The sequence below is a fragment of the Synechococcus sp. H55.10 genome, from assembly GCF_047502715.1.
Taxonomy (GTDB): domain Bacteria; phylum Cyanobacteriota; class Cyanobacteriia; order Thermostichales; family Thermostichaceae; genus Thermostichus.
Genome location: NZ_JANSJJ010000037.1, coordinates 1 through 52,054 on the forward strand (window position 1 = coordinate 1; position 52,054 = coordinate 52,054).

46 protein-coding genes are annotated in these 52,054 nt (G+C 60.8%); 25 read left to right on the top strand and 21 right to left on the bottom strand.

All coding sequences use genetic code 11. The features are described from left to right. Nucleotides 1–246: 246 nt before the first annotated feature. Nucleotides 247–504, bottom strand: coding sequence for a phosphoribosylformylglycinamidine synthase subunit PurS (gene purS, locus NW858_RS02870; protein ID WP_414335961.1), 258 nt, complete (start codon nucleotides 502–504; stop codon nucleotides 247–249). Nucleotides 505–566: 62 nt separating this feature from the next. On the opposite strand from purS, the gene NW858_RS02875 reads away from it, so the two are divergent. Further along, nucleotides 567–1,340, top strand: coding sequence for an ABC transporter permease (locus NW858_RS02875; RefSeq protein ID WP_414335959.1), 774 nt, complete (start codon nucleotides 567–569; stop codon nucleotides 1,338–1,340). Between the two features lie 25 nt (nucleotides 1,341–1,365). Further along, nucleotides 1,366–2,094, top strand: a complete 729-nt coding sequence (locus tag NW858_RS02880; RefSeq protein WP_414337205.1) for a 2-phosphosulfolactate phosphatase family protein — start codon at nucleotides 1,366–1,368, stop codon at nucleotides 2,092–2,094. A 53-nt stretch (nucleotides 2,095–2,147) separates the two neighbouring features. Here the strand turns inward: NW858_RS02880 and NW858_RS02885 are convergent, their stop codons facing one another. Further along, nucleotides 2,148–2,432 carry a hypothetical protein gene (locus NW858_RS02885; protein ID WP_414335958.1) on the bottom strand — a complete coding sequence of 95 codons (285 nt, stop codon included), beginning with the start codon at nucleotides 2,430–2,432 and terminating at the stop codon, nucleotides 2,148–2,150. 221 nt (nucleotides 2,433–2,653) lie between these two features. Between NW858_RS02885 and argC the strand changes: the two genes are divergently transcribed. Continuing rightward, nucleotides 2,654–3,760 (top strand): N-acetyl-gamma-glutamyl-phosphate reductase, encoded by a 1,107-nt coding sequence (argC, locus tag NW858_RS02890; protein WP_414335956.1) that lies wholly within the window; start codon nucleotides 2,654–2,656, stop codon nucleotides 3,758–3,760. A gap of 38 nt (nucleotides 3,761–3,798) precedes the next feature. Next, complete coding sequence (locus NW858_RS02895) at nucleotides 3,799–5,208, top strand: hypothetical protein (protein ID WP_414335954.1); 1,410 nt, start codon at nucleotides 3,799–3,801, stop codon at nucleotides 5,206–5,208. A gap of 30 nt (nucleotides 5,209–5,238) precedes the next feature. On the opposite strand, the gene NW858_RS02900 is transcribed toward NW858_RS02895, so the two are convergent. Together NW858_RS02900 and NW858_RS02905 are read right to left on the bottom strand one after the other, a co-directional pair. Continuing rightward, nucleotides 5,239–5,901, bottom strand: coding sequence for a Uma2 family endonuclease (locus NW858_RS02900; protein ID WP_414519711.1), 663 nt, complete (start codon nucleotides 5,899–5,901; stop codon nucleotides 5,239–5,241). A gap of 134 nt (nucleotides 5,902–6,035) precedes the next feature. After that, the gene (locus NW858_RS02905; RefSeq protein ID WP_414519747.1) at nucleotides 6,036–6,860 is read right to left on the bottom strand and encodes a creatininase family protein; all 825 of its coding nucleotides are present in this window, start codon (nucleotides 6,858–6,860) and stop codon (nucleotides 6,036–6,038) included. 170 nt (nucleotides 6,861–7,030) lie between these two features. On the opposite strand from NW858_RS02905, the gene NW858_RS02910 reads away from it, so the two are divergent. Beyond that, entirely contained in the window at nucleotides 7,031–7,444 is a 414-nt protein-coding gene (locus NW858_RS02910; RefSeq protein WP_414519713.1) for a hypothetical protein, read from the top strand. Here NW858_RS02910 and NW858_RS02915 read toward each other — a convergent pair. Next, nucleotides 7,441–8,703, bottom strand: a complete 1,263-nt coding sequence (locus NW858_RS02915; RefSeq protein WP_414519715.1) for an aspartate aminotransferase family protein — start codon at nucleotides 8,701–8,703, stop codon at nucleotides 7,441–7,443. The genes NW858_RS02910 and NW858_RS02915 overlap by 4 nt on opposite strands. Before the next feature lie 103 nt (nucleotides 8,704–8,806). On the opposite strand from NW858_RS02915, the gene cysC reads away from it, so the two are divergent. From cysC to lspA, 3 genes are all read left to right on the top strand, one after another. Continuing rightward, complete coding sequence (gene cysC, locus NW858_RS02920) at nucleotides 8,807–9,346, top strand: adenylyl-sulfate kinase (protein ID WP_414333538.1); 540 nt, start codon at nucleotides 8,807–8,809, stop codon at nucleotides 9,344–9,346. Between the two features lie 86 nt (nucleotides 9,347–9,432). Then, nucleotides 9,433–9,657: a hypothetical protein gene (locus NW858_RS02925; protein WP_414333537.1), complete on the top strand. Its 225-nt coding sequence runs from the start codon at nucleotides 9,433–9,435 to the stop codon at nucleotides 9,655–9,657. A 209-nt stretch (nucleotides 9,658–9,866) separates the two neighbouring features. Beyond that, complete coding sequence (gene lspA, locus NW858_RS02930) at nucleotides 9,867–10,382, top strand: signal peptidase II (protein WP_414333548.1); 516 nt, start codon at nucleotides 9,867–9,869, stop codon at nucleotides 10,380–10,382. 156 nt (nucleotides 10,383–10,538) lie between these two features. Here lspA and NW858_RS02935 read toward each other — a convergent pair whose 3' ends face one another. Continuing rightward, complete coding sequence (locus NW858_RS02935; protein WP_414519717.1) at nucleotides 10,539–11,534, bottom strand: carotenoid biosynthesis protein; 996 nt, start codon at nucleotides 11,532–11,534, stop codon at nucleotides 10,539–10,541. A gap of 205 nt (nucleotides 11,535–11,739) precedes the next feature. On the opposite strand from NW858_RS02935, the gene NW858_RS02940 reads away from it, so the two are divergent. Beyond that, entirely contained in the window at nucleotides 11,740–12,630 is an 891-nt protein-coding gene (locus tag NW858_RS02940; RefSeq protein ID WP_414349055.1) for a M23 family metallopeptidase, read from the top strand. Between the two features lie 164 nt (nucleotides 12,631–12,794). Here NW858_RS02940 and NW858_RS02945 read toward each other — a convergent pair whose 3' ends face one another. Further along, nucleotides 12,795–13,460: a hypothetical protein gene (locus tag NW858_RS02945; protein ID WP_414333531.1), complete on the bottom strand. Its 666-nt coding sequence runs from the start codon at nucleotides 13,458–13,460 to the stop codon at nucleotides 12,795–12,797. A 310-nt stretch (nucleotides 13,461–13,770) separates the two neighbouring features. Further along, nucleotides 13,771–14,346, bottom strand: coding sequence for an NUDIX hydrolase (locus NW858_RS02950; RefSeq protein ID WP_414519719.1), 576 nt, complete (start codon nucleotides 14,344–14,346; stop codon nucleotides 13,771–13,773). 91 nt (nucleotides 14,347–14,437) lie between these two features. Here NW858_RS02950 and trpE point away from each other — a divergent pair, with 91 nt between their 5' ends. The 4 genes from trpE (at nucleotide 14,438) to NW858_RS02970 (ending at nucleotide 18,498) form a co-directional block, all read left to right on the top strand. Continuing rightward, nucleotides 14,438–15,934, top strand: a complete 1,497-nt coding sequence (gene trpE / locus NW858_RS02955; RefSeq protein WP_414519721.1) for an anthranilate synthase component I — start codon at nucleotides 14,438–14,440, stop codon at nucleotides 15,932–15,934. 6 nt (nucleotides 15,935–15,940) lie between these two features. Further along, a complete protein-coding gene (locus tag NW858_RS02960) occupies nucleotides 15,941–16,738 on the top strand; it encodes a phytanoyl-CoA dioxygenase family protein (protein WP_414347291.1) in 798 nt (265 codons plus the stop codon). Nucleotides 16,739–16,872: 134 nt separating this feature from the next. After that, nucleotides 16,873–17,886, top strand: a complete 1,014-nt coding sequence (gene chlG / locus NW858_RS02965; RefSeq protein WP_414519723.1) for a chlorophyll synthase ChlG — start codon at nucleotides 16,873–16,875, stop codon at nucleotides 17,884–17,886. Nucleotides 17,887–18,042: 156 nt separating this feature from the next. Further along, nucleotides 18,043–18,498, top strand: a complete 456-nt coding sequence (locus tag NW858_RS02970; protein ID WP_414519725.1) for a hypothetical protein — start codon at nucleotides 18,043–18,045, stop codon at nucleotides 18,496–18,498. A 20-nt stretch (nucleotides 18,499–18,518) separates the two neighbouring features. Here the strand turns inward: NW858_RS02970 and NW858_RS02975 are convergent, their stop codons facing one another. Next, entirely contained in the window at nucleotides 18,519–19,889 is a 1,371-nt protein-coding gene (locus NW858_RS02975; RefSeq protein ID WP_414519727.1) for an MFS transporter, read from the bottom strand. Nucleotides 19,890–20,181: 292 nt separating this feature from the next. Between NW858_RS02975 and NW858_RS02980 the strand changes: the two genes are divergently transcribed. After that, nucleotides 20,182–21,009: a hypothetical protein gene (locus tag NW858_RS02980; RefSeq protein ID WP_414333520.1), complete on the top strand. Its 828-nt coding sequence runs from the start codon at nucleotides 20,182–20,184 to the stop codon at nucleotides 21,007–21,009. A 6-nt stretch (nucleotides 21,010–21,015) separates the two neighbouring features. On the opposite strand, the gene chlP is transcribed toward NW858_RS02980, so the two are convergent. The 5 genes from chlP to NW858_RS03005 form a co-directional block, all read right to left on the bottom strand. Continuing rightward, complete coding sequence (gene chlP / locus NW858_RS02985) at nucleotides 21,016–22,236, bottom strand: geranylgeranyl reductase (RefSeq protein ID WP_414333518.1); 1,221 nt, start codon at nucleotides 22,234–22,236, stop codon at nucleotides 21,016–21,018. A gap of 160 nt (nucleotides 22,237–22,396) precedes the next feature. Continuing rightward, nucleotides 22,397–23,494: an extracellular solute-binding protein gene (locus NW858_RS02990; protein ID WP_414333517.1), complete on the bottom strand. Its 1,098-nt coding sequence runs from the start codon at nucleotides 23,492–23,494 to the stop codon at nucleotides 22,397–22,399. Beyond that, a complete protein-coding gene (locus NW858_RS02995; protein ID WP_414337212.1) occupies nucleotides 23,475–23,924 on the bottom strand; it encodes a resolvase in 450 nt (149 codons plus the stop codon). Before NW858_RS02995 ends, NW858_RS02990 begins: the two co-directional genes overlap by 20 nt. After that, entirely contained in the window at nucleotides 23,921–25,291 is a 1,371-nt protein-coding gene (locus NW858_RS03000) for a DUF3084 domain-containing protein (RefSeq protein ID WP_414333513.1), read from the bottom strand. Before NW858_RS03000 ends, NW858_RS02995 begins: the two co-directional genes overlap by 4 nt. Nucleotides 25,292–25,394: 103 nt before the next feature. Continuing rightward, entirely contained in the window at nucleotides 25,395–26,375 is a 981-nt protein-coding gene (locus NW858_RS03005; RefSeq protein WP_414333511.1) for an alpha-ketoacid dehydrogenase subunit beta, read from the bottom strand. A gap of 221 nt (nucleotides 26,376–26,596) precedes the next feature. On the opposite strand from NW858_RS03005, the gene NW858_RS03010 reads away from it, so the two are divergent. From NW858_RS03010 to NW858_RS03040, 7 genes are all read left to right on the top strand, one after another. Beyond that, nucleotides 26,597–26,971, top strand: a complete 375-nt coding sequence (locus NW858_RS03010; RefSeq protein ID WP_414333509.1) for a DUF1257 domain-containing protein — start codon at nucleotides 26,597–26,599, stop codon at nucleotides 26,969–26,971. 8 nt (nucleotides 26,972–26,979) lie between these two features. Beyond that, nucleotides 26,980–28,077, top strand: coding sequence for a pentapeptide repeat-containing protein (locus NW858_RS03015; protein ID WP_414519730.1), 1,098 nt, complete (start codon nucleotides 26,980–26,982; stop codon nucleotides 28,075–28,077). Between the two features lie 362 nt (nucleotides 28,078–28,439). Further along, nucleotides 28,440–30,815, top strand: coding sequence for a phosphoketolase (locus tag NW858_RS03020; protein ID WP_414519732.1), 2,376 nt, complete (start codon nucleotides 28,440–28,442; stop codon nucleotides 30,813–30,815). 170 nt (nucleotides 30,816–30,985) lie between these two features. Further along, on the top strand, nucleotides 30,986–31,999 hold the full coding sequence (mraY, locus tag NW858_RS03025) for a phospho-N-acetylmuramoyl-pentapeptide-transferase (RefSeq protein ID WP_414333544.1): 1,014 nt from the start codon (nucleotides 30,986–30,988) through the stop codon (nucleotides 31,997–31,999). Nucleotides 32,000–32,227: 228 nt separating this feature from the next. After that, entirely contained in the window at nucleotides 32,228–34,834 is a 2,607-nt protein-coding gene (locus NW858_RS03030; RefSeq protein WP_414333503.1) for a DUF3536 domain-containing protein, read from the top strand. A gap of 139 nt (nucleotides 34,835–34,973) precedes the next feature. Next, nucleotides 34,974–38,198: a carbamoyl-phosphate synthase large subunit gene (carB, locus tag NW858_RS03035; RefSeq protein WP_414519735.1), complete on the top strand. Its 3,225-nt coding sequence runs from the start codon at nucleotides 34,974–34,976 to the stop codon at nucleotides 38,196–38,198. 335 nt (nucleotides 38,199–38,533) lie between these two features. Beyond that, on the top strand, nucleotides 38,534–39,592 hold the full coding sequence (locus tag NW858_RS03040) for a Photosystem Q(B) protein 1 (protein WP_414519737.1): 1,059 nt from the start codon (nucleotides 38,534–38,536) through the stop codon (nucleotides 39,590–39,592). On the opposite strand, the gene NW858_RS03045 is transcribed toward NW858_RS03040, so the two are convergent. From NW858_RS03045 to NW858_RS03060, 4 genes are all read right to left on the bottom strand, one after another. Continuing rightward, nucleotides 39,589–41,412 (bottom strand): aspartate kinase, encoded by a 1,824-nt coding sequence (locus NW858_RS03045; RefSeq protein WP_414519739.1) that lies wholly within the window; start codon nucleotides 41,410–41,412, stop codon nucleotides 39,589–39,591. The two genes, NW858_RS03040 and NW858_RS03045, sit on opposite strands and share 4 nt — an antisense overlap. A 42-nt stretch (nucleotides 41,413–41,454) precedes the next feature. Further along, entirely contained in the window at nucleotides 41,455–42,972 is a 1,518-nt protein-coding gene (locus tag NW858_RS03050) for a site-2 protease family protein (RefSeq protein WP_414347309.1), read from the bottom strand. 83 nt (nucleotides 42,973–43,055) lie between these two features. Further along, nucleotides 43,056–43,226: a PCP reductase family protein gene (locus NW858_RS03055; protein WP_414335643.1), complete on the bottom strand. Its 171-nt coding sequence runs from the start codon at nucleotides 43,224–43,226 to the stop codon at nucleotides 43,056–43,058. An 11-nt stretch (nucleotides 43,227–43,237) separates the two neighbouring features. After that, complete coding sequence (locus tag NW858_RS03060; RefSeq protein ID WP_414337221.1) at nucleotides 43,238–43,510, bottom strand: DUF751 family protein; 273 nt, start codon at nucleotides 43,508–43,510, stop codon at nucleotides 43,238–43,240. Nucleotides 43,511–43,753: 243 nt separating this feature from the next. Here NW858_RS03060 and NW858_RS03065 point away from each other — a divergent pair, with 243 nt between their 5' ends. Both NW858_RS03065 and NW858_RS03070 read left to right on the top strand, forming a co-directional pair. Continuing rightward, complete coding sequence (locus NW858_RS03065) at nucleotides 43,754–44,356, top strand: hypothetical protein (RefSeq protein WP_414335640.1); 603 nt, start codon at nucleotides 43,754–43,756, stop codon at nucleotides 44,354–44,356. Nucleotides 44,357–44,720: 364 nt separating this feature from the next. Beyond that, nucleotides 44,721–45,104, top strand: coding sequence for a hypothetical protein (locus NW858_RS03070; protein WP_414335638.1), 384 nt, complete (start codon nucleotides 44,721–44,723; stop codon nucleotides 45,102–45,104). Nucleotides 45,105–45,115: 11 nt separating this feature from the next. Here NW858_RS03070 and NW858_RS03075 read toward each other — a convergent pair whose 3' ends face one another. Continuing rightward, nucleotides 45,116–47,026 (bottom strand): ABC1 kinase family protein, encoded by a 1,911-nt coding sequence (locus NW858_RS03075; protein ID WP_414335636.1) that lies wholly within the window; start codon nucleotides 47,024–47,026, stop codon nucleotides 45,116–45,118. A gap of 243 nt (nucleotides 47,027–47,269) precedes the next feature. Between NW858_RS03075 and NW858_RS03080 the strand changes: the two genes are divergently transcribed. Continuing rightward, nucleotides 47,270–48,148, top strand: a complete 879-nt coding sequence (locus tag NW858_RS03080; protein ID WP_414335634.1) for a lysostaphin resistance A-like protein — start codon at nucleotides 47,270–47,272, stop codon at nucleotides 48,146–48,148. Between the two features lie 262 nt (nucleotides 48,149–48,410). Then, on the top strand, nucleotides 48,411–50,507 hold the full coding sequence (locus NW858_RS03085; RefSeq protein ID WP_414519742.1) for a caspase family protein: 2,097 nt from the start codon (nucleotides 48,411–48,413) through the stop codon (nucleotides 50,505–50,507). Here the strand turns inward: NW858_RS03085 and NW858_RS03090 are convergent. Together NW858_RS03090 and NW858_RS03095 are read right to left on the bottom strand one after the other, a co-directional pair. Beyond that, nucleotides 50,504–51,175 carry a DUF1614 domain-containing protein gene (locus NW858_RS03090; RefSeq protein WP_414347316.1) on the bottom strand — a complete coding sequence of 224 codons (672 nt, stop codon included), beginning with the start codon at nucleotides 51,173–51,175 and terminating at the stop codon, nucleotides 50,504–50,506. The two genes, NW858_RS03085 and NW858_RS03090, sit on opposite strands and share 4 nt — an antisense overlap. Before the next feature lie 124 nt (nucleotides 51,176–51,299). Then, the coding region (locus NW858_RS03095; RefSeq protein ID WP_414519745.1) for a hypothetical protein at nucleotides 51,300–52,054 on the bottom strand (755 nt) is incomplete at its 5' end.

Consider the following 52,054-nt stretch of genomic DNA (forward strand, 5'->3'; position numbering starts at 1 on the left):
CTGATCAATCCATCCTGCTTCCGAAGTTGGTTTGCTAAGTGTTGCTACTGTACCCCTTGATTACTTAACAGGCTGTAACTGAATTGCGGTTTTGTAGTGAAAAGCTTGCCTTCGCCCAGCCCTTAAACCTAGGCTTCCCCAATCGCCTTGCCAAACTGTCTTTGTCGATACACCCTGCTGGCTCTACAGTGGGGGTCTTCCCACCGCGAAAGCTCGATCAACCCCCAATCATGCGAACCCCGCAAATTAACCCTCGATGGGATCCACTTGGATTTGATAGGTCTCGATCACCGGGTTGGCCAGCAGTTGGTCGCACAGCTCGCCCACCTGGCGTCGGGCAGTTTCGGCGTCGGGAGCCTCTAGCTGCAGTTGGATGTGCTTGCCGATACGCACCTGCCGCACCTGGGTGTGCCCCAACTGATGTAGGCTGGACTGGACGGCGGCCCCGGCAGGATCGAGCACAGAGGGGCGCAGGTGAATCTGGATCTGGGCCTGGAACTGCATAAAATGGGAGCTGGATCTGTTACCAGTGTATCAGTCGGATCGTCACGGCTTTGGGTGCAGACATGGATGCGACGCGCGTGGTGGCCATTGCCCACAACGTTTTCCGAGAAACGATTCGGGATCGGATTCTCTACCTGGTGATGGTATTTGCGGTGGCCATGCTGGGAGCCATTGTTTTGATCCCGCAGGTGGCTAACCAAGCCCACAACAAGATTATTGCCGACTTGGGGTTGGCGGCCATTCACTTCTTTGGGCTGATCGTGGCCATTTTCGTTGGCACAGGGCTGGTGAATAAAGAGATCGAAAAGCGCACTGTCTATGTGCTGATTGCCAAACCCATGAGCCGGGCAGAGTTCATTGTCGGCAAGCATCTGGGCCTGTCGGCTCTGCTGTCGGTGCTGGTGCTGCTGATGACGGCCGTTTTTCTGCTGAGTTTGCTGGTGGTGCAGGCTCCGATTCCCCTTTTGGCCGTTTCCTGGGCGGCGGCCTTTACTTTCTTGGAGCTGGCGCTGATTGTCGCCGCCGCCCTGCTATTCGGGGTTTTTACCTCTTCAATTTTGGCTACGCTCTACACCATTGCCCTGTTCCTGATGGGCCATGCCAGCCGTGCTCTGTTGCAATTGAGCAAGTTGGTGGAAGATGGCGGGTTGGGCAAAGTGTTCGAGATGATCTACTGGGTGTTGCCGGATCTGGAGCGCCTCAACCTGAGAGACGCTGCCGTTTACGGCCAAGTTCCCCCTCCGGCAGAACTTCTCGTAGATGCACTTTACGGCTTGGTTTACACCCTTTTGCTGCTCATTCTGGCGGTGTTGGTGTTTGCCCGGCGTGAGTTTTAACGTTTTCGCTCCTCACCCTTTTCCCATGCGCTTTTCCCACTTCTACACGCCCGAACAGGTGCCTCTATCCGGGATCCCAGAGTGCGCGGTGGCCATCGATGTGCTGCGGGCCACCACCACCATTGCCACAGCGCTGGCAGCAGGGGCAGAGGCGGTACAGGTGTTTGCTCACTTGCAACAGCTCCAGGAGGCAAGCCAAAACTGGCCGGCTTGCAAGCGGCTTTTGGCGGGGGAACGGGGGGGCAAAGCAGTGGCAGGGTTCGATCTGGGCAATTCCCCCCTCGACTACACCCCCGACCGCGTGCAAGACAAGCGCATCTTCCTGAGCACCACCAACGGCACGCGCAGCCTGCAGCGCCTAGAAGGGATCCCGGTGGTGATCACGGCGGCCCTGGTGAACTTGGGAGCGGTGGTGGAATTTCTCAGACAAGGAGCTTTTGCCGAAGTGTGGCTGGTGGGATCCGGCTGGGAAGGGGCCTTTTCGTTGGAAGACACCGCCTGTGCCGGGGCGATTTTGCATCGCTTGGGCTGCTCGTTGGAGCAGTTGGGCAACGACGAAGCGGTGGCCGCCCTAGCTCTCTACCAAACTTGGCAGGAGGATCTCCTGGGTCTGTTGCGGCGCTCTAGCCACGGGCAGCGGCTGTTGGGGCTTGGGCCGGAAAACGACAGGGATCTGGCCTATTGTGCTGAGCTGGATCGGCTCTCGGTGGTGCCCCGACAGGTTCAACCAGGGGTTTTGGCCAACAACAGGTAGTCCCTACAGCTCTTGGCCGGATCTCGACAGGCTGGATGTGGGCTCGTCTCCGACTAGCCCGCTTTTGCTGTATCGGGAGCAATGCTCAACGCTTTCTGGTGTAGCCACGCCTGCCATTCCCCCGGGATCAGCTTGTTGTGAAATGCATCGCCGGAAACAAACATATCCCGCTGATTCTGGGCCAAGACAAAAATGGAGCGGCGGTCGAAATGGGAGGTGAGCTTGTAGAGGGTGTAGGGGCCTTCGGAGTAGAGGGTCAGGGTTTCTTGATCCAGACCATGGCGGCTGCTTTGGCCGTAGGCTCGCAGAACAATGTTGATCAATCGCTCATAGTGCATAGACCGAAGATGATGAAGCTACCCAGACAGACACAAAGAAAGAAAGATAGAAGCCGCTGCCAAGGCCGAAGCAGCTCCGGTGAGCCCAGCATAACAAATCCCACTGGGTTGCTGGGCAATACCCGTGCGGATGAACAAGATGCAGGGGCAAATGCGGCGGAAAAATGCGATAGAACTTAAGGCAAGCCATCATGTAACTTCTCCTGCACAGGCAGCTCCCCATGGCCAATATGGCGCCCCGCTCCTTCCCACCCGTCGATCCCGTCCGCGTCGCCATTGTCGGGGCTTCCGGGTATGGAGGAGTGCAATTGGTGCGGCTGCTGAGCGAGCATCCCGGCGTGCAGCTTACCTACTTGGCCGGCCAGGACAGTGCCGGCAAGCGCTATGGGGATCTCTATCCCCAGTTGGCCCAGGTGGTGGATCTGACCGTGCAGCCGGTAGAGGTGGATCGCATTGCCGCCAGCAGCCAGGTGGTGTTTTTGTCTTTGCCCAATGGGCTGGCGGCGGACCTGGCCCCGCCTTTGCTGGCCAAAGGCTGCAAAGTTCTAGATCTCTCGGCAGACTACCGCTTCCGCAACCTGGCCACCTACCAATCGTGGTACCGCCTGGGGCAGACGGATCCCAACTGGCCCAGCCCTGCCTATCGCCAAGCCAATGAGCAGGCGGTCTATGGGCTGCCAGAGCTGTATCGCGAGGCGATTGCCCAAGCCCAACTGGTGGGCTGTCCCGGCTGCTATCCCACCGCCTCGTTGCTGGCAGTGGCCCCGCTGCTGCGGCAGGGGTTGGTGGAGCTGGACAGCCTCATTTTCGACGCCAAGTCCGGCGTTTCGGGGGCAGGTCGCACCCCCAAGGTGGGATCCCTGTTTGCCGAGGTGGACGGCTCGCTGGCGGCCTATGGCGTGGCCCAACACCGGCATACGCCCGAGATCGAGCAGGGCTGTGCCGACCTGACCCACACGCCCATCACTGTGCAATTTACGCCCCACCTGGTGCCCATGGTGCGGGGCATCCACGTTACGTTGTACGCCAACCTGCGGGATCCCGGCTTTGTGGGGGAAGACTTGCTCACTATCTACAATGCTTTTTATCGCCAATCCCCCTGGGTGAGGGTGCTGCCGCGGGGGGTTTACCCGCAAACCAAATGGGTCTCCGGCACCAACACCTGCCTGATTGGGCTGGAGGTGGACACCCGCACCAACCGGGTTATCGTCCTGTCGGTCATCGACAACCTGATGAAGGGGCAAGCCGGGCAGGCAGTGCAGTGTCTCAACTTGATGATGGGATGGCCGGAAACGTTGGGTTTACCGCGGCTGGCCTTCTACCCCTAGCTATAATGCCGGTAATCCCCTTGAGGCCACCTCTGTCCATGTCTGAGCCCCTGGATCCTTCTTCCGCTTCCGAGCCCCACAATGCCTCGCCCAGCACTGCCGCGGATCCCGTCAATGGCGCTGCTGAGGGCCTGAACTGGGAGGAGCTGTGGCGGCAACTGGAGGCGGGCTGGCAGGATCTGCCCCGGCGCTCCGAAGAAACGGTGCAACAAACCCTGGCCCGCCTGCAACTGGAGTGGGGCGGGCTGTGCCGAGAGGCGCGGGATCGGCTGCAGGCAGCTCTGGACAGGGCAAGAAGTGCAACTTCTCCAGAGCCCATCCGGCAAGAGCTGCAAGCCCTCCTGCCCTTGCTTAACCCCTGCCAATGGGAGGTGGTCATTGGCTCTTTGGGGCGGGCTGCCGATCGAGCCTGGGTGGCCAGCCTGTTGTATCACGGCCTGCAGGAGCCGGCGGAAACCGATTCCTGGGTGCTGAGCTCTGAGCAACGCTCTGCTCTGGAGGCGATGAGTGCCCGTGCCTATGGCAACAGCCGCCTGCCTCTTGTGATGGACAAAACTGGCCAGATCCAGGTGACAGCCTCAGCCGCCTTGTTAGTCACCTTGATTGCCATCGAGATTGGCAGTGTGGGTTCGGCAGGTGCTTTGTCCTTGTTGGGCACACCGGAGCTGCGCAGGCTCTTGAATGCCGAGGGCAAGCTGCGGCGAACCGGTTTGAAACAGGGACGCACTGCTCTCACGCAAGAAGAATGGCAAACCCTGCGCCGTTGGCTGGATCCCAAGGGATCCCCCCCCGACTGGTACCTCAATCTCACCCAAGTGGGGATCCAGACCACCCAGGTGGGGGACTATGCGGCCCGGCGGCTGCGGGAGTTTTTCCAGAGCGAGTGGATTAAGCTCGTGATCCCCCCCCTGTATCACCTGGTCATCGATGCAGTGCGGCTGCTGACGGGAGAAGTGTTTCTCAGTGTGGGCACCACCCTGGAATCGGCCTTGGAATCAGCAGAGGCAGGGCGGCGGCTGGAGTTGGTGCTGCAAGCCTTGCCCCAGGCGCGGAATATTCCCGACCCCGACCGGATCCAGGCCGCCATCCCTGCCGTGGTGGAGGCTGCCGAGAAAGCCCTTCGACCCCTGCTGGCACGACAGTTGATGACGGTGGCCAACATCTTCGATCCGCCCATCCGCAACGAGAGCTTAAATGAGTTGGGGCGGCAGCTCAACCTCTGGAACCCCTTCCAGTTTTTGCTCACCTGGGGCACAGCCGGCTGGCTGGCGGCCCTTTTGGATCGGATTGAGGAACTGCAGCAGACCTACCCGGAAATGCCTCTGTGGGAGAGCTATCGCCAGGGCGTTGAGACGGCAGCACAAGCTCCACGAGTGATGGATCAGGCAGAGGCCCTGCGCCTTACCGCCAAGAGCTTGGATCCCAAGATAGAAGAATCAGAAGACTGACCTCTCCTAAAATCTTTATCAGCGGTGGCCTCAAGCCTGGCGTTGGAGCTGTTGCAGGAGCCAGTTGGCCGCAGCAGTGTTGGTCTCGCTGGCCAGGCGTTCCAGAGCCTGCTCAAGCAGGGCTATCGGCAGGCCCGCCAGCACCTGCGACTGGGCAGTGGCCCGATAGCGCCTGTCCTCGGCCAGGGCAAAGGCAAAGACGCGCCGCCCTTTGACATCGATGACCCAGTACTCAGGAATGCCCAGGCTGGCATAAAGCTGCTTCTGCTCGTCCAGGTCAAGGCTGAGGGTAGTGTCGGCAATTTCGCCCACCAGGTCAGGGGGTCTTTGGAAACGCAAATCAATCCGCCGCGGCTCGCCAGCTTGGTACCTGGGGATGTTCTCCCCTTTGTAGAGCACCAGGTCGGGGGCACAGGCGTGGGTTTCTGGGTACTCAATCAGACAGCGACCGTAGGACTGCAGGGGCACATCCGGGTGTAGAAAGGCCCAAAACCCAAAAATGATGGTGATGAAATCGCTGACGGAGGCGTGCTCTGGCCCTTCTTTGCCCATGTTGACCCACAACCAGCCCTGGTAAAAAGAAATCTTCTGCCAGTCCAGGGTGGGATGGTTGCCAATGGTCAGGTAGTCCTGCCAAGTGGCGTCGTGCCGCTCGAGGATGGGAGGGGTGGCTGGCTTTGAGGCAAGAACCATCGCTCTCCCCTCACAGGGTAGGGGAACTTTCCCTCAAGCCTATCACCCGTCCTGGCGAAGTCGCTGCTTCCGCTCCTGAGAAGCAGGCTGGGCTGGCCAGAAGCCTCACAAGGTAAAGACATCTGCCGGGATCCCTACCTTGGCAGCGGGTCTTTGCGCCAAGCCTGGGGCTGCTGGAACTTGTACAGATCCCGGATCAGCCGCACCCAGCCATCGGCCATGGACTCCACCAAAAGTTTGCCTTTTTCCGGCGTGGCGGCGGTGGCATCCCCCAGGACGCCGCTCTGGCTGAGGTCGCGAGTTGTCCAGGCAAAAGAGATCCGCCCTTCCAGGCTAATCAGGCTGTCTTCCGGCAGATCCTGAGGGTACTCGCAGACCAAGCGGTCAGTTCGTACTGTCTCGGGCAACAGGTACATCAGCATGCTGGTCTCGCCGTCGCCGGCATGGATGCCCAGTTCCCGTTCTTTCGGGGTCATCAGCTCCTGGCCTTGGTGGGGAACGCGCCAGACGGAGATGGGGAAAAGGAGGAAGTCTTCGTGCTTCTGGTGCAGGTCGCGGGCCACAATCTGCAGCACTTCGGGCTGGCCGCCGTGGGAGTTGAGGAACACCAGCTTGCGAAACCCGGCCCAGTAAATGCTTTCGGCCACTTCGGTCAGCACCGCCATCAGGGTTTGCGCCGAGAGGGTGATGGTGCCCGGAAAATGCCAGTGCTCGTTGGCTTTGCCGTAGCACTGGGTGGGCAGGACATAGGCCGGGATCCCCGGCTCTAGTTTTTCCATGGCCCGCCCGATGATTGCGGTGCCGATGCAGGCATCCACCACCAGGGGCAGGTGGGGCCCGTGTTGCTCGATCGAGGCTACGGGCTGGATGATCACCACATTCTCTTTGTCGGGCATGGCCTGGATCTCCGTCCAGGTCAGGTAGGGGAAAAAGCGGTGGGGTGGGATAAAGGTGTGCATCATGGCGGGATCCGGTTGCAAGGAATTTCGAGGAGCCTTGCCTGCAAGACTAGCACCTTGGGCAATCTCTGCTTCCGACGGGATCCCCTCGCAGAACCTGAGAAGGCGTCTCTTAAGATCAGGTGTAGTTTGTCTCGATCGTTCGTTCCTAAGCGGAAGCCAGCCGTTCCATGACCCTGTGGCCCTGTCTGCCTGCTCAATGTGGCTCTGGTGGGGATCTCCCCATCAGGGGACATCCTCTGCCTGCTGGGAGGACGGAAGTAGGGAGTGTCCTCACCTCACCCCGCCCCATCCTAGCCCTGCCGGGGTCGCAGGCCACCCTCTACGTGGAGCTGATTCAGGTTTCTCTCCACAATCTTGAGGCGGGATCCCCAGCCCTGCTCTGGGTGCGACCCCTGCTGCTGAGGGAGGGATCCCAAGTTTGGAACCTGCGATCCACCTCGGATTTGCTCTGGCCGGCTGCCGGCTTTGTCCCGGCCTACGCCGAGGAGGTACTGCCCCTGCTAGAGCAGGCCAGGGATCCCTTGCCCCATGAGGCCCGCCAGCGGCTGCAAGCCTTTTTGCAGCAGGTCTGCCAGGGCTAGGACTCCGTCCCGCTATCGCCAACGGCTAAGCTCTGCAGAGCCGATTCCAGCCGCGCCAGCGCCTCGTCAATCTCCTTTGGCGTGACGATCAAGGGGGGCACAAAGCGCACCACCTGGGATCCCGCCGGCACCAGCAGTAGCCCCTGCTCCAGGGCCGCCCTGACCACCTCAGCCGCCGGGATGCGCACCACCAAACCCTGGATCAGGCCCCAGCCGCGCACCTCTTGAACAAGCTGCGGAAACTGCCTTGCCAGGCGAGACAGCCCCTGGCGCAGATAGGCTCCTGCCTGCTGGGCATTCCAAACCAGGCTTTCGGCCATCAGGGTGTGGCAAACCGCCAGGCCCACTGCACAGGCCAAGGGATTGCCGCCAAAGGTGCTGGCGTGATCCCCCGGCTGAAACACGGCGCAAAACTCTTTGGCCAAGAGGGCGCCAATCGGGATCCCACCGGCGAGACCCTTGGCCAAGGTGAACACATCCGGCTCCACTCCCAAGTTGCAGTAGCCCCAGAGCCTGCCGCTGCGCCCCATGCCCACCTGCACCTCATCCAACATCAGCAGGATGCCCCGCTCGCTGCAGACCCGGCGCAGCCACTGAAAGTAGGCAGGATCCCCGGGCACAACCCCTCCCTCCCCCTGCAGCGGCTCCAGCAGCACGGCACACACCCGCTCGCCCCAGCGCTCCAACACCACCGCCGTACCCTCGAGATCGTTGTAGGGAACGTAATCGAAGCCGGGCACCAGAGGGGCAAAGTCTTTTTGGTATTTCGGCTGGCCGGTGGCGGTAATGGTGGCCAGGGTGCGTCCATGAAAGCTGGCCTGGGCGGTGAGGATCACCGGATCCTGGATCCCGCGCACCGTATGGGCGTACTTGCGGGCCAGCTTGATGGCGCCTTCATTGGCCTCTGCCCCCGAGTTGCAAAAAAACACCTTATCGGCACAGGAGTGCTGGGTCAGCCATTGGGCCAGTTGCGCCTGCGGCTGGTTGTAGTAGAGGTTGGAAACATGGTGCAACTGTTGCGCCTGCTGCGTCAGCGCCTGGATCCAAGCGGGGTGGGCATGGCCCAACGTGCAGGTGGCAATGCCGGCCACAAAATCCAGGTACTCCCGCCCCTCTTCATCCCAAACCCGGCAGCCTTCCCCCCGCACCAAGGTCAGAGGATAGCGAGCGTAGGTGGACATCACATGCTGCTCGAACAGCTCGGCAGTGGTCGCGGATTGCGAGGGGGTATCGACGAGAGAAGAGCTCAGCGGTGACATGGCCGGCGGCAAGACAGAGAGAGAATGGACAGTGATTCGAGTGTATCACTCTGCTCTGAGGATGCTATTCTGACGAAGCTCTAAGGAGACGGGATCCACACCCATGGGGCGGCGGGGGGTAACAGTCTGGTTTACGGGGCTCAGCGGCGCGGGCAAAACCACCCTGAGCTGCGGTGTGGCCCAGCAGTTGCAGGCTCTGGGGCTGGCGGTGGAAGTGCTCGATGCAGACCTGGTGCGGCAACACCTGACCAAAGGGCTCGGCTTCAGCAAAGAAGATCGGGATGAGAACGTTCGCCGCATCGGCTTTGTGGCAGAGATGCTGACCCGCCACGGGGTGATCGTGCTGGTGTCGGCCATTTCCCCTTATCGGGCCACCCGGCAGGAGGTGCGGCGGCAGATCGGCAACTTCATCGAAGTCTTTGTGGATGCCCCGCTAGAGGTATGCGAACGTCGGGATGTCAAGGGCCTCTATCGCAAAGCGCGGGCAGGTCTCATCCAGCATTTTACCGGCATCGACGATCCCTACGAGCCGCCGGAATGTCCAGAGGTGGTGTGCAAAACCGCCGAGCAAAGCATCTCTGAATGTATCGAATTGGTGATGCAAAGCCTGAGAATTCACGGCTATCTCCAACAATTCTCCTAGCTTAATAGAGCGCTGGGCCTGGCGGGTTTGGGATCCCTTGTGGGAAGATATGAACAAGCATTTCGTTTCTGAGAATCAAGGTAGCTATGGCAGTGACTCGTGCCGGACGAACCTCTGTGATGCGGGGCAGCAGCGAAGGAAACCCTGCCAAGTTCATGGAAATGGCCAGCTCTTTGCTCAACACCCGCACCCGCCAAGGCAGTGGCAAAAAGGTTGAAGATCGCTCCTCCTACGGCAAGGCGGGCAATCCGCAAGAGTTTCTGCAGATGGCCAGTGAGTTGCGCCGATCCCTGGAGCAACAGGGTCGGTAGCCGCTCTGGCTCTCTTTATCTGGACTGTGGGATCCCCGTCCGGCTCAGCCAGCCGGGCGTTTTTCTTGATTAAGCTCTCCAGCCAGATGAACCCCCAAGCCTTGCCCCTGCGGTTTGTCACCCACACCACAGGCGGGAGAGAGAATGTCAGGATGGGAAAAGTGCTCCTCTGAGCGCTATTGCCAGTGGACGTGGTGAAGCAAAAGGGCATGAAAAACACGGGCTTTTGGCTGGCCGGGATCCTGGGCGTGATCCTGGATCAGGCGACCAAGCGCTGGGCGGTGGAGCGGCTGCTGCCGGGGCCGGAAATCGAGCTGTGGCCGGGGGTGTTTCACCTTACCTATGTGGAGAATACCGGCGCCGCCTGGAGCTTGTTTGCCGATTCGGCAGAGTTCCTCAAGTGGGTCTCGTTGGGGGTAGCGGTGGCGCTGGCGCTGCTGGCGATTCGCGGCGGCAGCCTGGGCCGTTGGGAACAGGCGGGCTACGGTCTGGTCTGGGCAGGAGCGGTAGGGAACGGCATCGACCGCTTTCTCAACGGCTACGTGGTGGATTTTTTTAATCTGGTTTGGATCCGCTTTCCGGTGTTTAACGTGGCGGATGTGGCCATCAACCTTGGGGTGGCCTGCTTGCTGATCGGCTTGCTACAGGACAAATCAAAGGAAACGGAACCGGCTTCCACTTCGCCTCATCCAGAAAAAAAGTCTGGCCACGGCGGCAGCAGTTAAGTTAACAAACTACCCCACCGCTGCCGCGACTTGGGCTCCATTTTGGGTGGCCCCGAAGGATCCCCCCATTCGTCCAGGCAGATATGGGCCAGCAAGAGGGGTGAGCACCGAAAGGGCTACAGGGCACTGTTGCTCCCTCATAACTACGCCAGGCAGCTATTTCACCCCCGCCCAGCCAGGATCCTCCAGCGCCTGCCAGGTTCGAGCTGCCTCTCCTTCAACCGCTTCGGGATGGGAGGGTGCAGGCGGAGCGCTCCACCACAACCCCAAAGCCGGCCCCAACCCCAACAACAGGCCCAGCCCCGCCGGCGCGAAGATGCCGGATCCCAGGCTCATCAGCAGGGCAAAAGCAAAATTGGCTACATAAAGCACCAGCGGCCCCAACAACTGGCGGCGGTTCAACACAGGCTGAGCTTTCCCCCAGAGGAGGTTGGCTACGGTCATAAAGGCGGCCCCGGTCAGCATCCAACCGCCGAAGTTTTGCAACGGCATGCCGAAAAAAGGCCCCGGCTGAAACCACGTCCAAAAGGGGATCAAGCCGCGGGTCATGGCCGGATCCAGCACGAAGTCCCAAGCGGTGAGCAGCAGCGCCCCCAACAGGATGGCCTCGCAGTGGATCAGCCAGTGGCGACCCGCTTGCAGCGCCACCCGCGCCAACAGGTAAGAGGACAGCCCCACGTAAAACCAAGACAAAGGGATCGTGAAGGGAACCAGCCCGGCAATCTTGTAGCCCAGCCCACTGAGGTAGCCGTAGTCGCCAAAGGGGATCCCTGTACTGGTGCCCAACAGCTCGCTGGCCAGGGAGATGCCCACCGCCGGGATCAAAAACATCAACAGGCGCCGCACTCCCAACAGTCGGGATCCCATCAAAGCCGCCGCCAGCGCCCCGAACACCATGTAGGCAACGCCGCCATTGCCCATGCTCCAGGAGAAGGCTTGAATGCCAACGGGGGGCAAACTGGCCACCCACTCAGGATGGGGTACAACCCAAAGCAACCCTGCCAACCCGAAGAGCAAAGACAGAATGTGCAAACCCAGCGCCAAAGCTTCCAGCCGCCGCCAAATTGAGCCGGACAGAGGCAGAACACTTCGCCAAACAGAAAGCTGCAAAGACGGACTGACGAGAACACCAGAGGACGAGAACCAACGCATGAGAAACTCCAGGAGAGTGGTTAAGCAAAGCCGCTCTGCCTCTCTACCGCTCCTACAACGGCTGAGGAGAAAAGCGGGTGGCCTGGGAAGAAAGCCCAACTCCAAGAACGAACCCGCTTGCTTGCGGGCCGGCCTACTTGGGATGGCTCCCTGGACAGAGGTGTCACTGCTGCTAACGGTGACACTGCTGATATTTTGCTGTCTATTGTATCAATTCGTAAACATCCCCTCTGTCTTTGCCCAGGGCCTGCCCCTACCTCGGTGGCAGGGATCCCTGGTGGGGGTGTACGCCCAGTTGGCCCGGGCTGTGGAGCGCCGGGACTGGTCTCAGGCCCTGCGCCTGGTGGATCTCTTGTATCGGCAGTCGCAGGATCCGGCTCAGCGTCAGGAGCTGGAAAACTATCGGCTGGCGCTGGAGAGCCATCGCTCTGCCGATGGGGATGCGCCGCTGCCCCAGTGGCCGTTCTTGCACAAGCCCTTTGTCGGCGAATTTCCCGTCACCAACCTTTTCGACCACGATATGCCCCTGGGGGAGGAAGATGGCAACGGACGGTTTGTCAGTGGGCAAGGCCAAGTTTGGCTCCCTGGCCCGCTGCACCCCTGCGGCAAAAGCGATGGCCACGCCGGCTACGACTGGGCCATGCCGGTGGGTACGCCGATCTTGGCCGCCGCTTCAGGACGGGTCACCTTGGCGCGTCAAGAGCCGCAGTTTTTGTGTCCTGGCTTGGGCCGCCCGGTCAGGGGGTTGCGGGTGCGCATTCTGCACGAGCCAGGCGGCTTGGAAACCCTCTACGCCCACCTCAGCCAAATCCGGGTGCAGGAGGGACAGAGAGTGGCGGCAGGGGACGTAATCGGCCTGTCGGGCGACAGCGGCTGCGCCAGCGGGCCCCATCTCCATTTTGAGGTGCGCCGCCTTGATCAAACCAACTCCGGCCAGCCCGCTCCTGTCGATCCCTACGGGTGGTTTGGGTCTGGCCTGGATCCCTGGAGCCTGCATCCCCTGGGAGCAGAGAGCCTGTGGCTTTGGCAGGTGGGCCAAGCGCCCAGCCTAGGCGCCTGCTGGCAGGCTCAACAATTCTCCAGTCATCCTCAATAGGCTGGAGACGTTTCCCTCACCCCCGACCCCTCTCCCAGTGGGATCTCCCCTCACCCCCGACCCCTCTCCCAGTGGGAGAGGGGAGTTGCAGGGGACTGCTTCGCAGCAATTGGGAACGAATCCCAGCGACCTATGCCTTGTCGCCAATCGGAAAACTTGGGATGCTACAGATCGCGGCGGACAAAGCCATCTCCTTCCCACTGGTAGAGGGTGGCGCGCGAGTCGCGGTTGGATCCCGGCACGCTGGAGATGACCAGGATCCCTTGGGGGCTGACCCGCAGGCTAGCATTGCTTAAGTCTGTTACGCTTAGCAACGGCACAAACCCCTCTAGCCGGTGTTCCAAGACCAAGACAGACCGCAGCAGGCTGATGCCCCCTCGCTCGGTGAGCAGCACCAACTTGGGCTGGGTGCTGGGGGTGATGTCGGTGCGCAGGTGAGCTTCCACCAACCGCCCTGGGATCGGCTCAGCCGTGTGGAGCAGGCGAAAATCGTATCCTCCCTGATGTCCAAAGCTGAGAACCCGCACCACCGGCTCCACTGTCGGCTGCCGCTGGATTTCAAACACGGCCACTACATCCTGACGATCGGAAGCGGTGAGGCTGGCCGCAAACAGGCGCAGGTTTTCGCCACGATTGCCACGGATGAAGTCCCACCAGATGGATTGACGAAATAGGGCAACAACTCCTTCGCGCGCGCTGCCCCCCTCAGAAACAGCCGGCAAAAGCGGAAGCATAGGCTGGGAATGGGCAGAGCCAACGGCAGTTGGTAGGGTGACAACCAAGGCCACTCCCCAGGCTATGCGACCATAGGAATACAACAGCTTCCGCATATTTCCTCACCCCTCGACCCTAAAATTCTAGGAGACTCCAAGGCTTCTCCAGTTAACAAAATAGCCGGGATAAGGGATCCCTCTGATGTTCAATTCAACGTCGCGCCCACCTTGATGGTCAGGGGCGACTGACGCAAGAGATTGATCTATACTGGCTGCCGTAGATAACGCTAGAAAAAGCTGTACAAAAAAGTCGTAGTCATTATCAAATGGAACGGCTCGCTGGATCGATCCCTAACTCTCGCTCTGAGGGAGGGAAGCTAGGCAAGGCAAAGGTTCACCGGCAATTGCAATGGCCAGAGTTTGCCACTCATGTCTGGTTGCCACTTGGAGTAGCCCCCTTTTCTGCCGCCAAAAACAATTGGGCCCGCCAAAAGCAGGCGATAGATTTGCTATCAAAGTCCAGGCCAAAACGGGCCATTTCCGTTAGTTCAGCAGGCGAAAACTCCACGACGGCGATGTCTTCATCCTCGTCCTTGGCCGGTGGAGCATCCAGCACTTCCAGATCCCGCGCCAGGTAGGCGTACATGATCTCGCTGGAATAGCCGGGGCACAGATAAAATTGGCCGAGGGGATCCCAGCGGTGGGCGCGCAGGCCGGTTTCTTCTTCCAGCTCGCGGCGAATGGTTTCATCCGGATGTTCTCCCGGCTCGACGGTGCCGGCAGGAAATTCGTAAAGGTAGGCGGCGACGGCAAAGCGATACTGGCGAATGCAGACAAACTTGCCTTCGGCAGTCACCGGCACGGCCACAACGCCGCCGGGGTGGATGAGGTACTCCCGCTCCGCCTCTGTGCCGTTGGGAAAGCGCAAGCGCTGGCTGACAAAAGTGTACTTGTGGCCGTGGAAGCGCAGGCGCTCGCGAAGGATCTGCGATGGGGTGTGCATGGCCAAGGTTCCCGAGAGAAAAGCCCCCCTCAGCTTAATGGTTGCCCGCCTTAGGGTAAAGTCGAGAGGCAAACCTCAGGAAGTGCAGGCCATGATCTCCCCTTCCCTGAAGGAGTTTCTCGCCCTCAGCCAACAGGGCAATTTCATCCCGGTGTACCAGGAATGGGTGGCGGACTTGGAAACGCCTGTCTCTGCCTGGTACCGGGTCTGCGCCGGGCGGCCCTACAACTTTTTGTTGGAATCGGTGGAGGGAGGGGAGCAGGTGGCCCGCTACAGCTTCCTCGGCTGCGATCCCCTGTGGGTGCTAGAGGTGCGCGGGGATCAGGCCTTGCAAATCCACCGCGACGGGCATCGAGAGCAGCACCACGGGGATCCCTTTGCCATTTTGGCCCGCTGCCTGCAGCCCTACGAGCCGGTGCACCTGCCGGAGTTGCCCAGCAGCATTGGCGGGCTGTTCGGCTACTGGGGCTATGAGCTGATTCGCTGGATTGAGCCCAAGGTACCCATCCATCCCCCGCAGCCAGGGGATCCGCCCGACGCCATCCTAATGCAGGTGGACAGCATCCTGATCTTCGACCAGGTGAAGCGCAAGATCTGGGTGGTGGCCTTTGCCGACACGCGCCAGCAGCCGGCGGAGCAGGCCTACGCCCAAGCTTGCCAGCGGGTGGAAACGCTGCTGCAACAGCTCAGCGCTCCCCTGTCGCTATCCCACCTCAGCCTCGACTGGAAGCCCCACCTGCCCGATGCCATTCCCCCCAGCACCCTCAGCCGCGCCGCCTACTGCCAGGCGGTGGAGCAGGCCAAAGCCTACATCCGCGCCGGCGAGATCTTTCAGGTGGTGCTCTCGCAGCGCTTGACCAGCCGCTTTGACGGGGATCCCTTTCGCCTCTACCGCTCCCTGCGGCTGATTAACCCCTCCCCCTACATGGCATTTTTGCAGTTTGGGGATCTGTGCCTGATTGGCTCCAGCCCAGAGGTGATGGTCAAGCTCAGCCGGGTGGGGGAAGAGCGCATCGCCACCGTGCGTCCCATCGCCGGCACCCGCCCCCGCGGCACTACCCCCGCCGAAGACCGCCAGTTGGAGCAAGAGCTCTTGGCGGATCCCAAGGAGCGGGCGGAGCACGTCATGCTGGTGGACTTGGCCCGCAACGACCTGGGAAGGGTCTGCCGCCTGGGATCCGTGCAGGTGGACGACCTGATGCAGATTGAGCGCTACAGCCACGTGATGCACATCGTCAGCAACGTGGTAGGGCAGTTGGATCCCCGCTACAGCGCCTGGGATCTGCTGCGGGCCACCTTTCCTGCCGGCACCGTTACCGGCGCCCCCAAAATTCGCGCCATGCAGATTATCCACGAGCTGGAAGGGTGCCGCCGCGGCCCCTACGCCGGTGCCTACGGCTACTATGACTTCTCCGGCCAACTGAACACCGCCATCACCATCCGCACCCTGCTGGTTCAACGGGGCCAGGTGAGCGTCCAAGCCGGGGCGGGCATCGTGGCCGACTCGGATCCAGAGCGGGAATATCAAGAATGTTTGAACAAGGCGCGGGGCATGCTGATGGCAGTGGCCAGTCTGCAAAAGGGGTAAAGGTTCGTGTTAGCCGAGGTGCGCTTTAGCCATACAGGACAGCAGCCGGATCCGGAGACCGTAGAGCAGGCGTTTCACCTGTTTTCCACCGAGGGCTACCTGGTGCTGCCGGAGATCTTCCCCACGGCGCTCATCGACAAGCTGCACAGCAGCTTTCTGGCCACCTACAGCCGCTACTGCACCCACGAGAACCACACCGACGCCCTGTTGGTGGGCAATCGACGAGTGATGGTGACGGTGCGCCTGGAGGGGCCCTTCAACGATCCCCTGCTCTATGCCCACCCCTTAGTCCTGCCTATTTTGCAGCGAATCTTGGGATCAAGCCTGATCCTGAGCGGTCTGGGGGTGGTAGTTTCTCTGCCGGGATCCGCCGACCAACAGGTTCACCGGGATCTCTCCCACCTCTTCGGCGACGCAATTCTGGATGCCATCATCCCCTGCTATGCCCTCAATCTTCTCATTCCGCTGGTGGATGTCAACGAAGAGAACGGCATAACCCGTCTCTGGCCCGGCAGCCATGCCGTTTTCGAGGCCCACTACACCGAGCTGGCCCGGCAGATGCCCTTTGTCGATCCGCCGCTGGCCAAGGGATCCTGCCTGCTGTTCGATTACCGCTTGATCCACCTAGGCCGGGCCAATCGTTCTACCGCTCCCCGGCCCCTCCTTTACAACACCTACAGCCGACCTTGGTTCCGGGATCCCGTCAACTACACCCGGCAGCCCCCCTTGGTGATCCCGGCAGCCGAGAAAGAGCGGATCCCGGCCCAGCACCAATCCCTATTCGTGGCAGCGCAGATTGTCTAGAGGAAAGTTTTGAGGAACGAGGGAAGATGCCTCAGAATGGGGGTGGGTATCCCCGTTGTTGAAGTTTGATTGCGCACCCCACTATGAGCGAAAGCACCTCTCAAGAGCCATCTTTGGCGCCAGCGGCAGACGCAATGGCCCCTGCTGCCGATCCCAGCGCAGAAACCGCGCCGGCTCCTGAAACCGACCAAGGATCCGCCAGCCGGCGTGTCCGTCAACTTTTGGGCATGAAAGGGGCAGAGGTGGAGTCTCGCTCCGTTTGGCAAGTCCACCTGCAACTGATGAAGCCCGTCACCTGGATCCCGCTGGTGTGGGGCCTGATTCCGGGGGCGGCCTCTTCTGGCCATTTCACCTGGACTTGGGAGAACGTGGCCCTCATCCTGGTGGGCATGATCCTGGCCGGCCCCCTGATGACCGGCTACACCCAGACCCTGAACGAGTACTACGACCGCGACATCGACGCCATCAACGAGCCTTACCGCCCCATCCCTTCCGGGGCCATCTCCCTGCAGCGGGTGGTTATCCAGATCTGGGTGCTGCTGATCTTGGGGCTGGGGTTGGCCTATGCCCTGGACTGGTACACCGGCCACGACTTCCCGGTGATCACCTGCATTGCCCTGGCGGGAGCCCTAATTGCCTACATCTACTCGGCGCCGCCCCTGAAACTGAAGCGCAATGGCTGGCTGGGCAACTACGCCCTGGGCGCCAGCTACATTGCTTTGCCCTGGTGGACAGGCCACGCCCTGTTTGGCCAGCTCAACTGGACAGTCTGCATCCTAACTCTAATCTACAGCTTGGCCGGCTTGGGGATTGCCGTGGTCAACGATTTCAAAAGCATCGAGGGAGATAGACAATTTGGACTCGCCTCTTTGCCGGTGATGTTTGGCGCTGTGGGGGCGGCCTGGATCGCGGCGCTGATGATTGATCTATTTCAGTTCGGCATGGCCTCGTTTTTGCTGGGAGCCGGCCTAAAACTCTACGCCGCAATTTTGGTGCTGCTCATTCTCCCCCAGATCACCTTCCAAGACATGTACCTGCTGCGGGATCCCCTCAACAACGACGTGAAATACCAGGCCAGCGCTCAGCCTTTTCTGGTGTTGGGGATGTTGGTGGTGGGTCTGGCGCTGGGGCGTTCCGGGCTGTGGTAGTCGAGCCGAAGGCCAAGTGCCCATCCTGGCAAGCGAGGTGACGACTTCCGCCCTGGGTTATCCTCCCTACCTGGGCCAAGATCAAGTTAGGGATCCCTCCAAGGTAGCCGATGGATCCCAAAGAGTGGAATGGCCCTGGGCCAAAGGAGATGTCCGATGAAACTGTTTTTTCCCCGCCCACTGGGGCTAAGCCTGGCTTTGCTCTTGGGGGCTGTCGCTCCTGTACAAGCTCAGCGGATCGTCATTGATGGCCGCGGGATCGTTGTCGAACCCAGCACCGGTGGCTCGGTTATCCTCAACCCCGGCCAGCCGCTCTTGGCTCCGTTCCCGCCCGGGGGAGTTCCTTTTTCCATCGATGCCGAGGGCCAAGTGGTCTCTGCCCCTGGCTACCGCTGCAGCGCCGCCACTGCTGCCGACAACTCCCCCATCATCTGCCGCTCCCAGTTCAATTCCAACGACGTGGTGGTCTACGAGCGGGATGGCCGCTCCAACACCTTCTTCGTCAATACCGACAACACCGGGATCCGGCCCAGCGGCAGCGGCCTGCGGATTCTGCCCAACTCCGAGCCGGTGCAGCCTTCCGGCAGCGGCCTGCGCATCATCCTCAACTAAAGAGGGGAAGCGGCTCTTGTCTAGGCGGATCCCGCCCGTCTTGCTTCTAGTTCCTGCAGGATCTGCCGGTGGCGCTGCCGGGTGATGGGGTAGAGCCACACCAGCAGGATGCCGCCGATTAAAACCACCGCCGGCAAGGGGCCAATGGCAAGGCGGATGGCCAACAGGGCCGATTCCGGCTGGGTGGGCGGCGGCCCCCCGGCCACCGAAGGGATAAAGCCAGACCACTCCAGAACTTGCCCTAGGAAAAACAGCCCCAGTCCTAGGCCTACCTTTTGCAGGAACACCATCAAGGCGTAGAAGATCCCTTCCCGCCGCTCCCCAGTTTGCAGCTCATCCAGGTCGATGACATCCGGCAACATCGACCAGGGGCCGAGATAGGCCGTGGCCGAAACCCCCACCCCCGCCAACAGCGCCAGGGCAATCATGAGCCGCTCCTGGCCGGGCTGTAGGAAAAACAGGCCGGCTTGCGAGATCAGCCAAAACCCCGCCCCGATCAGGTACATGGCGCGCTTGCCCAGGTGGGCGCTCAGTCGCGTCCAGGCAAACAGGGTCAGCACCGCAACGCTCTGAACCGCCAACACCACCAGCGAGATCCACACCTCCGGCAGCTGCATCCAGAAAACAATGAAATAGGGGATGATCGTGGCCGTAAACTGAAACGCCAGCCAAGAACACAGGTAGATGCCGCTGACAAATAGATAGGGGCGGTTGCTGAAGGCCACCCGCAGTTGCTGTAGTAGGGGCAGCGGATCCCGCCAGGATTGATACCGTTCTCGCACCCCCCAAAAGCAGAGCAGCAGGGGCAGAGCCGAGAGCCCCCCAAAACAAGCTCCCGCCAGCAGATGGCCGGCAGCCCGATCCGGCAGCAGGTTAACCAAAAGCGGAAAGGTGACTACCGCAACCATGCTGCCCCCCACCGAGAAGGCAAAGCGGAACTGGTTGAGCTGGGTGCGCTCGTCGTAGTCTTGGGTCAGCTCCGCCGTCAGAGAGGCATAGGGAATGTTGGCGGCAGAGTAGAAGGTGTTAAACAGCAGCGACACCGCCAGGTAATAGGCAAACAAAAGCCCAGTTCGACCGGGAAAAGGGATGCACCACTGCGCCGCAAAGGTCAGGGCAAAGGGAAGAGCCGAAAACAGCAGCCAGGGGCGGCGACGACCCCAACGGCTGCGGGTGCGGTCGCTGAGGATGCCGATGAGGGGATCGTTGAGGGCATCCCAAAAGCGGGTGATGGCGTAGATGCTGCCAGCCAGGCCCGCCGCCATGCCGACGGTATTGGTGAGAAAGGGCAGCAGGAAAAAGATGAGGATATTGGCCGTCATGCCCGTGCCCAGATCCCCCACCCCATAGGCCAGCTTCGTCCACAGGCTGAGTCGTTGTCCGGTCATCATGCCCCCCCAGGATCCCAGTGTACGGAGTAGGTGGCGTCTTTGGGGATCCCTGCAAAGAATGGCCTCTCCAGACCCGCTGAGGGGGTGCTTTGAGGTAAAAATGGATATTTCGGATACCTGCGGAGATGACCATTGGCTGCTGGTGCAAGAGGTCGGGGCGGAGAGGGTGTCCAGTGCAAAAGGTGCGTCTCTTGGTTGGGCGGTAGCTCTGAGGCTAGGCTATTTCCATCTCAGGGAAGCAAATCGATGCCTTGCCCCAGAATTCACAAGCTGTGCGTGGAGGAAGGTTGAGGTGAACCGGAGACTGACCTGCTATTTCCCTGTGTTGCTATTGACCCTATCTCTGGGGGGATCCCCTGTCTGGGCGGGAGAGTACTTCACCGAGGAAGTGACCAGTCCCAGCCTGGAGATCATCCACGGCTGGCGACAGGAGGTGTACGGCATTGGCGTCACCATCACCAACACCAGCCTGGGATCCTTCCGCGTGCCCCTGGAGATCGATATGGAGGATCGGGCTAGCTGTGAGCGGGCCGACTTGGTGCTGACGAACAATCGCATTATGCCGATGGGATCCTTTCAAGACTGCATTCTCAACATCTTTCCCTACCTGGATAAGTTCATCAACCAAGAGGTCGCCAGCATTCGAGTCACCCTCAAAGGGCCGGCCCCCCTGCTGGAAATTCCGGTAGAGGAGTCGGATCGGCTGATTTTGGCCCAGGTAGCCAACCAATCGCGGGAAGCCTTTGTTTTTTTCCAGCAAGAGTTGGCCCGCGTTTTGGAGCTCCTCAAGCAAAACGAGACGGCCCCACCGATGGCCAGCCCAACGCCGACCGCCGCCACATCTGCGCCCAACCCGGGAGATTTCGTGATCGTGGGATCCATTCGAGAAGAACGGGTAGGGGCCGGCAGCCGCCTGAGCGTGGAGGCGATCAACCGCAGCACCCGCACCGTTCTCAACGCCCGCGCTCGTTTCACCTTCTATCAGGGAGAAGCAGTCATCGATACGCGGGTGGCCGCGTTTGAGCCCAGCGATGTGCCCGCCGGACAACGGGCCTCTGCCAGTGTGCTGAAAACGGAAGCCAATTGGGATCGCGTTACCGTCACCTTCCAGTGGCAGTAGGGATCCTCAGGGAGCTAAAGCGTTGCCGCGGATCAGGCTGCCCAGGGTTTTGACCGTGATCTTGAACTGCACCCAAGGGTTCATGGGCACCACCGTCTTGTAGAGGTAGCTGTCAAAGGTTAGCCGCTGCACATCCCGGTCGGCGCACATCTCCACAAAGGCTTCGCGAGTGGCGTTGGAACGGTAGAACACCCGTTGTAGAATATCCAAAACCTTGTAGGTCAGGCCGTATTGGCGATCCCAGCGCTTGAGATACAGCTTGAGCTCCTCCTCGCTGGGGACGCGCTTCCCGCCGTTGGAGGTCTCGACGATGGTCTCGGCACACATGCGGCCCGACTTGGCGGCAAAATAGATCCCTTCGCCGCTGGATTTGGTTACATAGCCTGCCGCATCTCCCACCAAAGCCGCACGGCCCACCACGCGGCGCGGACGCGGATGCTCCGGGATCGGATGGGCCTCTACCTTAATCACCTGCCCCCCCCGAATCCGCTCGGCAGCGCGGGCACGGATCCCAGCTTGCAACTTTTGGATGTTGGCCTGGTTGGCCTTCATGGTGCCGGTGCCTACGGCTACATGGTTGGACTTGGGGAAGACCCAGGCATAGAAGTCTGGAGAAACATCGTCCCCCACGTACATCTCTGCCCGCTCTTCGTAGTAGGCCATTTTGTCGTCCGGGAGCCGAATCCGCTCCTGAAAGGCCAGGGCATAGTTGTAGTCGCCAGCACCAATGGCTTCCGCCACCTTGGAGTGGAACCCATCCGCCCCGATCACCACATCCACCGCCAAAGAACGCGGTCTCCCTTGCCTCGAGCCGTCGGAGAAATCGTTGTAGTGGAGGATGTAGGGATCCCGGTTATTTTGGGGAATTTCCAGATGCATCACTTTGCCGTTGATCAGCTCCGCCCCTTTTTGATGGGCACGGTTGCGCAAGAAGGCATCCAAGATCTCGCGGCGGCACATGCCGATGTATTCGTTTTCGTTGTCGAGGACGATATCCACCTCATAGTTGGAAGGGGAGATCATCTTCATCTTGCGCACTTTGCGGTCAATGATCTCCTCAGGGAGGTTGAATTCGGAGACCATACAGAGGGGAATGGCCCCCCCGCAGGGCTTGGCGTTGTCCAGCTTCCGCTCCAACAAAAAGGTTTCAATTCCGGCTTGGGCCAAAACTTCGGCGGCAGAGGCTCCGGCTGGGCCACCTCCCACAACAGCAACTCTCAGGCTCAAGGCGCTCTCCTCGATGCAAATGCGACTGGCTCATCAGACAGCAGGCATCCTACCACAGCTCCTCAGCAGCGTTGCAAACCTTGACAAAGTATTGCGGGCCGGCACAAGACTTCTCAACTGTCCACCCGATAGATGCCAAAGCCTGCCACGGGCCGTGGCTCTACAGAAGGCCCCGTCGCATTTGATCCCAGAGATTGAGATAGGACTCGGCCTCGGCTGAGCTCAAGGGGCGCCAGATCTCTGCGCGTTGCCAAGTGGAGATTTGAAAGTCGGCTCGGCGTTGCAGGCGGGGGGCCAGTTGCGCCAAATCCAGCGGCACAACCGAAGCGATCCCGCTCAGATTCACCAGGCGAGGGGCAAACTCAGGATTCAAGACAAAGTCAATCCAGTTGGCCAGCAGGGATCCGGCATCTGTCTGGGTTGATTCTGGGTCGGCAGGGTTTTTGAGGTGAGGTCGCACCCAGACATCCCACCAGATGGCGGAGCCAGACGCCGGGATCACCACTTCCAGCTCCGGGTAGTTGGCTTGGGTGGCATAGAGATCCTGCGACCAGCCCACGGCCACCCAGCTATCGGCCAGGCGCAAGATGGGCAGGTAGTCGGCGGAAGTATAGGCCAAAACCTGGCGGTGCAGGGATCCCAGCTCTTGCCGGAGTTCGACATCCTCAGGGTCGAGGGGATCGTTGTAGGAGCGGCCCATCTTTTTGAGGACAAGCCCGATCACCTCCCGCGGGTGATCCGGCAGGGTGATCTTGCCGGTCAGCTCAGGCCGCCACAGATCTTCCCAGTCCCGAATCGGCTTGCCCACCCGATCGCGGCGGTAGGCGATGGCCGTTACCCCCCAGCGCCAAGGCACACCCCAGATCTGTCCTTCCCGGCGCGCAGCGGCTTGCCAGCGGGGATCCAAATTGGACCATCGTTCCCCCAAAAGCTCAGGCGGCAAGGGATCCAGCCATCCGGCAGCCACGGCCCGATCCAAAGCGTCGGCCCCCAACAGGCTTAGAGCTGCCACCGGCCGCCGAACCCGCCAGGCCGAACCAGGCGGCTGGACGCTCTGCCGCAGATAGGCCAGCAGTTGGGCCCGCTCATCCACCAGTTGCAGCCGAAAGCGGGCCTGAGTGCGGCGGCGAAACTCGTTCACCAGGCTGGCGGGGATCCCTTGCTTGAGCGCCACAATCAGAGGCAGGTGCCCACCACACCCTGTCACCATCAGCCCCAGCAGGATCCCCTGCAGCAGCTCACGTCGGCTCAGTCTCACGACAATAGCGCTCCACCAGAATCAGAGCCACCAGATCATCGTACGCCTTGGCCGGCATCCGCATCCCCTTGGGCAACAGTCGCTCCCATCCTCGCGGCGGGTAAAAATCCCAGTAGCGCCGCCGGGCCTCTTCCGAGCTGTGGCGCTCGTCCACCAGGACGATCTGCGGCGGGGGGATGAGTGATTCCAGTTGGTGTTTCCAGGCCTGGGCCGTCGTCTGGTTGCCCAGGATCACCCGCTCCGCTCCAAACTGCTGCCAGAGGCTCTGCAACCTGGCCGGCGCCTCCCCTGCCAAGACCACTTCCCGATGCAAGACCTGCCACACCGGCTGGACTTGCACAACGGCAAGGCCACATTTGTCCCGCCCCGGGTCAAAACCGATCAGCACCCGCCCCTCTTCCAGCCTTACCGGACGGAGTGAGTCCATCATCCCTCAGGGGGCCCCGCTTGTGAAACTCCAGAAGAGCTGGGTTGGTCGGCCATCAGAAAACTCACCCGCAACGGCCCCGCCGTGTAAATGTCTGTGTCGGCAACCAGCTTTACATCCATAGGGGTGGTGCTTTGACGGAGGCGCTGCACCACTTCCAAAAACTTCACCTGCGAGAATTCCCCAACGGTGCCGGTGATGGGATCGGAGAGGAGCCCCTCCTCTTGCGAGCGCTGATTGGCCTGGTTCAGCAGTCGCAGCAGTTGCTGCTGGATTTGATTTTCGCTCAAACCCGGCTGGATCACCCCCTGGGCCAGCACGGATCCCTTGGCGAAAATCCGCTGGTTGGGGTAGATCTGTACCAGCACAGGCACAGGCTCGCCCTTGAGCCGATTGGAGAGCGAGAGAATGCGCACCGCCCAGCTACCGGGTTCTTGTAGCTTTTCCAAGGCTTGATCGGCATCCTCGCGGCGGATCAAGATCGCGTTTTCCAGAGGGGGCATGGGCTGGGATCCGAGGGCGAGGGCCCGTCGCTCGGCCTGAGCCAACAGTCGCTCAAACTGTTGCCGGATCACCTCCGGTTTGGCCCCTTCCGGCGACTCGACAACCCCCGTCGCCAAGACTTCTCCGGCCAGGATGGCCAACTCTCCCCGCCGCAACCGCACCGCCAACTGGTTGAGCTGCTCGATCTCCTGCTCAAGCTGTTTTTTTTGGCTCTCCAGTTGGGCCAGAGCTGCCTGGGCCGTATCCAACGAGCGCTCTAACTGATCCCGATCCAGTTGCAGGGCTTGTTTTTGCGACTGCAGCGTGGCAATGACCTGCCGGGCCGACTCCACCTCTGCCTTCACCGCCTCCAACTCGGCCTGGGCTCGAGCCAGGCTGGGCTGCACCTGGGCCAGTTGCTCATTGGCTGCCGCCAGCTTGGCCTCTGCCTCTTGCCGCTCCTGCAGCGCCAAGGTCAGTTGATCCCGGACTTCGCTCAGGCGGGTCTGGGCTGCCGATTGCTGGCTGCGAAACTGGTCGAGATCCAGCTTGAGGCGGTCTCGCTCAACCCTGAGAGCGGCATTTTCGGCTTCCAGCAGGGCCTTTTGGCGGTTGAGGGCCCGCAGCTCCTGCTCCGCCTGGGCAATTTGGTTGGTGTAGCTGAACAGGGCCTCCGACAGGGAGCGGTTGAGGAGCAGCAGTGTGCCCAAGGTCAGCGCCGAGATGCTCACCCCGGTAATCACGGCTACCAAAACGGCCGTGTGGCGGGGGCGCAGGTTAAACCAGGTGAGGCGCTTTTTGCCAATCCGATAGCCGACCCGATCCCCAACCACGGCAATCAGGCCACTGACAAACAACATGTAGAGGATCAGCAGTACGCCTTGCATAGCCTGGGATCCCTGCCATGGAAATCTTAGCAAGGTTGCCCTGAGAACTTTGCAGGTGATTGCGGAGCTGGGAGTAGGATTTCGACGTCTGATGCCAGGGGCTCTAATCAGCGTAGAGGAGCCGCTCCACCGCCGCCACAATATCTGCCGGCTGCACGATCGTGGCTGCCTCCAGCGTGCCGTTGTAGGGGGTGGGAATGTCCTGGGAGGCCAACCGCACCACCGGCGCGTCCAGCTCGTCAAACAATTCTTCCATGATGCGGGCGGTCAGCTCCGCCCCAATGCCGCCTGTTTTCATGTCTTCTTCAACGATGACCACCCGGTGGGTTTTGCGCACCGAAGCAGCAATGGTCTCCATATCCAGAGGTTTGAGGGAAATCAAATCGATCACCTCGGGATCGATCTCCTGTAACACCAAAGTATCCACAGCCTTGAGCACGTGGTGGCGCATGCGCGAGTAGGTGAGCAGGGTAACGTCCGACCCGGATCGGACAATTTCGGCTTTATCCAGAGGCAAAAGATACTCTTCCTCCGGCAGATCTTCTTTTAAGTTGTACAGGAGCACATGCTCGAAAAAGAGAACGGGGTTGTCGTCGCGGATGGCCGACTTGAGCAAACCCTTGGCATTGTAAGGGGTTGAACAGGCCACGATCTTGAGGCCGGGCACCGCTTGAAAGTAAGCCTCCAGCCGCTGCGAGTGCTCGGCTCCCAACTGGCGGCCCACCCCGCCCGGCCCGCGGATGACCAGTGGGATCTTAAAGTTGCCGCCGGAAGTGTAGCGCAGCATGCCGGCGTTGTTGGCGATTTGGTTGAAGGCCAGGAGCAAAAAACCCATGTTCATCCCTTCCACCACCGGGCGCAAGCCGGTCATGGCTGCCCCGATGGCCAGGCCGGTGAAGCTGTTCTCGCAAATGGGGGTATCCAGCAGGCGCATCTCCCCATACTTGCGATACAGGTCTTTGGTGACTTTGTAGGAGCCGCCGTAATGGCCGACATCCTCTCCCAGCACGAATACATTGGAATCGCGGGCCATTTCTTCGTCGAGGGCGGCACGCAAGGCGTTGTAAAGAAAGGTCTCAGCCATAGGGGTCAAGTGAAGGGCTAAACTCCCATTAAACCATTTTGCCGGCAGGGATCCGCCCACAGATAGGCTCATTGCAAACCCGATTGAGACACTTCCGCGACTCCTTTGTCCAGGGGAGGAGTTAGGGATCCACGTGATGCTTTTTCACATTTTTTCCACAACCGCAAGGGCACTTTATAGTGGAGGATCCCGTCTCCATCCCGCAAAGGATTGTAACCGCCATGTCTCACTTCACCACTCTGCAAGTGCAAATCAAGGACGCCGAGCTCTTGGAAGAGACCCTAAAGGAACTGGGCTACGCCGTGCAGCGGGATGCCAGCTTGCGCGGCTACCTGTGGAATCGCACCCGCGCCGACTTGGTGATCCGTCAGCAAAATGGCTTCGACATCGGCTTTCGCCGCAACGGGGATCACTACGAGCTGGTGACCGATCTGTGGGGAGCAGGTATCGATCCCCAGACCTTCTTGGAGCCGATTTTGCAGCGCTACGCCCACAAAAGCTTGCTGCGCTCGGCCCGGGAACAGGGCTATGCCATTGAGGCCGAAGAAGTGTTGGAGGATGGCACCATCCGCGTCGTGGTGGGACGTTGGGTATAGCCGGGCCCATGATCGGCAACTCCCAGCTCTCCGGTGGCACCCGGCCACGACTTTGGGATCTGGTGTTGGGGGGTCAAACGGCGACCGCCCCGGCCCAGGCTTTGGTGTTGGGAGGCATCGAGGGGGCGCGGCGGCGCCTTGCCCACAGCGACGAAGCGGTGCGCCTGGCTACGTTGCCCCAGTTGCTGGAGTACGGATCGGCGGGCCTGGCCGAGCTGATTGCGGCCCTGGCCGGCAACAGCTCTTGGGCGGTGCGCCTGGCGGCCTGGCGCTTGTTGTCGCAGCTAGGGCAGCCGGAGGCGGAGCGGGCCTGTCGCGCCTACAGCCCCTTTCGCCCGGTGGGGGGAGCGCAAGGGGTGATCGTGGCCTATCGGCGCGGCGAGCGGGACTTCACCTACGCCGACTTGGAGGGAGTGGATCTGCAAGAGGCACGGCTGGGAGGTGCTAACTTCCACGAAGCCAATTTGAGAAAGGCCAACCTGCGCCTTTGCAACTTCAACGGCGCCCAACTGCAGCAAGCGGATCTGCGCCAGGCCAATTTGCAAGGGGCCAAGCTGAGCGGAGCCGACTTACAGGGGGCCGATCTGGAGGGAGCCGACTTGAGAGGGGCCAAAGTCAGCGGCACCAGCCTGCGGGGATCCCGGCTTTCCCAAGAGACCCACCTGGAGGAGCGGCTGCGCCACATCTGGCAGTTGCAGAACTGGGGAGGAGAGGGGCAGGATCTCTGTGGCCAAGACCTGAGCAAGGCCGACTTGAGGGGGCTGGTGCTGCGCCAGATCCGGCTGCGGGGGGCCGACCTGAAGCGTGTCGATCTGCGCGGATCTGACCTGGAAGGAGCAGACTTGCGGGGGGCCAACCTGCAGCGGGCGGATCTGCGGGGGGCCAACTTGCAAAATGCCGACCTGGAAGGAGCCGATCTCAGCGGCGCCGAGCTGCGTCAGGCCCAGTTCCGGGGAGCCAACCTGCGCCGGGCCGATGTCAGCCGCGCCAACCTCGCCCAGGCCAACCTGGAAGGCGCCCAGATCGAGGGCCTCAAGCACAGCGGATCCCGGATTGCCGGCCTGATCTTCCCCGACGGCACCCCCCTCAAGCCCTGGTGGTGGTAACAGATACCTGCCGCTTGAGCAAGACTAACCCAACGCCGGATGATGCCAACTTTTGCTCAACGCTTCCTCGCTGCTGGGTAATCTCCATGGCCTTATTCAACAATAGGTTTGTCACATCGATCCCTAACTCCCCTCTCCCTGAGGGAGAGGGGTTGGGGGTGAGGGTTGGGAGAGGGGTTGGGGGTGAGGGGTGCCCCTCAGGGAGAGTATCTAATGGTCATGGGCAAAATGCTGCAGCTCTACCTAGGCCCGCCCTTGTCAACCCTCACCCCATCTCCCAAATCCAAAGGAATCCCAAGATCCCCAAGCCTACGCCCCAACCTAGCTCACCATGGGAGTAGAGATACCTGGGGGGTACGGCTATGGTTTTGGCAGAACAGCTCTCGACAAAACCGCTGACCGACGACGAACTGTGCAAAATGGACGCCTACTGGCGGGCCGCCAACTACCTGTCGGTGGGGCAGATTTACCTGATGGACAACCCGCTGCTGCGGGAACCCCTCAAGCTGGAGCATGTGAAGCCGCGCCTGCTGGGGCACTGGGGCACCACACCGGGGCTGAATTTTATCTACGTGCATCTCAACCGCATCATCAAGCGGGAAAACCTCAACATCCTCTACATCACCGGCCCCGGCCATGGCGGCCCCGCTCTGGTGGCCAACACGTACCTGGAGGGCACCTACAGCGAGGTGTACCCCAACATCAGCCAAGACGCCGAGGGCATGCGCAAGCTCTTCAAGCAGTTCTCCTTCCCCGGCGGCGTACCCAGCCACGTGGCCCCGGAAACCCCCGGCTCCATCCATGAGGGGGGAGAGCTGGGCTATGCCCTGGCCCACGCCTTTGGGGCAGCCTTCGACAACCCCGATCTGCTGGTGGCCTGTGTAGTCGGGGATGGAGAAGCCGAGACCGGCCCCCTGGCCGCCTCTTGGCACTCCAACAAATTCCTCAACCCCATCCACGACGGGGCGGTGCTGCCGATTCTGCACCTCAATGGCTACAAGATCGCCAACCCGACGATCCTGGCCCGCCTCAGCCGTGAAGAGCTGCAAAGCCTGTTTGTGGGCTATGGCTACAAGCCCTACTTTGTCGAAGGCTCCGAGCCAGCCCAGATGCACCAGTTGATGGCCGCCACTTTAGACACGGTGATCCACGAGATTCAAGAAATCCAGCAGCACGCCCGCAGCAAAGGGGATCCTACCCGTCCGCAGTGGCCGATGATCATCCTGCGCACCCCCAAAGGCTGGACGGGCCCCAAAGAGGTGGACGGCAAAAAAGTAGAGGATTTCTGGCGCTCCCACCAGGTGCCGCTGGCGGATCTGGCCAAGAACCCGGAGCACCTCAAGCTCCTGGAAGAGTGGATGCGCAGCTACAAGCCAGAAGAGCTCTTCGACGAAAACGGCCGTTTGCGGCCCGAGCTGCAAGAGCTGGCCCCCAAAGGGGAAAAACGCATGGGTGCCCTGCCCCACGCCAACGGCGGCCTGCTGACGCGGGAGCTGAAAATGCCGGACTTCCGCAACTACGCCGTAGACGTCCCGCGCCCTGGCACCACGGAGGCCGAGGCCACGAAGGTGCTGGGACAGTTTTTGCGAGATGTAATGAAGCTCAACCCCCACAACTTCCGCCTCTTCGGCCCCGACGAAACTGCATCCAACCGTCTGAACGCCGTGTTTGAGGCCAGCGACCGCACCTGGGTGGCCCCTATCTACGACTACGACGAGCACCTCTCCCCCGATGGGCGGGTGATGGAGATCTTGAGCGAGCACGTCTGTCAGGGCTGGCTGGAGGGCTACCTGTTGACAGGCCGCCACGGCTTCTTCTCCTGCTACGAAGCCTTCATCCACCTGGTGGACTCCATGTTCAACCAGCACGCCAAGTGGCTGAAAACCACCCGACACATCCCTTGGCGGCGGCCCATTCCCTCCCTCAACTACCTGCTCACCTCCCACGTGTGGCGGCAGGATCACAACGGCTTCAGCCACCAGGATCCCGGCTTTTTGGATCACGTGGTCAACAAAAAAGCCGAAATCATCCGCGTCTATCTGCCCCCGGATGCCAACACCCTGCTCTCGGTGGCCGACCACTGCCTGCGCAGCCGCCACTACGTCAACGTGATCGTGGCAGGGAAACAGCCGGCCCTGCAGTATCTGGACATGGATGCCGCCATCAAGCACTGCACCCAGGGCCTGGGGATCTGGGAGTGGGCCAGCAACGACCAGGGCTCCGAGCCGGATGTGGTGATGGCCTGCTGCGGCGATGTGCCGACGATGGAAACCCTAGCGGCGGCGGACTTTTTGCGGCAGCACCTGCCGGACATCAAGATCCGGGTGGTGAACGTGGTGAACCTGATGAAGTTGCAGCCGCCCAGCGAACACCCCCACGGCCTCAGCGATGTGGATTACGTCAGTATCTTCACGCCCGATAAGCCCATCGTGTTTGCCTTCCACGGCTACCCCTGGCTGATCCACCGCCTCACCTACCGCCGTCCCAACCACCACAACCTGCACGTGCGCGGCTACAAGGAGGAAGGCACCACCACCACCCCCTTCGACATGTGCGTCCTCAACGAGGTGGATCGCTTCAGCTTGGCGGATGACGTGTTAGACCGGGTGGAGCGCTTCAAATACGAGCGGGCCCACATCAAGCAGATCATTCAGGATAAGCTCGTCGAGCACAAGCAGTACATCCGCGAACATGGGGAGGATCTGCCGGAGGTGCGCAACTGGAAGTGGCCCTACTAGGCGCCCACCGGCCCTTCACCTCTGAGCTTCCGGCAGGATAGAGTTTTCTTGGGCTCCCCTGCCGGAGTTTTTTGAGCGGTTGTGGCGTGTTGGAGGTTGAAGGTGTGAGGGGTTCAGAAAGGACGGATGCGGATACGCTTCCCGATCTGGAAGAGGCGGACTGGGGTGGGATGGCGCTCTCCCTGACTCTGGGCTTGGCCCTCTCGGCCCTGGTGATCGGGATCCGGCCCCAGGTGATCGTCCCCTTTGGATTGAGCGTGTTGGCTTCGGCCTTGCTGGGATCCCTGCTCCTCCCTGCCTTGCGGCGCTGGAAGGCAGGGCAGGTCATCCGCCAAGAGGGGCCCCCGTCCCACCATAAGAAAGCAGGCACGCCGACGATGGGTGGGATCAGCTTTTTGCCTGTGGGGCTGCTGGTGGCCGGGAGCTGGAGCGGCTGGGATCCCCAGTGGCTGGCGGTGGCGCTGCTGGCGCTGGCCTATGGCTTGGTCGGCTGGCTGGACGATTGGCTGGTCATCCGGCAGCGCTCCAACAAGGGGTTGCCCCCCAAAGCGAAGCTTTTGCTCCAGGTGGGGATCGGGCTGGTTTTTTGCGGCTACCTGGCCTGGCAAGGGATCCCTACCGTTCTAACCCTGCCGGGAATAGGCACCCTCTCCCTGGGCTGGCTGTTCTGGCCGCTGGCTTTGTTTGTGTTGGTGGGAACCAACAACGCCGTCAACCTTGCCGACGGCATGGACGGCTTGGCGGCAGGGGTGGTGGCCCTTGTCCTGGCGGGGCTTGGGTTGACAGCAGCGGATTCGGAGTTGGCAGGGCTGGCCTTTGCTCTCAGCGGCGCCTGTCTGGGCTTTCTGGTGCACAACCACCACCGGGCGCGGCTATTTATGGGCGATACCGGCTCCCTGGGCTTGGGGGGCGCTCTGGCAGGGCTGGCGCTGTTGGGGGATCAGCTCTGGGCCCTGGCCTGGATGGGCGCAGTGCTGGTGGCAGAAGCCCTGTCGGTGATCCTGCAGGTGGGCTACTTCCAGTACACCAAACGCAAAACCGGACAAGGCAAACGGCTGCTGCGCATGTCGCCCTTGCACCACCATCTGGAGCTGGGCGGCTGGTCAGAGGTGCAGGTGGTGGGATGCCTCTACGGCATCACGGCGGTGCTGGTGGGTCTGGGCTGGTGGCACTGGGCAATGTAAGTTGGCGAGCTTGGGTCTGCTCAGGGAAGGGATCCAGCCGCGATCCCTTCTGTTGTGAGAAAAACGCAAAGATTACTGACCGATGTTTGTTGCCTGTCAAATTTCTAACTGAATCTTTTACATTCACCGCCGCAGATCGGGGATCGCTGTAACGTATGAATATGAATTTAAGTTAACAGCTCGTCCCCCTGTAACCCAAGTTGGGGGGAGCTTAAGGAGTGTGATCTTATGATGCCGAGTGGCTCCAAGAATTCCGACAGGCCAGCGGCACAGTCAGGCTATGGAGACTCGCCGACCCAGATAGCTCCCTTCTCGGCGGGGGCTGGCGATCGGGCCTCGGCGCGGCCAAGGGCAACTGCTCCCTACGTGGTGTTACACGGCCATTTCTATCAGCCGCCGCGGGAGGATCCCTGGCTTAACCGCATTCAGCGTCAGCCCAGCGCCAGCCCCTTTCACGACTGGAACGAGCGCATTCTGGCGGAGTGTTATCGGCCCAATGCCTTTGCCCGCGTTCTGGATGACCAGGGACGGGTGGTGCGCATTGTCAATAACTATGAATTCCTGAGCTTTAACTTCGGCCCCACCCTCCTCTCTTGGCTGGAGGAGCACGACGTTGAGGTTTACCAGCGCATTTTGGCCGGCGACCGTCTCAGCGCCGAGCGGCTGGAGGGGCATGGCAATGCCATCGCCCAAGTCTACAACCACGTCATCCTGCCGCTGGCCAACGAGCGCGACAAGTACACCCAGATCCGCTGGGGGATTGCCGATTTCCAACACCGTTTTGGGCGCCATCCTCAAGGTATGTGGCTGGCGGAAACCGCCATCGACGCGGCGACGGTTACAGCCTTGGTCGACTGTGGGATCCGCTTCGTCATTTTGGCCCCCAGCCAGGCGCAGCGCGTTCGCCCTTTGGGGCAAACGGAATGGATGGATGTCAGCCAGAACCAGATCGATCCCCGGCGGCCCTACCGCTGCTTTACCCCCGACCGAGAGGGGTACTTGGATATTTTCTTTTTCGACGGCCCCATTTCCCGTGACTTGGGCTTTGGGGATATCGTTTACAGCACCCAGTCGCTGGCGGAGCGGATCCGTTCCGCTCTGCGCCCGGACACCGAGGGGGAAGCCTATCTGGTCAACTGTGCCACCGATGGCGAGACTTTTGGCCACCACAAGCGCGGAGTGGAGCGCACGCTGGCCTATGCCTTTTGCGAGGAATTTCCTCGCCGGGGCTGGCAGGTGGGCAACTACAGCCATTTTCTCAGCCAACATCCCCCCACTTGGGAGGTGCAACTGAAACCGGTCACCGCCTGGAGCTGCGCCCACGGGGTAGGACGTTGGTCGCGCGACTGTGGCTGTGGAGCGGTGGGTGGGTGGCACCAACGCTGGCGGCAACCGTTGCGGGAGGCCCTCAACTGGCTGCGGGATCAGCTTGCCGAGATCTACGAGACGGAAGCCAGAGCCTACCTGCGGGATCCCTGGCTGGCGCGGGATCACTACATTGAGGTGATCTTGGATCGGGAGCGCTGCGATTCGTTTTTGCGGGAGCATCAGAGCCACCGCCTCAGGGCTGAAGATCAGGTGCAGGTGCTGCGCCTGTTGGAGATGCAGCGCTACAGCCAGTTGATGTTTACCAGTTGTGGCTGGTTTTTTGAGGAGCTATCCCGTCCTGAAGGGGTGCAGATCCTGCGCTATGCGGCACGGGCTATCCAGTTGGCGGCAGCCGTGACGGATGTGAGCCTAGAAGAGGAGTTCCTCAACCGCCTGAGCAAGGCTCCCAGCAACCTCGACCTCTACAAAGACGGCAAGGGGGTCTACTGCGCCTTGGTGCGTCCCACCCTGGTCAGCCCACAGCGGCTGGTGGCCCAGCACGCCATGCTGTCTCTCTTTAACGGCATCCCCCGCTCCCAAGGGTATGGGTTGGATCCAGTGGATCAGGAGCGCCTGACGATAGGGGGATCCACACTGGCCATCGGGCGGGTGAAGCTTACCTTTCCCAGCACCCGCGAAGAGCACGATCTGATCTACGCCATGCTCCACATCGGCGGCTGGGACTTTCAATGTGGCGTTAGGCCGTTTGCCGGGCGGCGCAGCTATGAACAGTTGAAAACCCGCTTGCTGGCCGGATCCCCCAGTCGGGTGGAGATGATCCTGGCTCTGCAAGATCTGTTTGGGCCGGAAACCTTTGACCTCAACGCCCTGAACGACGAAGACCGGCAGCAGATGATGCGCTGGCTTACCCAAGATACCCTAGACCGCCTGGCCCAACTCTATCGCCAAACCTACCTGGACAATTACGGGATCCTGATGGCTTTTCGTGCCGATGGCCTGCCGATCCCGGAAGAATTGTTGGCCGCAGCTCAGATCACCCTCAACCAGCGCCTGTTGAACAGTTTGCGGGCGATGGAAATAGAAGAGGGCAAGCGGGATCACCTGATGGAGTTGCGGGCGATCGCCCGTGAGGCGGAGCAGTTGGGGTGTCAGTTGCGGCGGGAAGAAGCAGCCCGTGTTCTGGATCGGCTCTTGCAGCGGGGGATGTGGCAGCTTGCCCACGCTTTTGAGCTGGAGACTGTTGGCGAACAGCTCCACAACCTGGAAGAGTGGTTGCAATTGGCCGCGGATCTGCGCCTGCCCATTAATCTAGATCGTCTCCAAGAGCTCTACCTGGCGACCCTGGAACGTCAGGTCGGCCCCCGCTGCCCGGCTTGGCCCCCAGAAGAGTGCCGCGACATTTCCGCCGAAAATCTGCACCGCCTCTTACAGGTTGGGCAACGGATTCGGGTCAACGTCAACGCTTGGCTGCGGCACCTACAACCCCAAGAGTTCAGAGCCAAGTGAGTTGCACAGCGGCCTTGCCTGTTTTGTTGGCGAGCGCAGCCAGCCGGGCCAATCCCAAAAAAGAGGGATCCCGACGAGCAACTTGACCTGCAGGTGACCTCCTACAATAGAAGGCTGACTCTGCCACCCCTGGGATCCCATGCCGCGCCGTACCGACATTCACAAGATCTTGCTCATTGGAGCGGGGCCGATCGTCATTGGCCAAGCCTGCGAGTTCGACTACTCCGGCACCCAAGCCTGCAAAGCCTTGCGAGAGGAGGGCTACGAGGTGATCCTGGTCAACTCCAACCCGGCCACCATCATGACGGATCCCAGTATGGCGGATCGCGTCTACATCGAGCCGGTGACGGCGGACTTCGTGGCCCAGATCATCGAGCGGGAGCGCCCCGATGCCCTGCTCCCCACCATGGGGGGACAGACGGCCTTAAATGTGGCCGTGGAACTGGCCCGGCGCGGGATCCTAGACCAGTACGGCGTGGAACTAATTGGGGCCAAGCGGGAGGCCATCGAAAAGGCCGAGGATCGGGAGCTGTTTAAGCAGGCAATGCAGCGGCTTGGCCTGGCCGTACCGCGGTCAGGGTTGGCCCGCAGCCTGGCCGAAGCCAAGCAAATCGCCCACGAGATCGGCTATCCCCTCATCATCCGCCCCGCCTATACCCTAGGGGGCACGGGCGGCGGCGTGGCCTACAACCAAGAAGAATTTGAAGAGATCTGCGCCGCCGGCCTCGAGGCCAGCCCGGTCTCCCAGATCCTGGTGGAAGAGTCGGTGATTGGCTGGAAGGAGTTTGAGCTGGAGGTGATGCGGGATCTGGCGGACAACGTGGTGATCATCTGCTCGATTGAAAACATCGACCCCATGGGGGTACACACCGGCGACTCCATCACCGTGGCCCCGGCCCAGACCCTCACCGACAAGGAGTACCAGCGGCTGCGCGACTACGCCATCGCCATCATGCGCGAAATTGGGGTGGAAACGGGGGGATCCAACGTGCAGTTTGCCGTCAACCCCGCCAACGGTGAAGTGCGGGTGATTGAGATGAACCCGCGGGTTTCCCGCTCTTCTGCTTTGGCCAGCAAGGCCACCGGCTTCCCCATTGCCAAGATTGCTGCCAAGCTGGCTGTGGGCTACACGCTGCCGGAGCTCCCCAACGACATCACCCGCAAAACTCCGGCCAGCTTCGAGCCCACCCTCGACTACGTGGTCACCAAGATCCCTCGCTTTGCCTTTGAGAAGTTCCCCGGTTCGGAGCCGGTCTTGACCACCCAGATGAAGTCGGTGGGGGAGGCGATGGCCATTGGCCGCACCTTCCAGGAGTCCATCCAGAAGGCGCTGCGCTCTTTGGAGATCGACCGCCCCGGCTTTGGCAGCGACCGGCCAGAAGTCTTCCCCAAGCCGGAGGAAGTGCGGGCCAACCTGCGCACCCCCAACCCCTTTCGCCTCTTGACCATTCGCACCGCCCTGCTCATGGGTTTTTCGGCCCAGGAAATTGCCCAGCTTACCCATATTGATCCCTGGTTCATCGACAAGCTGCAGGAGCTGGTGGAAGTGGAGCAAGCCCTCAAGGGGCGGGAGCCGGGATCCCTGAGTGCTGAGGATCTGCGGCACCTCAAGCAAATGGGCTTCAGCGACCGACAAATTGCCCACCTGACCGGCTCCAGCGAAGCTCAGGTGCGGGATCGCCGTAAGCAACTGGGGGTGATCCCCACCTACAAGACGGTGGACACCTGCGCTGCCGAGTTCGAGGCGACCACCCCCTACCAGTACTCCACCTACGAGAGCGAATCCGAGACCTTCCCCACCGCCAAGCCGAAGGTGATGATCCTGGGGGGCGGCCCCAACCGCATCGGCCAAGGGATCGAATTCGACTACTGCTGCTGCCATGCTGCCTTTGCCCTCAGCCGCCTCGGATATGAGACCATCATGGTCAACTCCAACCCCGAGACGGTTTCCACCGACTACGACACCGCCGATCGCCTCTACTTTGAGCCCCTCACTCACGAAGAGGTGATGAACCTGGTCGAAGCTGAGCAGCCGGTGGGCTTGATCGTGCAGTTTGGCGGCCAAACCCCCCTGAAACTGGCCCAGGGGCTGGCAGCAGCCCAGGCGCCCATCTGGGGCACTTCCCCCGACTCCATCGACATAGCCGAGGATCGCGGGCGCTTCGAGCACATCTTGCGGGAGCTGGATATTCGCCAACCGGCCAACGGCATTGCCCGCAGCGTGGAAGAAAGCCTGGAAATTGCCCGCCGCATCGGCTACCCGGTGGTGGTGCGGCCCAGCTATGTGCTGGGGGGACGGGCCATGGAGATTGTCTATTCGGATCAAGACCTGCAGCGCTACATGCAACTGGCGGTGGCGGTGGATCCCGACCGTCCCGTGCTGGTGGATCAGTTTTTGGAGGACGCGGTGGAGGTGGACGTAGATGCCATTGCCGACCGCACCGGGGCTGTAACCATCGGCGGGATCCTAGAGCACATCGAGCAGGCCGGGATCCACTCGGGCGATTCCGCCTGCGTCTTGCCCAGCCGCACCCTCAGCCCCGAAGTGCTGCAGGTGATTCGCGACTGGACGGTGAAGCTGGCCCAAGCTCTCAAGGTGGTGGGGCTCATTAACGTGCAATACGCCGTCCAGAAGGAGCAGGTCTACGTCCTGGAGGCCAACCCGCGCGCTTCCCGCACCGTGCCGTTCGTCAGCAAGGCCATTGGCCATCCCCTGGCCGATTATGCCGCCCAGGTGATGAGCGGCAAAACCCTGGCGGAGCTGGGCTTTACCCAGGAGGTGATCCCACCCTACGTAGCTGTCAAGGAGGCGGTGCTGCCGTTTCACAAGTTTCCTGGTACCGACACGCTGCTGGGGCCGGAGATGCGCTCTACCGGCGAGGTGATGGGGATTGACACCGACTTTGGCCGTGCCTTTGCCAAGGCGCAACTGGCTGCCGGCCAAAACCTGCCCCTAGGGGGCACGGTGTTCATCAGCGTTAACGATCGCGACAAGCAGGCCGTGATCCCGGTGGCCCAAGAGTTTGTCAAGCTGGGCTTTCGTCTGCTGGCCACTGCCGGCACACAAAAAGTTCTGGCCGAGCACGGAATCCCTGTCGAGAAGGTGCTCAAGCTGCACGAGGGCCGGCCCCACGTCATCGACGCCATCAAAAACCACCAGATTCAGCTCCTCGTCAACACCCCTTCCGGTGTCGAGGCGCAGCAAGATGGCCAAAAGATCCGCCGCACTGCCCTGGCCTACAAGATCCCTTTGGTTACTACTCTGGCCGGGGCCAAAGCCACTGCCGCCGCCATCCGGGCTCTACAGTTGGGATCCCTGCAGGTGAAGTCCCTGCAGGAGTTTCACGCCGAAATTGGACGATAGCTCTCAACCTTCTTGGGTTACCTTTCTGAAGAAATTCTTAAGACCTTCACCTTAAGAAACTCCGAAGTTCTCGGCTGAAGAAAGTGCCTTTGCCTGCTCAGGAAAAGCCGAGACCGAAGCATCAAAATCGCAACACTGATTTGCCTATTTGTATCGATAAATCAATTTGTTTCACATTCTGGCTGCGCAAGTTAGGGATCCCTGTCGGCATCCCGAAAACTGTCTAGTTTGGAAGAAGGCTCCCTCAGGCCAGGCCTTGTCGAGCGCTCTCCTGACGTCGGTTCGGCAAACCCAAGAGAGAGGGGGCTTTGCTGAAATTTTCTAGGAGTTGGCCTATGAGTACGGTCATTCGTCGCTCCGCTGCTGCGCGGCGGCTGTGGAGTTGGAGTAGTTTTTGTCAGTGGATCACCAGCACCGAAAACCGGCTTTACATTGGCTGGTTTGGCGTATTGATGATCCCAACGTTGTTGGCGGCAGCCTTTTGTTTTGCAATTGCCTTCATTGCCGCGCCACCGGTGGATATGGACGGGATCCGCGAGCCGGTGATTGGCTCTTTGTTGGGGGGCAACAACCTTATTTCTGCAGCGGTGGTGCCCACCTCGGCTGCCATTGCCCTGCACTTTTACCCCATCTGGGAAGCCGCCTCTTTGGATGAGTGGCTCTACAACGGCGGCCCCTACCAGCTCATCGTGCTCCACTTTCTCATTGGGGTGTGGTGCTACCTTGGCCGGCAGTGGGAGTTGAGCTACCGGCTGGGCATGCGCCCCTGGATTGCGGTGGCCTTTTCTGCGCCGGCGGCTGCCGCTACAGCGGTGCTCTTGGTCTACCCCATTGGCCAGGGCAGCTTCTCGGAAGGGCTGCCGCTGGGGATTGCCGGCACCTTCCACTTCATGCTGGCCTTCCAGGCGGAACACAACATCTTGATGCACCCCACCAGTTGGCTGGGGGTAGCCGGGGTGTTTGGCGGCGCCCTGCTGGCGTCTCTACACGGCTCCCTAGTGATGTCTAGCCTGATCCGGGAGACCTCGGAAGAGGAGTCGGCCAATGCCGGCTACCGCTTCGGCCAAGAAGAAGTCACCTACAACTTCCTGGCTGGCCACTATGCCTTTTTGGGGCGGCTGGGGATCCCCGGCCTTGGCTGGCGCAACAGCCGCTCCGTTCACTTCTGGATGGCGGCCCTGCCGACCGTAGGGATTTGGGCGGCAGCCATTGGCATTGGGATGATGGCCTTTAACCTCAACGGCTTTAACTTCAACCAGTCCATCCTGGACGGCCAGGGCCGGTTCATCCCCACCTACGCCGACCTGGTCAACCGCGCCAACCTGGGGATCCAGGCCATGCACGCCCCCAACGCCCACAACTTCCCCCTGCTGTTGGCAGCCAAAGCCGACTAGGCTCGGTCGAGTTCAAAGGCGCGGTGGGCAGCTTGCAGAGCGTGGATTCCCTGCTCCTGTCGCACCACGCAGCTTACCTTGATCTCCGAGGTGGCGATCATCTCGATGTTGATCCCGGCGTCGGCCAAGGCAGCAAAAAAGTGCGCCGCCACGCCGGGATAAATTTCCATCCCGGCACCGACGATGCTCACCTTAGCGATGTCGTGGTCGGCTTCGACCCCCGCCGCCTGCAGTTCCTCGGCCACCTGCCGGCACACGGCCTCAGCCGCCCTGGCCTGGTCCTGAGGCACCGTAAAGGCGATGTCGTTACTGGGGATGCTGTTGTGGTAGCCCCGCTGGCTTTGGATGATGGTGTCCACGATAATCCCGGCCTCGGCCAGGCGTCCGAACAGATGGGCAGCCGTCCCCGGACGATCCGGCACCTTGCGGATGCCCAGCCGCGACTGCTTCAGATCCAGGGCAACGCCCCGCACCGGGTGGTCGCTGGGGAGGGGATCCCGGCCAGGGGCTGCCGTGACCCGATGCAAATGGGGAATCACCTGAAACGCCTCCCCCAGCGCCAGGGCGGCCTCCCCAGCCCGCTCGGCAGCCACCACACAGCTCACCTTGATCTCCGACATGGAGATCATCTGGAGATTGATCCCGGCTTCCGCCAGCACTCGAAACATCTCGGCGGCAATGCCCGGGCGACCCATCATCCCCACCCCGGCAATGCTGACCTTGGCCACCGCCTCCTCGACGAGGACTTCCCTACACCCCAGCTCCTGGCCCACCTGCCGCGCCACGGCTGCCGCCTGGGCTGCCTGCGCCCGGCTGACGGTAAAGGCAATGTCGTTGGTAGGGGATCCCTCGGCTGCACTGAGGTGGAGCGACTGCAGGATTAAATCGACGTTGATCCCGGCTGCCGCAATTTCCTGGAACAGTTGGGCGGCAATGCCCGGACGATCCGGCACTCCCACCAGCACCACCTTGGCCTGATCCCGATCCAGCTCCACCGTATCCACTGCCCGGCCCAGCTCAATGCTGCTATCGGCGGGGCGAGGACGGGGAGGAGGAGAAAGAATGAGGGTGCCCTCGGATCCTGCTTGCAGCGGCTCCAGGCTGGAGCGCACCCGCAGCTTGACGCCGTAGTTGCGGGCAATCTCCACCGAGCGGGGGTGGAGCACCTGCGCTCCCAGGCTGGCCAGCTCCAGCATCTCGTCGGCGGTAATCTCTGGCAACAGCCTGGCCTCGGGTACCTTGCGCGGGTCGGTGGTGAAGATCCCCGGCACATCGGTGTAGATCTCGCACAGCTCTGCCCCCAAAGCCACCGCCAAGGCCACCGCCGTGGTGTCGGATCCCCCCCGCCCCAGGGTGGTGATCTCCAGCTCCGCCGGGCTGGTGATGCCCTGAAAGCCGGCCACCACCACCACCTCCCCCCGCTCCAAGTGCTGCCAGAGGCGGTCGGTGTGGATGTGCAAAATGCGGGCCCGGCTGTGATCCCGGGTGGTGACAATGCCCACCTGGGTCGCCGTCAGCGAAACGGCAGGGCAGCCCAAGCGCTGCAGCGCCAAGGCCAGCAGGGCAATGCTCACCTGCTCGCCGGTGGAAAGAAGCATGTCCCACTCCCGCAACTGGGCCGGCGTGGTCGGGGATCCCTGCAAGATCTGCTCCGCCAGCTCCACGAGGCGGTCGGTTTCGTCGCCCATGGCCGAGACGACCACCACCACCCGCTGCCCCTGATCCACCGTGTGGGCTACCCGCTGGGCCACGGCTTGGATGCGCTCGATGGAGCCGACGGAGGTGCCGCCGTATTTCTGGACGATCAGGCTGGGTTCCATGAAAGGAAACGAGGTCGGGGGCGGTTTGGATCCTACCTCGATCTAGGCCAGGCCGAGCCAGCTTTGCAAAAATGGCGGCACCGGCAGCAGGATCAGCACCAGCAGCGTCAGCATCCCCAGCCCCAGCAAATCTCGAGCCTCATCCAGCTCAGTGACGTCGTTGAGGGCCGGCTCGTCGGCGCTGGAGATGACAAACAGCAGCAGCGCCCACAACAACAGCCAGGGCTGCACCGTCAGGGCCAGCAGCAGCACCAGCCAGCGGGCTACCCGCCCCACATTGGCCCCCATCTGCTGCCCGTACACCGCATGGACAATGTGCCCCCCATCCAGTTGGCCCACCGGCACCAGGTTAAAGGCAACCACCACCAGGCCCAGCCAGCCGGCAAAGGCCAGCGGGTGCAGATCGATCACCTGCCCCGGCTGCAACTGATCCCCCAGCACCAGGCGAGCCAGAATTGCCAGCAGCACCGAGAAGCGTGGGTCGATGCGATGGAAGCTGATCGGGGTGGGCTGCCCCTCTGGCACTGCCGGAGGATCCCCAGGCACCGAAAAGACCAGCCCCAGCAGCAGCATCACTAAGGCGACCAGGCTGCCTGCCAGCGGCCCGGCAACGGCAATATCAAACAGCACCTTGCGGTTGGGCACCGGCTCTTTCAACTGGATAAACGCCCCAAAAGTCCCCAACACAAAGGGCACCGGGATGAAGTAGGGCAGCGAGGTTTTGATGCCATGGCGGCGGGCCACCCAATAGCGCATCCACTCATGGGATCCCAGAATGGCCAGGATCCCCACCGCATAGGGCAGCCCCTTCATCAGCGAGGGCAGATGCAGCAGCCGGTCAGGGCTGACCCCAGCCGCCTGGGCCCCAGCACTCAGGGTGGTCCAGAAGGTGAACAGCAATAGCCCCAGAGCCAGCACAGGCAACTCTCGACCATCCGCCAGAGAGCGCCGCGCCGCCGGGTTGGGCACCAGGGCAAAAAAAGGCTTGCCGGCAAACCCCTCCTGCAGCACCACCAAGAAGCGTTTGCCAAAAGTGTTTTCTACATTGCGCTGTACCCGCTCATAGGCTTCGGTGGGATCCGCCCGCAAATTGCCCCGGCAGATAATCGCCTGGGGACGGTACTCCACGTTTTGCAAATAAAAAACGTTCCAGGGGAAGCAGTGGTTGAGCTTTTCCCGCGGCACTTCGGAAATGGGGGTGTGGGCAAGAGCCAGCGAGACCGGATCGGCGGCGCTGTCTTCTTCCTCTTCCTCCGGCTCAGATTCTGCAGCCAGAGAAGGATCCCCTTCTGGCGCCTCAGGCCGGGGGTCTGTGGGTCGAATGCCCCCTCGCCGCACCAAGGTCATGCTGATAAAGTAAGAGGTGAGAAAGAGCACCAACATCAGCAACGGGGGCACTTCGTACTGAAGCACCTGCCGCCCCAGCACCCAAACCAAGGGGGGCAGCATCATCACCAGCCACAGGATCCGCCACGGCACCTTGGAGAGGCGGGCCACACTTTTTTGCAGCAGCAGGTAGGTTGCAGAACCCACCAGTGCCAACAGGATCCAATCTGCCATGAGTTGCAAAAAACAGAGGAGAACGCCTCTACCAAGCTAGCGGCAAACCCAATCTCCCTGCTATGGCCAGCAGGAGGGATCCCTCAAGAGCCAAACTTTTGCTTGGCCTGCTCGTAAACTGCCACCGTGATCTTCTGGATCCCGGCTTCGCGGGCAAACTGTTCAATCTTCCTACGGGCAGCCGGACGCACAAAGAAGGGGATTTCTTTAAGGCGCGCCTCTGCTTCTGGCGTCCACTCTATCGCTTCGTCCATCCCCCATGCCCTCAACGCAACATCCACGCCGGCAGGAGAGTGTGCCCTGTCATGCCTCGCAGGGTGAAATAGACAAACAGCAGCAACAGCAGGGATCCCAGTGTAACCAGGGCCGCCGCCGCCGGACTTTTGCGATACAAACCAACAAAAGGCTGGAGGCCAGCCCAGATCCCCCCCAGCAAAACGGTAACGAAGTAAGTGGGGTAACGGGAGACATTCTCCACAAATTGGTCTTCCAGTCTGCGGGGAGGCTGCGGTTGTGGCATGAGCGGCTCGAAGCCCAACTCCTTTTTCCTCAGTGTGCCACAGATAGCTGTCGTTGACACACTCCCTCGCCTGAAGCTTGGGTCTCAGTCGCCAGACTACTGGGTTTTTTGAGCGGTTAACCACCCACCCACGCCGTTTGGTTCACCCCCTCCGCAAGGGGAAAGCCTATCATTTCCGCATATCAGAAAGAACATCCATTTGACAGGGAGTGGTTGGAGCCTAGGGGAGACCGCGTAGATTCAGGAAACCGAGAACCTGATATGGTAGGCGTTATCCTGCCTGCTTTGCCCTTTTGCTCAGCGCGGCCACCCTCTTCTGGACTGATGCGAGAATTGCCCTCTGATGCTTCCAATCGTGCCGGCGTACCGTTTGGGGATCAGACCCTGGCGTTGATGCGTGTCCAGGAAGCCTTGGATCAACTGGAAGCGGCCATTCTCAGCAGCCCTCGCCTGTTCTGGTCTCGCACGCTCATTGAAGAAGAAAGCATTTTGGAGCAGTTGGACTTTATCCGCCTCAACTTGCCAACAGCCCTAGAGGAAGCGGAAGAATTGCTGCGCCAGCGGGATCGGATTTTGGCCGAGGCCAATCGCTATGCCCAAGAAATCGTAGCCATGGCCCAACGCAGAGCCGAGCAGCTTCTCAACGAATCGACCATCCTGCGGCAAGCCCAAGCCCAGGCGGAGCAGTTGTTGCAACAAACCTATCAACAGAGCGAGGAAGTGCGGCGGCAGACACTGCAGGAATCAGAGCGCCTGCAGCGGGAAGCCCACCGTTACGTGGATCAGGTTTTGCAAGACCTGGAGTTGCGGTTGTTGGAATCGTTGCGAGTGATCCGCAACGGGCGGCAAAATCTTCAGGCCTGAGTTCTTGGCTGGGGACTGTCCACTTGTCCATTTTTAAGTCAATATAGGGGTAGCATCCAAGCTTGCCTGCCCTGCGGATTCGTGGTAGCCAAACTGGCCTCCGACAGGAAAGACGACGATAAGTCTTGGATGTGCTGGCAGGAACTCGACCCGCTGCAGACTGCTGTTGCGCTGAAGGGATCCTGGCCCTTTGCGCCGGCTTAGAGCAGTTCTTCTTCGCTTACCCAAGAGCACGTGGCACTCTTTTCAGCGATTGCTCCAGAACTGTACCCATCGGGCCACTTTCACAGCGGGCTCGGCCTTTGGCCTGCGAGTTCCGGCTTTGACCCTTGTTGGGAAGCCACTCTGTCGTTTAGGAGATTCTATGCCTAGTGAACCCAAAACCCGTAAGAGCCGTGAAAGTGTCAACCCACGCCCGCGCGACCGTCGCCGTGAAGCTGCCAAAGGCAGCAAAGAGGCAGGTTCAGCCACCGCCCTCTCTCTGCCGAAGTTAATCCAAGAAAATGCCGTGCTCCAATCTCGCAGCCAGTTGTTGTTGATGTACAGTGACTTCCAAACCGAAATGCCCAACGATGGCAAAACCGGTGTGGGCACCTGGCTACAGTCTCGGCTTAAGGAGCACGGCATGCCCAGCCTGATGCGTTTTGGCCCCCGCTCTCGCCCCCAGGTTTTCCGCCGCGATGAATTTCGCGAGTGGATTGCCCTGGCTCTGACCTCTGTGAACCCTCAAGGCGATACTGCCCCCTGAAGGCAGCCGAGCTAGGCCGTGAGGGGAAGTTGAGCAGTACGTTCAGAGGCTGACGGCCCAGGGATCCCGTTGCGGGAAGAGGGTGAACTGGGCTTTTCTACATCCGGCAGCAGCAGGTCCCGAATGAGGCGGGCTGCCGAGCGTTGCAACCAGCGGGAGGCCAATTGCCGGCCCAGTTGTTGGGCTTCCGGCTTGGCGGCCACTTTGGCGACGATGGGCAGAAGCTGCAGCGGCTGAAAGGTCGGGTTGCGGCTGAGGAGTTCCCACAGACGCTGCAAATGAGCCAAGCCGTCTGAGGTGCCGTTCCCTGAGCTGGAGAACAGCACATCCACCAGGCGCTCCCGCAGGAAAGCCCCCCGCTCAGAAAAGATAAACTCGACGGCTTTTTCTAGGGATCCCTGCAGGTCAAAATCTTCGCTGTTGGCGGCGTTGCGCAGCAGGTTCTCCAGGCGGTTCCAGCGAAATTGCCCTTGGTTAAACAGCAGCTCCCGCAGGGAGGTGCGCAGCTCTGGGGCCGGGTCGGTGAGCAGGCGCTGGGCCACATAGGGATAGGCCACACTCAACACTTTGAAGTTGGGATCCAAGCCGATGGCGATCCCCTCCAGGGTAAGCAAAGAGCGGATGATCAGGGCGTAGTAGGCGGGCACGCGGAAGGGAAAATCGTACATCACCCCCGAGAGCCTATCCGTGATGCTTTTAAAATTCAGCTCGGCCACGGAGCTGCCCAGGGCCTCGGCAAAGACAGCCTCCAAAGCGGGGATGATGGGGGTGAGATCCGTGTCGGGATCCAGAAACTCCAGATCCACGTAGTCCTGGGCCAAGGCGACAAAATCCCGGTTCACCAAATGGACAATGGCCTTGATCAGGCCGTAGCGCTGGTGGGGCTGGATGGTGCTCATCATGCCGAAATCGATGTAGGCCAGCCGCCCGTCGTACATGGCCAAGAGGTTGCCTGGGTGGGGGTCAGCGTGGAAAAAGCCATGCTCCAAAAGCTGCTTAAGGGAGCAGTTGACCCCGATCTCGATCAGGTGCCGCCCGTCCAGCCCTGCGGCAGTGATTTTGTCGAGCTGGGTCAGCTTGATGCCGTCGATCCACTCCATCGTCAGCACTTTGGTGCGGGTGTACTCCCAGTAAATTTTGGGGGCGTAGATGGAGGGGTGGCGGTACAGCTCCAGGAAGCGCTCGGCGTTGCGGCCTTCCTGGGTGTAGTCCATCTCTTCGTACAGCCGCCCGGCGAATTCATCGACAATGCCCACCAAGTCGCTGCGGATGCGGCGGAAGGTGCGCTTGGCCCAGGCGGCCAGGCTGCGGATGATGTACATGTCGAGGGAGATGCGCCCGATCAAATCGGGCCGCTGCACCTTGACGGCAACTTTCTCGCCCGTGTGCAGATAGGCTTGGTAAACCTGCCCCAGGCTGGCGGCGGCAATCGGCTCGGGGCTGATTTCTCGAAAGATTTTGTCTGTGGGTTGGCCGATCTCCGACTCGATGAGGGCAAAAGCAACGGCATTCTCGAAGGGGGGCAGCTCATCCTGAAGCTTGGCCAGTTCCTCTAAAAACAGGGGCGAAACCAGATCGGGACGGGTGGAGAGGGCTTGGCCGATTTTGATGGCCGTCGGCCCCAATTGCGTGAGGATCTCCCGCAGTCGAATCGCGTGTTGGGGGCGATGCTTCTGCTCCACTCCTCGCCAGCGATCCCAAAACACCCAGGCCAACAAGCCCAAAAAGGGGGTGATCAACTGAAAGAGACGCCCCAGCACCAGATCCCAGCGCCCCCGATATTGCCTGGCCAATTGCTCTGGGTCGTAGCGCAGGCTTGACTGCGAAACCGACCCTGGCGGGATGGGCAAAGCCGGAGAACCTGCCGCCGCGGAACCCAAGTTATGCTGTCTCGCTGCTGGTGTTGACAGTGTTACGCCCATAGAAACCCCAACGGATCCCGTAACATATCTTAACTTGCTGACTCAACCTAGCGACTCTTGGAGGCAGCCACCGGCTCGCTGCATCAGATGGATGGTTATTGCAAATCAGGTTAAGACACTCCCCAAGCGCTTTGCGCCGCTTCCCTCACCCCCGGCTCCTCCCCAAAAGGGAGAGGGGAGTTGACAGCGGCTCACCTGGGGGTGAGCTGTCACTAGAATGGGAAAATTGCAACAGCTGCCTTTGTGTCTGGATCCCGCACGCTACCGCCTGCTGAGCCGAGTTTAACTGGGTTTGCAGCCCTCAAGGCGCGGCATCTGCTGTTGGCCTTCGTGTTGATCAACCTGGGTGTAGGTTTGGGAGCTATCGCTTTGGCCAAACTGTTGCATCTCCCCTCGGACGACCCGCTGCTGGCCTACCTTATCTATTGCTCTACCTTCGTCATCACCTGTATTTGGAGCTGGCGACGGGGGCAGCAGGCCCATTTGCAGATGAGGCGGCTGTGGGGCAACTGGCGGGCTGCTGTTCCCTGGGGATCCCTGCTGCGGGTGGTGTTGGCTTTGGTGGTGCTCTCCACGGGCACAACTTTGTTGATGCTCTACCTGGTGTCGCTGCCTGCACCGGAGCTGGCGGAGTCGATGCTCCACTCGCTGGGGGAAAAGGATAGGGAAATGCCCTGGCCGCAGGTGTATCAAGGGTTACGCTGGCTCTCGATTGTGGTGGTGGCCCCCATAACGGAGGAGTGGCTATTTCGCGGCATTTTGCTCCACCGCTGGGGCCTCAAGTGGGGTCTCTCCAGGGGGCTGCTGGCTTCCTCCATTGTCTTTGGCCTGCTGCACCCCAACCCGATCGGGCTGACGGTATTCGGCTTGGTGATGGGCCTGTTCTACCTGCAAACTCGCTCCCTCAGCTTGCCTGTCCTGGCTCATGCCTTGAACAATCTCCTAGCCTTGGCGCTGGGATCCTGGGCAGGCGAGGGAATGGAGCAAGCCGATCCGATCGGGGTTTTTCACCTCTACTCCGGCCTGGTTTGTCTGGTTGTGTCTGGGTTCATTTTGGTTCCTTTCGTTCGCTTTCATTGGCCAAAGCGTGGGGCTCGCTTGCCCTATTTCCTGAACTGCTGAGTGTGGATCTCCGTGCATTTCTACCTTGATTTCCCCCTTGCCTGACAGGTGAGCGCTGCTGTGGAGTCTCCTGTGAGAATGGCGGAGACTTTGATAAGGAATGCAAAAAAAACGCCGAAAACTGTTACTCGATCCCGCGAAAAAGCCACGGGGATAGGGATATCCTGAAATAGGCAGCAATAGATTCCCGTGCAAAGTTTAGCTGTGGCTCGCTCGCCGATTGGGTGGCCGTTGGGCCAGTGGGTCAACCCAGAGGGGCAACATGGAAAGGCGGTCTTTTCTGCAAACATTGATCCTGGTTGCTGCCAGCCTTGGCCTCTCCCCTGGCTGGTTGGCGGGTCAGGCTGAGCGCTATGGCCAAGCTTTGGCGGCTGGCTCCCGCAAGCTGGCTGTTCTGATTGGCATCAACCGCTACCCCGGCGAGGGATCCGCGCTACAGGGCTGTGTGACCGATGTGGAGCTGCAGCGGGAGCTGCTCCTGAATCGCTTTGGCTTTGACCCGGCAGAGATTCTCACCCTCACCGATGGGGCCGCCACGCCGAGTGGGATCCAAGCGGCCTTTGCGGAGCACTTGGGGGGTTCAAGTCAGGCGGCGGAAACAGTGGTCGTGCAGTTCAGCGGCTACGGCCAGTGGCGGGCGGGATCGGCGCCAGGCCAGTGGCAGCCGGTGCTGCTGTTGTCTGGCTCTGAAGGAATGGCGGCGATGGAGCTAGACAGCTTTTTCCGGCTTTTGGAAGGCTTGGGTACCGCCCAGATCACCACTTTGTTGGACTGTGGCTTCACCCATGTCTCGCCGTCGGTGCGAGGCAATTTGCAACTGCGTTCCCGCCCCCCAGCCGGGAAAGGAGCAGGATCTGCCGCCTCAGACTCCTCGGAACTGCAGCGGGTATGGCCGTCTCCGCCCAAGGGCTTGTTGATTGCCGCCACCACCCCCCAAGACTTGGCAGCAGAAGCCGCTTGGCCAGGATTCTACGCTGGAGTACTCACCTATCTGCTGACACAGTACCTATGGGAAAGCACACCTGCCACCCGCCTGCTGGTGGCCTTCAACCAAGTGGCCAGCCGGCGGGAGCTGGGCCTGTTTGCCTGTCAGCGCCCCATCCTAGAGGGCAAAGAAACGGCTCGACGCATCCCGCCCTACTTCCTCACCCCCCCTCAGGTGGCAGTCAGCGGCGTGATCCAGGAAGTGAAGGGGAATCGGGCTCAGGTGTGGCTGGGTGGGATCCCACCGGCGGCGCTGGGTGGTCTGCAGCCGGGTACTCTTTTGGCTCCCCTTTCCACCGCCTCGTCGGTGCCGCTGCTGATTCGTTCTCGCAGCGGGCTGTTGGCACAGGTGCAGCCAGCCAACGGGGAAGGTCAATTTCCCCCCGTGGGCACGCTGGTGCGGGAGCAGTTGCGCAGCCTCTCCAGCAGCCTCAAGCTTTTGGTGGGTCTGGAAGACAACTTGGGTCGCGTTGAAAAAGTGGATCTGACCAACGCCATCGCCGGCCATAGCTGGATGGAGACGGCTAACCCGCGCGAGCGCCAGGTGGATTGCCTGCTAGGGCGCATCACCCCAGAAATGGCCGCCGCCTTTCAAGCAGACGCTCTGCCCAAGCCTTTGGAAGTCAACGGCTACAGCCTCTTTTGGCCGGGGCGAGAATTGCTGCTCAATTCCTGCGGGCCGGCTGGGGAAGCTGCAGCTACGGCGGTACAGCGGCTGGTGCCCCGTCTGGCCCATCTGCTGGCAGCCAAGCGCCTGCGGACTACCCTCAACGCCGCGATCTCGCCGCTGGCGGTGGTGGGGGAATTGTCCACCAGAAGTAAAGCCCCCTTGCGGGCGCCACGGTTTGCCCAAGGGGCCTCTGCTCTTGCCGAGCCAGGCATACTACGCTTTATGCGCGGGGATCCCTTGCATCTCACCCTGCGCAACGAAGGCGAGCAGGATCTGTTCGGCTACCTGTTGATGGTCGATTCCAGCGGGCAACTGCACCTGTTGGCTCCCGTGCCCCAGGAGGACTTTGCCCTGCCACTGCGCCTAGAGGCCAAGGGCAGCCTGACTTTGCCACCCCTGCCTGAGGTGGCCGGTGAGTCGCACTCTGCCGTCAATCCCGATCTGCTCACCTGCCATGCCCAGGGGCTGACCGAGCTATTGTTTGTGGCCAGTACTCGCCCCTTGTCGGCCAGCTTGGAAGCCCTCAAAGCCATGGTCCGTCAGCAGGGGATAACCCGTTCGCCGATGTTGCTCAGCAAACCGCTGGAGTGGACGCAGATGCTGCTAGAAGAGCTGACCCGTCGTCCGCCCGAAGGAGATCCCGACCTGCGCTGGCTGGATCCCAGCCAGGCTGTTACCCTTTCCCTCACCTATTTGCTGGTCTAGCTCAGCAGCAGGGCAAACAGGCCACAGAGGGCAATGCCATCGAAAACGCCGGCCCCGCCAATGCTGAGAATGCCCGAGCAATTGCGCCGCAACACTTCCGGCAGGTGCAGCAGATCGGCTCCAATCACCGTGCCCAAAACCCCGCCGGCAAAGGCCACCGCCGGCGCCTGATCCCCAGCCCAGAATAGAGCGGCTAGGGCTGCCGTGGCCGGGGCAATCAGAGGATTCATCTGAATGCCGATCCCGGGCACCACGTGGGAAGCGTAGTAGCTAACCACCGTTACCAGTGCCGTTACGGCCAGGATCAACAGCCCATCAGCCCGCCCAAATTGGTACAGGGCCAAGAGCACCGGGATCAGCCCTCCACCCACGTTGAGGGCAACCACCGTCTCCTGAGAGATCTTGGCCAACGGGATCCCCCAAAATTGCCGCATCCACAGGCTGGCCAGGTCTTCTACTAGGGTTACCTCGCACTTGACGCGGTAGAGAGGAATATTGACCGAGCTGCCCACCAAGATGGCCAGCAGCAGCAACAGCGCCCCCTCCCGCGAGAACCCCAGCTTCCCCACCGCCAGCGCCACCACGTCCACCGCTAGCCCCAGCCAGAGGAAGGGCAGCAGCAGCACCAGCATGAAAAACAGCAACAGCGAGAACGGTAGGTAGAACATGGCAGGGATCCCAGGCTTTCCTCCAGCCTATCAGGACTCCGTCTAACTTTTCTTGGCCTCAGAGGGCAAGTAAGAAGTTAGGTTTGCAACTACAGATCATTTGCCTGAGGCGCCTCAAGATTGTCTAGAGACCAAAAATAGTGTTGCGGATATCCCGAGAAATGCTGTGGCCGGCCTCCCGATCGCTAGGGGTTTTGGACAGGCTAATTTGGTAGCGTCTATCCCCGTGAAAGCAAATCCTGACATGATTATCTTCCGCGATGACCTCAAAACCAAGCTCTTCCAACCTTTTTCTGTAATAATCACTCCACCCATTATAGTCTGAAGACAAGTTGTCTACAGATTCCCTAATTCTCCGACGATGATCATCACCCTCGTTTGCTTCGTTATTCTCAACCAAGTTTCTAAGTATATGCTGGACTCTGCTCCCTTCGTGTACGTTATTAATTTTCTCTCTCAGGATTTCTAAAATAAAACTCTTAGCTTCTTGTGGGTAAAACTCCTTCTCGGTTATTTTCAAGACTATATCTATTTCCGACGGCTCGTACCTTGTATAATGCCCTCTTCCCTGGAGAATTGTAGACAGAGTCTTTTCATAACCTTCTATGCCAGTCTTCAGCGTCTTTATTTCCTCATCCCTTTGTTGAAGCTGTAGTCTCAGCTCTGTAATCTCGTCTGCGTCTGCATGGAACTGCTCCGCACGCAGCCTCTCTATCTCTGCTTGGAGACTTCGCACTTGCCGATCTTTGTCTTGGAGCTGTTGCAAAAGCTGACGCCGCTCGGCCAACTGGGCCTCAAGTTCTTGGAGCCGCCCGCTCCTTTGCTGAAGCTCTTCCCGCAGCCTAGAAAGTTCTTTCTCGCCTTCCTCAATTTGCCAGC

What these genes read in the sequence shown, in the direction of transcription:
- purS (WP_414335961.1), bottom strand. Translation starts at nt 504, where the DNA reads ATGCAGTTCCAGGCCCAGATCCAGATTCACCTGCGCCCCTCTGTGCTC.
- NW858_RS02875 (WP_414335959.1), top strand. Translation starts at nt 567, where the DNA reads ATGGATGCGACGCGCGTGGTGGCCATTGCCCACAACGTTTTCCGAGAA.
- NW858_RS02880 (WP_414337205.1), top strand. Translation starts at nt 1,366, where the DNA reads ATGCGCTTTTCCCACTTCTACACGCCCGAACAGGTGCCTCTATCCGGG.
- NW858_RS02885 (WP_414335958.1), bottom strand. Translation starts at nt 2,432, where the DNA reads ATGCACTATGAGCGATTGATCAACATTGTTCTGCGAGCCTACGGCCAA.
- argC (WP_414335956.1), top strand. Translation starts at nt 2,654, where the DNA reads ATGGCCAATATGGCGCCCCGCTCCTTCCCACCCGTCGATCCCGTCCGC.
- NW858_RS02895 (WP_414335954.1), top strand. Translation starts at nt 3,799, where the DNA reads ATGTCTGAGCCCCTGGATCCTTCTTCCGCTTCCGAGCCCCACAATGCC.
- NW858_RS02900 (WP_414519711.1), bottom strand. Translation starts at nt 5,901, where the DNA reads ATGGTTCTTGCCTCAAAGCCAGCCACCCCTCCCATCCTCGAGCGGCAC.
- NW858_RS02905 (WP_414519747.1), bottom strand. Translation starts at nt 6,860, where the DNA reads ATGCACACCTTTATCCCACCCCACCGCTTTTTCCCCTACCTGACCTGG.
- NW858_RS02910 (WP_414519713.1), top strand. Translation starts at nt 7,031, where the DNA reads ATGACCCTGTGGCCCTGTCTGCCTGCTCAATGTGGCTCTGGTGGGGAT.
- NW858_RS02915 (WP_414519715.1), bottom strand. Translation starts at nt 8,703, where the DNA reads ATGTCACCGCTGAGCTCTTCTCTCGTCGATACCCCCTCGCAATCCGCG.
- cysC (WP_414333538.1), top strand. Translation starts at nt 8,807, where the DNA reads ATGGGGCGGCGGGGGGTAACAGTCTGGTTTACGGGGCTCAGCGGCGCG.
- NW858_RS02925 (WP_414333537.1), top strand. Translation starts at nt 9,433, where the DNA reads ATGGCAGTGACTCGTGCCGGACGAACCTCTGTGATGCGGGGCAGCAGC.
- lspA (WP_414333548.1), top strand. Translation starts at nt 9,867, where the DNA reads ATGAAAAACACGGGCTTTTGGCTGGCCGGGATCCTGGGCGTGATCCTG.
- NW858_RS02935 (WP_414519717.1), bottom strand. Translation starts at nt 11,534, where the DNA reads ATGCGTTGGTTCTCGTCCTCTGGTGTTCTCGTCAGTCCGTCTTTGCAG.
- NW858_RS02945 (WP_414333531.1), bottom strand. Translation starts at nt 13,460, where the DNA reads ATGCGGAAGCTGTTGTATTCCTATGGTCGCATAGCCTGGGGAGTGGCC.
- NW858_RS02950 (WP_414519719.1), bottom strand. Translation starts at nt 14,346, where the DNA reads ATGCACACCCCATCGCAGATCCTTCGCGAGCGCCTGCGCTTCCACGGC.
- trpE (WP_414519721.1), top strand. Translation starts at nt 14,438, where the DNA reads ATGATCTCCCCTTCCCTGAAGGAGTTTCTCGCCCTCAGCCAACAGGGC.
- chlG (WP_414519723.1), top strand. Translation starts at nt 16,873, where the DNA reads ATGGCCCCTGCTGCCGATCCCAGCGCAGAAACCGCGCCGGCTCCTGAA.
- NW858_RS02970 (WP_414519725.1), top strand. Translation starts at nt 18,043, where the DNA reads ATGAAACTGTTTTTTCCCCGCCCACTGGGGCTAAGCCTGGCTTTGCTC.
- NW858_RS02975 (WP_414519727.1), bottom strand. Translation starts at nt 19,889, where the DNA reads ATGATGACCGGACAACGACTCAGCCTGTGGACGAAGCTGGCCTATGGG.
- NW858_RS02995 (WP_414337212.1), bottom strand. Translation starts at nt 23,924, where the DNA reads ATGATGGACTCACTCCGTCCGGTAAGGCTGGAAGAGGGGCGGGTGCTG.
- NW858_RS03000 (WP_414333513.1), bottom strand. Translation starts at nt 25,291, where the DNA reads ATGCAAGGCGTACTGCTGATCCTCTACATGTTGTTTGTCAGTGGCCTG.
- NW858_RS03005 (WP_414333511.1), bottom strand. Translation starts at nt 26,375, where the DNA reads ATGGCTGAGACCTTTCTTTACAACGCCTTGCGTGCCGCCCTCGACGAA.
- NW858_RS03010 (WP_414333509.1), top strand. Translation starts at nt 26,597, where the DNA reads ATGTCTCACTTCACCACTCTGCAAGTGCAAATCAAGGACGCCGAGCTC.
- NW858_RS03015 (WP_414519730.1), top strand. Translation starts at nt 26,980, where the DNA reads ATGATCGGCAACTCCCAGCTCTCCGGTGGCACCCGGCCACGACTTTGG.
- NW858_RS03020 (WP_414519732.1), top strand. Translation starts at nt 28,440, where the DNA reads ATGGTTTTGGCAGAACAGCTCTCGACAAAACCGCTGACCGACGACGAA.
- mraY (WP_414333544.1), top strand. Translation starts at nt 30,986, where the DNA reads ATGGCGCTCTCCCTGACTCTGGGCTTGGCCCTCTCGGCCCTGGTGATC.
- NW858_RS03030 (WP_414333503.1), top strand. Translation starts at nt 32,228, where the DNA reads ATGATGCCGAGTGGCTCCAAGAATTCCGACAGGCCAGCGGCACAGTCA.
- carB (WP_414519735.1), top strand. Translation starts at nt 34,974, where the DNA reads ATGCCGCGCCGTACCGACATTCACAAGATCTTGCTCATTGGAGCGGGG.
- NW858_RS03040 (WP_414519737.1), top strand. Translation starts at nt 38,534, where the DNA reads ATGAGTACGGTCATTCGTCGCTCCGCTGCTGCGCGGCGGCTGTGGAGT.
- NW858_RS03045 (WP_414519739.1), bottom strand. Translation starts at nt 41,412, where the DNA reads ATGGAACCCAGCCTGATCGTCCAGAAATACGGCGGCACCTCCGTCGGC.
- NW858_RS03050 (WP_414347309.1), bottom strand. Translation starts at nt 42,972, where the DNA reads ATGGCAGATTGGATCCTGTTGGCACTGGTGGGTTCTGCAACCTACCTG.
- NW858_RS03055 (WP_414335643.1), bottom strand. Translation starts at nt 43,226, where the DNA reads ATGGACGAAGCGATAGAGTGGACGCCAGAAGCAGAGGCGCGCCTTAAA.
- NW858_RS03065 (WP_414335640.1), top strand. Translation starts at nt 43,754, where the DNA reads ATGGTAGGCGTTATCCTGCCTGCTTTGCCCTTTTGCTCAGCGCGGCCA.
- NW858_RS03070 (WP_414335638.1), top strand. Translation starts at nt 44,721, where the DNA reads ATGCCTAGTGAACCCAAAACCCGTAAGAGCCGTGAAAGTGTCAACCCA.
- NW858_RS03075 (WP_414335636.1), bottom strand. Translation starts at nt 47,026, where the DNA reads ATGGGCGTAACACTGTCAACACCAGCAGCGAGACAGCATAACTTGGGT.
- NW858_RS03085 (WP_414519742.1), top strand. Translation starts at nt 48,411, where the DNA reads ATGGAAAGGCGGTCTTTTCTGCAAACATTGATCCTGGTTGCTGCCAGC.
- NW858_RS03090 (WP_414347316.1), bottom strand. Translation starts at nt 51,175, where the DNA reads ATGTTCTACCTACCGTTCTCGCTGTTGCTGTTTTTCATGCTGGTGCTG.